This is a genomic window from Cyclobacterium sediminis (genome assembly GCF_054781075.1).
Genome location: NZ_BAAGVC010000044.1, coordinates 115,344 through 173,014, shown reverse-complemented (window position 1 = coordinate 173,014; position 57,671 = coordinate 115,344). Strand labels below are relative to the sequence as shown.

Below are 57,671 nucleotides of genomic sequence, written 5' to 3'. Positions count from 1 at the left end.
CTCTATTGAAGTTTAAAATCTAAATCGGAAGGAATTGGTATAACCATCGCTTCATTGCAATATTACGATTAATTAATCGAAAGTAAAAGAATGACGTTTAATTTTTTATATTTTAAGGGCAATATCTGTAGCAAAGCCATACTTTTAGCACCTGTTTGCTTAAATAAACGAGGCATCATCAAATAGAATTCAGCAAAGGGAATGTTTTTAGTGAAATTTTGTTTATTATTCAATCTCTCTTTAGATAAATCTATGGCAAAAAATAAAAGTAATGTTAGTTTAAATAGTGTTTTTAAAACCATTATTTGGCCAAGGCGAAAGTATATATTCATTGGACTTGTTTTAATAATCATCAGTAGGCTTTCCGGTCTGGTATTACCTTGGGCCAGCAAGTATTTGGTAGATGATGTTATACCATCCAGCAATTTTGAATTGCTCAAATGGCTTATTGTGGCCGTGGTAATAGCTGTCACAGTTCAGGCAGTAACCTCATTTGGATTGACACAAATATTAAGTGTTGAAGCCCAAAACTTGATTGCAAAATTAAGGGTAGAAGTGCAGGCCCATATTATAAGGTTACCAATTCGTTTTTTTGACAATGCCAAAACAGGTGAATTGGTATCCAGGGTAATGACAGATGTGGAAGGGGTCCGAAATCTGGTAGGTACAGGGCTAGCTCAGATGGTAGGAGGATTGCTTACTTCTATAATAAGTCTAGTACTTTTGATTTACATCAGTCCTAAGATGACTTTATATGTATTGGTACCGGTAATAATTTTTGGCGTAATTTCTTTGAAAGCATTTGGCAAGATACGGCCAATTTTCAGAGAACGAAGCAAAATCAATGCCGACGTTACAGGCCGATTAACAGAAACTTTAGGAGGAATTCGGGTCATTAAGGGCTTCAATGCAGAAGACCAGGAAACCAAAATATTTGAATCGGGAGTAAAAAAACTGTTTTTAAATGTAAAAAGCAGTTTGACAGCCACAAGTGTGGTCACAAGTGCAGCTACTTTTTTATTGGGCCTAGCCTCTGCAGGCATTATGGGAATAGGTGGCTACATGATCATGGAAGACCAATTGACTTTCGGAGATTTCTTAGCTTTCACTTTATTATTGGGATTTATGATCGCCCCAATCCTTCAAATGAGCAATATCGGAAGCCAGCTAACAGAAGCTTTTGCCGGGCTTGACAGGACACAGGAGTTGATGAATATACCATTGGAAGCAGATCCTGCCAACCGGAACATCATGCTACCGGAAATAAAGGGAAGGGTGTCTTTTGACAATGTTCATTTTGAATATGAACCCGGATCCGAGATAATAAAAGGAGTGGATTTTATTGCTAAACCGGGAAGCGTAACCGCTTTGGTAGGTAGCTCCGGATCAGGAAAAACAACCATTTCAGGACTCGTTGCTTCCTTTCTAATCCCTTCCAAAGGGATTGTTAGTATAGATGGTCAGGACTTGAGTAAAGTGGATCTGAATTCATTTAGGAAACAATTGGGTGTAGTACTTCAGGATGATTTTCTGTTTGAGGGCACAATCAGGGAAAATATCATGTTCCCAAGACCGAATGCTTCTGAGGAATTGCTTCAAGAGGCAGTAAAGTCTGCTTATGTGAATCAATTTACAGATCAATTTGAAAATGGGCTGGAAACAGTAATTGGAGAAAGGGGAGTAAAACTTTCCGGAGGTCAAAGACAGAGATTGGCTATTGCCAGAGCAATTTTGGCTGATCCACGCATATTAATTTTGGATGAGGCTACAAGTAATTTAGATGCAGAAAGTGAGCATTTCATTCAGTCCAGTTTAAAAAGTCTAATGGCAGGAAGGACTACATTTGTGATTGCTCATAGGCTAAGTACCATCAGACAGGCCGATCAAATATTGGTTATAGAAAAAGGTCAGATTGTAGAACGAGGGAAACACGATGAGTTGATTCAGTCCAAGGGCCGTTACCATGATTTGTACACCTTCCAAGCAAGAATTTAAAGTCTTTTAAACCCATATCCTTTAAAAAAAACCAAGTAGAATACATGGTAACCATAACCTAGCTATACGTCATTGGCCATCAAAGTCTTGGCTGCAAGTCTTCCGGAGGTCATGGCTGCATTTATTGAGCCATTCAAAAGGTGATCTCCTGCCAGATAAACATTATCATACAGTTTCACGTGTTGCAATGGTAGTGTGTTTTTAACTTCTGAAAGTACTGGCAGTGCGTTGTCAATCGAAAAAGTTTTGATGTGTTCAAAATGATTGGCATTGATACCTGTCAATGCTTCCAACTCCTTGGAAACCTGATTTTCTAGGGATTCAACACCTCTAATATCCTTGGTGATGGAAACAGAAAGAAGTGCTCGCCCATCACTGGAATAACGCTTACTTACATCTGTCATAAATACCAGATTATTTATCAGGTATTCCTCATCAGGTACAAGTCCTATCATCGGCTTACCAATAAAGGATTGCTGTAAAGTGAAATACAAGTTGGTAACCTTGTGGTATTTCAATATTTCTTTGCCAATGATCTCATTTGGAGCTGTTGCAATAATAATTTGGTCAGCAGTCAATTGATTCCCCGACTCCAAATGAATCGTGTTTTTTTCTATCGAAGTTACTTTGGTTTGAAACCTTACCTGTGTGTGCTCAAGTTGAGCATAAAGTTGACGGCTTATTTCTCCCATCCCTTTTTCAGGAACCGCAGCATAACCTTCTCCGAACATTTTAAAAACGAATTCAAACATTGCAGAAGAAGTTGATAAATTTTCTTCAAGAAAAATCCCTTTAAAGAATGGTTTGAAGAAATTATGAATAATTCTTTTCGAAAAGCCATAACCTTCCAGGTAAGCTATAGTTGATTGCTGGGGGCTGTCAAAAATTTCTTCTATACTCTTCTCTTTAAGTGCTTTAGTAAGGGAATACATTTTGTATTTGTCCCAGACTGTCCCCACTTTAGAAAAAGCCATGGAAAACAACTTCAGAGGATTCCTTATGGGATCATGTACAGCAAATGAGTCTTCTCCTCCTTCAAAAATTATCGCTCCGGGTTTAAACTTCTTCAAGTTCAGTTTATCCAAATCAAGGTACCTACTCAATTCTGGGTAGGAGGTAAGCAAGACCTGAAAACCCTGGTCGAGCAGATAACCGTAGGCTTCAACAGTTTTAACCCTTCCTCCTATACCATCTGAAGCCTCGAGAATCACCGGGAAATATCCGGCTTTTTCCAATTCTATTGCCGCTACTAAACCGGATATTCCAGCGCCAATTATGTATACAGATTTTTCAGATGCAAGCATAGGTATGATTTAATTTGATTTCAATTAATCAAGCCCATCTTTTATGTTTTTACGTTCACGAAACTTCCCTTTTCCATCTGCGGGTTTGGCTTTAGCCTTGGTTTCCTGATTTCCAATTTCAGGGCTATTTGAATTTCTATTTTCTTTAGGTTTAGATTGTTTTCTAAATGGCTTTTTCTTTTTATAATTTGATGAAGACCTTTTATTTCCTCCAGAAGATTTCTTAGCATGCTTTTTATTTAAATCAGGCCCTGCACCGATATCTTCCGGGTTAGGCAATACCTCAATTTCCATGCCGATAAGGTTTTCGATATTTCTATACTTGTACCTGTCTTTCTCATTTACGAAGGTTACAGCCTTTCCTTTTTTCTCTGCCCTGGCTGTTCTTCCTACTCGGTGAACATAATCTTCCGGGTCATTCGGACTATCAAAATTGATTACCAGTTCTATGTCTTCCACATCTATGCCTCTGGAAAGGATATCTGTAGCTACCAATATTTTGAGCGATTTGTTCTTAAAGGCTGACATGATTTTTTCCCGCTCATTCTGATCCAAATCAGCATGAAAAGCCTCCACCATAAATGAATTTTTTAGGGTTTTAAATAAAGACTTAACTTTGTCTTTGGTGGAGCAGAAAATGATGACCGCCTGATAATCTTGAGATTTAAGAATATGATTGGCTAATGTTTCTTTTTGCCCATCATAAACATGATAAACATATTGACTTACACCTTTTGCAGTTTTACCAAGGGCAATAGATATTTGCTCCGGCTTGTGTAAAATCTGTTGAGAAAACTGCCTGATTTTTGGAGGCATGGTTGCTGAAAACAACAGGGTTTGCCTTTTTTGCGGAAGGTGTTTGACAATTGTTAATATATCATCTGAAAAGCCCATGTCCAGCATTCTATCTGCTTCATCTAGAATTAGGTTTTCCAGGCTGTCAAATTTCACTTTCCCTCCTGCCAGCAGAGCGATTAACCTTCCCGGTGTAGCAACGACAATATCGGCACCCATTTCCAAGGCTTTTCTTTGTTGTTCCCATACCTTTCCATCCCCTCCTCCATAAATTGGTATTGAGCTAATACCTAAAAAATAGGCGAGGCCTTGAATTTGTTGATCAATCTGAATGGCCAATTCTCGGGTTGGAGCAATGATCAATACCTTAACGCCTTTTCCCTTACTTTTACTTATTTTATTGAGAACAGGCAAGATAAAGGCAGCTGTTTTACCTGTTCCGGTTTGTGCAGTGGCAATGATATCTTTGCCTTCCAAAATAATTGGTATTGCTTGTTCTTGTATTGGGGTTGCTTTTTCAAAACCCATTGCGTCCAAACCTTCTTGTAGTTCAGGAACAAAATTAAATTCACTAAAAGTCAATTTTCTCTAATTTAAGTGTACATATATGCCCAGCCAATTAATACCAATTGTATCGGTAGTCTTATCAACAACAACCACTTTGGAATACCTAAATGCTTTCTTTGATACATGTATAGATTGGCTGGAAAAACCGCAATTAACAAAAGGATGATTCCATAGGCAGCTTCAGTACGACTTGTTTCAAAAAACAAGCCAAGCCCTAATCCCAGCTCAATACCCCCTACTAATTTATTTACCAAGTTGGGTACAGGAATAAAGGGCGGAATAATACTTGTAAACAAACGGTGTTTTACAAAATGCATCACACCCATTGTTAAATAAAAAATTGCCATTGCATAAAGAAATGCTTCATCCATAAAAATCAATTGCAGTAATTTCTTTATCCTCTAAAATTAGAACATCAAAGTTGCATATCAAATATTTTGAGCCTTAATAGCTTAAATAATTTTCTTATTAGGGAAAACCTAATGATTTTACCTCTATAAAGAGGATTATCCGATCTCTCCATCCCCACCCTAATAAGCGCTTGTAATATTTAGCTATCTGTCAATAGTGTCCAGTTAGGACTATGTGCTAGTGGTTTTGGCACAAAGCTTCTTCCCTTCAAGATTGCCCCCATAAAACCCATATGTAAAACCAATTGCAAAATGAAAATCTTAGGTCGAATTAGGATTATGGGTTGAGATTATATTTCAGCCGCTTGTACATGCATCCAATCATAATTTCTTCTTCTCCCAAGGCTAACCCAACCTTCTTCTTCCCAGCAACGCCACCAGTCATTGTATACAGGATGTGCAAATGCGGCCTGATTTCTACCCCACTTCAATTGGTTTCTCGCCGGGTCAAAATCCAAGGCTACACCCCAGGAATGGGTAGACCATTGCGTCCCTCCACGCATCAACCTGTTATTGAAACAGCCACCGAATCTATTCAATGCCAATCTATTAATTTCATTTTCCCCATATATTTTAAGGACATTTTCCAGCACCAGGTATAAACTTTCCGCTACTTTTTTATGACAAGTAATCTTTCTTGCCCTGTACCTCATGTCCCAAGCAATTTTCATTTCGTAGGGCACAGGAATGGTAACCAGATTTTTGGCCCTAAGCCCGTAGAATTCATGAAAAGCAGCTGAATGCTGCCTTGGCCATCGATTCATGGGGTTGATGTCTTCCGGTCTCCAAGGATCACTTGGCTTACCAAACTTTTGCAAATACACCAATTCTTCAAAGGCAAACTGGGTTTGAGGGCCCCACATCCCATCAATTGCTCCGGAATTAAAACCTTTCTCCCTTGCCCCTAGCTGTATCATCATGGTGATTTTTCTTACTTGTGGAAGGTTTTGGGGGATACCTGCTACCTGATTAAGCGCAACAAGGGTTTTAGGTCCAAAATCACCATCTATTGCTCCATTGTACAAGCCTTTTTCTGCCAAGAGTTGCTGGACTACTTTTATTTTTTCTTTCATCGTGATGGTTGGTTAAACTACTTTTAAATTTTGGGTGAAAAGGAAATCAGTGAATTTTACCTTCTTTCTGAATTTCATATCGAATACATTGGATCAATAAGTCTTCATTGATTTGACTTTGTTTTCCTGCCAAAGTCTTTAATCCCAATTGCTGGATTATATTGACAATATTGGCTCCGGTCAATTGGTATTTTCGTGCCAAATCTTCTATCACTATTTTATTTTCTAGCTTTACCGTTTTCGGTAAATACTGCTTCCATAAAGCCAGTCTTTCTGCTACACCGGGAGGCTCAAAGTCAATAATCGTCTGAAACCTTCTAATAAAAGCAGTATCTAAATTACTTTTAAAATTAGAAGCAAGGATTACCATTTCCGGATAAGCTTCTATTCTTTGAAGCAAATAAGCTACTTCTTGATTGGAATGCTTGTCTTTTGCATCTTTTAGATTGGTTCTTTTACCAAAAAGTGCATCAGCTTCATCAAAAAACAAGATCCATCCTTTACCGGATGCTTTTTGAAAAAGCCTAGAAAGATTTTTTTCTGTTTCTCCAATGTATTTTGAAACTACCAAAGATAAATCTACTCTGTATACTTCTTTACCGGTATATTTCCCTAATAAACCTGCTGCAAGGGTTTTTCCTGTTCCCGGAGGACCAAAAAACATAACCCTATAACCTGGCTTTACACTTTTTTTCAAACCCCATTCTTCCATAAGCCGATCATTATAAATCAGCCAGTCTTCCAAAGCCTTAATTTGTTTTAGTGTTTTTTCAGACAAAACCAAGTCGTCCCAATTTAGGTCGGTTTGAATCCTTTCTGCAGGGAAATTGGGGCTTGGTTTTGGAGGTCTAATACTTTCCATTAAAATTTTATCTGCAAATTCCTGATCAGGATACAAAGGGGCAGCATAAAATGGTTCTTCTTCAGCTGCCTCTCCAAGAATAATATGCCCCTCCTTTAATAATCTGGAATCTCTGAATATTGAAAAATATTTCTTTCTGGAGTCAGGGTCACTCCCTGCCAGAAGATACATGAGGGTTTCTCCTGTAGGAATAATTCCCCTATGGTATTTTGTTTTATAGCCTCCAAACTCCGGTAGAGAAGTCCCTTCGGGAAAGTAGTCCTGAACCATTTTACTCAAAAATCCCGGATTGATATAGGGTACCATCGCCAATGATAACAGCAACAACTCCTGATTCTTTATATCAAGGGATTTGATTGTTTTTCCCAGAAAATCATTCGAATCAAAGAACAAATCCAGATTTGGCTTTGCCAATGTTTCTGTTTTCCCAAGTTCATGGTCCATTCTGCTTTTGATCACCTTTTCCAAAAAAATCAACAATTGTTTCATAAATCTTTACAAATACCTACTGTTTATCAATTTTGTTTTTGTCGGGCAGAATTAATTTGAGACTTGTAATACAAGGCTTTTTCAAAATCCGGAGCAAAATTCAATGCTTTGTTGAGGTAGTTTGAAGCGGCATCAAAATCTCCTTTACTCATATATACCACAGCTATATCTGTTAATATGGCCGGGTTTTCGGGCGCCAACCGTTCATTTTTTATCAATTGATCCAATCCCTCCTCCACATTCCCCATACCAAGGTAAGTCATGGCCAAATAATGCCGATAGCTGGTATTGTCCGGCTCCTCAGCCAATGCTGATTTAAATGCTTTAAGGGCTAATCCGTAATTTTTTAACTGCAATTCGCATTGTCCCGATAAAAACCATAACTCGCCTCCCTTACTGTCCGATTCCATGGCATTTAACAATTGGATGGCTCTTTCCCACGCCCGCTTCTTCATATAAACCTTGACCAGTTGAGTCTTATGCTGTTCACTTGGATTGGAAGCTATGATGCTTTGCCATATTTGAACCGCTTGATCCAGTTTATTAATATGTGTAGCTAACTTGGCCAGACCAATTTTTGCATTTTCATGTTCAGGAAACCGCTCATTCGCTTCAAAATACTTTTTCCATGCCAACTCAAATTTACCTTTCATAGACAAGGCATTTCCCAAGTTAACCAGGAAATGAGGCTTGACAGTAATTGCTATTGCTTTTTCAAAAAAGCTTATAGATTTATCTATGGCTTTTTGTTGCTGATAAAATAGTCCCATATTATTTAATAGGGAGGTATTGTTCGGGTCTATGGCATAAGCTTTAAGGTAACATTCCTCTGCCTTACCAAAAGATTGATTCAAAAAATGCCTGGCCCCCTCATTGTTCAAGGCTATTGCCTTCTCTTTTTCCATAATACTCATTTAATCGAATAAATCGTTTTTAATATCTCGTGCAAGTCCTTTGCCCATATTGGCAATATCCAAATCAGGGTAAATCACTTCAATATCATCGAAAGACATATCAAAAGGTTCTCCTTCACGATAATTGACGGGAAACACCAATCCAAATTGTATGTCAGGCCCCCATTCAAAACCGGCCAAATTATGTCGCCATGTTTCGGACACCGACAAAAGCCCTACACCGAGACTTGCTCTTGCAAAGGCATTCACCTCAAAGATAAATTTAGGATTTACAGTAATCCTTCCGGTTGCATCTAGTGACAGGCCGGTTTGAGGTCCCCAATTTAAATCTACTTCAGCTGCCGCTTCCCCTTCCAAACCTAATTCCCCGGTTAACTCTATACCTCCTGTCAAGCTAGCTATGGCTACACTTACGCCCAATCCCAAGTCCCCTCTTAAGGTAAGTCCTGCATCTGCCGGAATGGCAAACTCCCCATGACCGCTGATGGTAGTTTCATCCTCTCTTTCGGGATTATAAGTGATTTCTGCTGAAATTTCTCTGAGCTCTCCCGGTCCAAATCCTGCGGTAAAATCCAAACCACCTCCAATTTGAGCTACGAGGCCAATACTTCGTGGACCTATGGGAATGGCAAATAAAGGGATTTCTATGGTTGGCGCCCTAAACAAATTCCTATTGAATTCTTTTCTTGGGAAAACTTCATAACTTTCTGAAGCCAGCCTGGCTGTTACCTCTATTTCCCCATTGGGAAGTAACCTTACTCCTGCAGTTGCAGCGAGCCAAGGGGTTAGTTGAAGCGTAAGTTCTCCTCCACCATACACCCGCATGGTCTCATCCGGATCACCTGTTGGTTGTCCATCTTCACCAATAGCTCGGTTGGTGGCTCCCACTTCTATTGTTCCACTCAGCATACCTCGGCTATAGGCAGCTGAGCCTTCTATGGTTAGCGCACCATTTTCGTAGGTTACGGTCAGTGTTGATGAAATTCCCGGTATGTCTGGATTAGCAGTACCTGTAACCATTATTTCATAATTCTCCGCTCCTGCAGGTTTGGCAACACTGGCCGCTACATTTCCTCCAGTAATCCCCGGTATATCACTATTTAAGTCAAAATCTCCACTGAAAGAAAAACCGTCCTCTCCAAAATTGAAAGCCATATTACCCCGTTCTACCCCCGGAACATCTAATTCTGCTTCACCTGTTGCTGAGAAATTGTTCTCACTGTAACTGGCCGTAATGGTTGCGGATTTGATACCCCTTAATTTGCCCTCCGGAATTCCTATTTCTCCACCTATGGTCCAGATATTTTCCTTGTATTCCATATTGATCTCCGCCGGATCAAATAATTCAGAATCAAAATTAAATGCCCCCTCAAGTTCAAAACCTGAAGCAGTAGATGCTGTAGCGCTAATATGACCTTCACCTACCTGATTGATGGCAAAATTTGTTTGGCCGGTCAATCCTAAGCCATTTCTGGAACTTGCAAATATGGTCAATGAACTATCACTGATCTCAAAAGGAGCAGGAACATTGATTTCTTCAATGGCAAAGGTTTTTGATACCCGAATTTCTCCATTGGAAATAAACAGTTCAATAGGGCTGCCTTCGAAAATGGGAATACTGGGAAGTATCTGCCCGTAGGCCTCTATACCAGTAGGCAATAAATCCAACTCAAGGATTTCCACGGGACTTGCCTTCTTAATACGCAATCCATACAAACCTGACTTAATGGATTGTTTGGTTAGGTATCCTGCATACTTAGAGCCGGGGTAGCGTTTAACTGGAAAAACTTTGTCTTCCGGCCATGGAGCCCATGTTTTATCAGATGAGGGTATGTTTACTGAGATGCTGCCAAGATTTTCTGTGTTTTCAACATTTTCACCTTCTGTAACAAACTGCTTGGCAGTAATTCTGAAGGGTTTTCCCAACCAGTTTTTCTCAGCAGATCTCACAGGGCTGCCCTCTCCTGTCCATACAAACTTTTTGCTTATTCCTCCCGATTCATTGGGAAAGATACGCACCTCCCCTTCACTACCTATATCTGCTAAATTGCCTACTTCTATGGGTTCTAAATGATCTCCCCTCTCAATTTGGTCTTGGGTCCAAAATTCGTTTTCCGTGGCATTTCCATCCCCTCCTGCTAATGCTTCTGCCTGGTTAAAAACCAAGGTATAATTATTTTTGAAGGTGGCATCACCGCCGGGATATTGTGTACCATGTTTTTCTCTAAAAGTATTGAGTTTTTCAGTAATTTGACCTTTAATTACAGAACCACTAGAAGTGTTTTTGCTGGCATCCAACAACTCCATATTTTCGAGAGTATTGGGCCAGGTTGCCGTGTTCCAGTTGGCCAACTGCAATTCCACAATATGATCAACATGAAAGTTTCGATAACTTTTATCCTTTCCCCACCCTGGAGTAGTTAACTCTTTAGAAATAGTATCTGCACTTCCAATAAAGGTTGGCTTTACTCCCCGCCCATTGGTTTTTGCTTTAAAAACATGAGTAGTATCTGACGTAGGGGGTGTTTTATGGTGTTCTTCATAAAGCGTATTTAACTTCGTCGTTATATTTGCTGTGCTAATTTCTTCCCTCCAAACGCCATCCCTTTGGTTCGTATTGCCTCGTAAATAATTGTTTTTCCTTTTAAGCGGTGCCTTGCTACTAAACAATGTTCCCCTATGGTCTTGCAGCTTAAAGCCCGGGATTGGGATTTTGTCAAAGGTAATGGTCTTGGCACTTTCGTCGAGAATCCCGGTTTCTTCTTCCATTTCCGGAGCTGCTTCCTCTTCTCCTTCTTTTTGGATCGTACTCTTTTGTATTGCTGGACTACTTCCTTGCTGAATCGTATGGGTCAACTCATGTGCTAAAAGGTGCTGTCCGGAATCTTCCTTAGGGTTATATTGGTTGTCATTGAAATAAATATCATTCCCATGGGTAAAGGCATAAGCGCCTATGGCTTGGCTCATCTGTACTGCCTGGCTGTCTGTGTGTACCCTAACCTCATTAAAGTCTGCACCAAAGGATTGCTCCATACCCGATAGGGTTTCTTGATCCATCGCTTCCCCCCCGGAATTTTGATTAAGTTGCTGTTCAAAACCAACTGGAGGATCAGCCGATGCTTGTTGCTTCATTTGGACAGCTTCCTCACTTTCACCTTCTTCAGCTTCCATAGAAAGTTGTTCTTCCTCATCCCCATTGGCCTGAACCTTTTGATCATCTGACCTTCTCTGAACCAAAGGTGTCACCCTTTCTGCAATTGACTGCGCCTGAATTTTATTCTCTGCTTGAGCTTGAATGGTATCATCTTGAGCTTTTTCTTGCACCACCTTGTCTGCCATGGCATCAGCTTCTTGCTCATACTGATCACCTGGCTGTCCAACCGTTAATTTGGCCTGAAAAAATTGATCAGGCTGGTTTTGTGAGGCATGACCTCTGCTGGTTTTAGATTTGGAACTAAAGTGGCTCATACAATTGCTTGCATCAATTCATTTTTTGACTACATTTCAAAAACTATTCGAAACCCTTTTCATCTTAAGAACTGCCATGAGGACATGAAGACCAATTGTTTGCTTTGGCATGTTTTCGGATTTTATTAATCATCGGCATTACAATTTTTTTCCCTTCTTTATATGCTGGACCGGAACCTTTCGGGTCTCCATGGTCAGCCTTTATAACACTAATAAACTGTTCTATCCAGGCTATTTCTGCTTCAAAAACTGCGTCTTCAAACCTTTTATCCATTCTTAGCATCACTTCAGCCACCTTTTCATTGAAGGCCAAGTTACTTTTTGGAAAAGCCAAATCAGTTATCGACTTTTCTAAAGGTTTCAATACGATAGGTGAAATCAAAGCCTCACGCATTTTGGAGGCATGAACTCTTTCGTGGGCTAAAATAGCATCCTCCATATACCAATCTACATAAGAAAGCGCCTTACTGTTTAAATCCTTGATCTGATCGCAATAATTATCTTCGCTGGTGTTTCCTCCCGGCCCTGTGACTTCCTTCATTCCCGGAAGCAAACGTGTTTGAACTGAATAATGACCTGTTAATCCGGTAATTATCGGGTGCCAAATGCCACCATTTTCTACCATTTTTAATCTAACCTCAATATTTTCAGGAAATACCCTCCCCAAATCAACGGGGTTTAAGGTATTTGAAGGAATCGCTCCGGCTTGCGCTATTACATTATTTAAGTTGATTTTAGTATCAATGGTAACCAGTAGTTCAGGATCGGCAACATCCACTCTTCTGTCAAGTTTGTCTAGATAATTTATAGTATTCCTACCAACGATTCCATCGACGGTCAATCCCATATCTGCTTGAAAAGCTTTTACAGCTCTACTAGTTTCCCCACCGAAAGATCCATCTGCACCATATTTAGGTAATCGATAATCTAAACCAATTAATGCATGTTGCAATAACATCACCTCTTTTCCACTAGAGCCTATTTTCAAGACTGCATAATTGTCATATATATCTTCAAGTAGTTCAATGGTGGAAAATCTACTTGTTGGATGAAAATCATGCCCATCATTTAATTTGGGTTGGACAGTTTTTTTGGTTTTTCCTTTCTGCTGTAGGGTATGCGTAAGCTCATGCGCCAATAAGTGTTTTCCTGCTTTGGTTTCCGGTTGGTATTGTCCCTGACCAAAAAACAAGTCATATCCATGGGTAAAGGCTTTGGCATGAATCTTTTTACACATCATTTGTGCTTTTTGACCCGTGTGAATTCTAACCTTACTAAAATCAGAATCAAAACTATTCTCCATCTTTTGTTTGACATCAGGCGCTAGGGCCATGCCTTTACCCTTTTCTTGAAAAAGTGTACTTTCTATGCTATCGGCCTGACTTTGGCCTCTTTTAATTTCCTTTGATCCATCATCCTTGGCTTGAATGCCTTCTTCCTCGTTTTTTGCTTGGAGAGGTTCCTCCTCTTCCGTTTTGGACTGAACAGCTTCCTCCTCTTCAGACATTTGTTGAACGGCCTCTTCTTCTTCACTTGAAGCACTTACCTGTTCCTCTTCTTCTACTTTTTGCAAACTATCTTCTATTTTGGATTGAACAGCTTCTTCCTCTTCTGCCTTCTGTACCGGTTCTTCTTCCGAAATCGCTTGTTTTTTTATTTCTTCCTCAGCATTTTCTTTCATGCTTACCTTATCTTCAGCATCTTCCTTACTCTGTACCGGATCTGCTGATTCATTTTCTTCAGTGGCTCTTTGTAGGAGGGGATCAAAAAAATGATCATTGGCAGCATTTGGAATTAAAGCTTCTTTTCTATCCGGTTGTCGACGAAAAAATCCATTGCCTTCTTTGCTTTGAAATGCAGGATTCATCAAACCTACGGATGACTTTCTAAAACCATGTCTTTTCATAAGAATGTTTGTTACCAGTTTACAAACAAATGTCTTTTTTGCCAAGGCAGTTTTACCAAGGAAATATTCCATGAAATACTGTCCAGTAAAACATCTTGGGCTTTTCTCTCCACAAATAAGTGATTGGAATGCCCTTCAATCACCAATTTACCGTTTCTATTAATAAACTCGTTTCTAATCGTATCCAAGCCTGTACTGCCCAACCTTGTCCAATTTTCTTTCAAGGCTCCCAAGAGTTTATCCGTCTTTTCTTTAATTTCATTGGAGATTTCCACCTCTCTTGCTATAGTTATGTTCTGACTTAGGCCTATCAGGTATTTTTCTAAAACAAATTCAAAATCGAATGCTTTCTCCTCCTTAGTAGATAGGAAATGCAGGGCGTGAACTGCCAAATCTGCATCAACTATTTTTTCATTTTCATCCATCAATTGGCAATCTTTAAAAAATGCCTTCAAAAAGGGATGTAGTAAAATAAGACCTGCATTGTTTATATAATAGGTCTCTAAAGAATCCTCGGAAATTATCTCCCTTTCCTTTTTCATGTCCGGTAATTCATCAGCGAATCCCTTATTTCCATCTAAAAATTCATACACCAAAGGAAGAACTTTATTTCTCCCTTTAATATCATCAAATTTTATGACTTCTCTGAAGATTTTCTCTACTATTTTCCTTTCCGAGGTGGCGACTTTAGAATGGTAGACTTGAAATATTAGATCTTCTCTAACATTCAATACTTTTCTCAAGCTTAAACCTATAATGAACCTAAAGAAAATAACTTTTTGGTCATTCCTCAATTGTTCTATTATTTGATCATATTGTGATTTATTTATCAGGGCACTATTCTCAATCATCATCCATATTAATTCCTTGATATCATCATTTGCATATTGACTCAATACCCTTTCCAGAAATGATGCTTGTTGAAACTTTTTAAGCAATCCTTCCCTATCTATATATTCACTTAATAAAGTGCTAATTTTTTCCCATGTGAAATTTTCTCTTGCTTGCCTTACACCATTCCACCAGGGAAGGTTTCCATATTCCAAAAAATAGATCCACGACTTCAAAGTATTTTCAACTGAATTTAAAGCTAAGCTTGTTTCACTACCTTCTTTTGAAAAAGAATCCTGAGCCCAATTACTTGGAACAAGTGCACCTTTCTTTTCTCTTCCTTTAAAGTCATTTATGGCTGTCGTTGAAATTGCTTTTGATATTGCTCTTTTAAATTGGTTTATAAATGCATGCTGAACAAAACTAGGGTCTGAAAAATCCTCTTCCATAAGTTCCAAAGAGATACTTATCTCAGGAATCTGTATGGAAGCATAATGCAACTCCTTCTCCAATTCATCAAGATATTTGGTAACAGAGGGAATGATATAGTCCTCAATAAAAGTGTCTATATTTTTTTCTATAGACTTGGCATTCTCCACTGATTTAGAATATATATCGACAGAAATTTTTTCAATAAAATGGTTGTCGATTTCCTTCATATATTTTTTTTTATTTCAATTTATTTATTATATTTCTACTCGCTAAGTCGCAAGACAAAGTTGATTTTACTGGCAATAAGTATGGAATAGGAAGCAGTCGATTAAGTCAAAATGTTTAGAAGTTTGCGTTCGTTACGTGTTGTTTACATCACTTTTGAGTCGCTTATACTACTAGACTAGAGATTAAAGTTTGTGGAATAGGAAAGAAGCCCATAGAGGACCAATCATCATCCGGAATTTGTATGATTGGTCCTTTTTCATGTATTAGAGTTTAAGCTTAGTAATGGTATCAATGGTACGTGGTTGGTTTCTTACAGCTGGAACCTCAATATAAACATCTACCAACTCAGTGAAAGGACTAAGGGTTGTGATCATTCTTTCCCTATCTATCTCTCTAGCTAAGACCACCACAAGGGAGGCTTTTGATGCTTGGTCTTTTTTGTGAAGACTACTCCTCAAGTTTAAAAACCTAAAAATGGTATCGTTTGTATTGGTAGAATTTTTATATTCATTGATCATTTCAATGCTAGCCCAACTTCCATTTACCCAATCACCTGTTAGGTAAAGATCATGAGGGATTTGTGAAGCCTCCAGGCTTCGCTGCACTCTACTGATAATTCTGGAAACAGAATTGGGAAGATCTTCTATACTTTCTGGAATTCTAGGATTATTTTCTCCGGTAAATCTAGAATCTGTCATCAAATCATCAATCAAATCATACCATTGTTTCCATTTGCCGGTAAAGGCACCATAATCATCATCTTTTTCTATTGGTGCAAATTCGTTTTGCAATTGCACATAGGTGCTTTCTCTATATTTTTTTAATTCTTCACAACGGATTGAATCAATTCTATAGGTCCTATCCGATTTCACCATGCCATCTTGAGTATAGGTATAGGAAGGGGAGTTTATACTTAAGGTATTGTCCGAAAAACTCACCTTGAATTCATCATCAAATGGACGAGTGATAACAAACCGTTTTAAAGATTCATCAAAATCAAACACCAATCCTTTAGGAAACCTTTCATTCAAGGCTTCAGTAATGGCATGCATTCTCCTTTTATATATCTGTTCAAAGGGTATTTCAAGGGTTACTGCCCCTGTGATTATGGGGGTTTCATTGATGGTGTAGCTGTTGACCGCCAAGCGATAACTTTTGGGCTGAATACCAAACCTCCTTACAGATCCTTTTATACTTCTAGACAAATTATTGAGGTATTTTAAAGAACTAATCCAAGGATAACTACAACTTGCAACCTTGATGTGGCTGGCCCCAATCAGTCCGCTTTCATCCACTACACGGTAAGATAATGAAAGGTCAGCAAAAACTTTGTTATCTTGACTCAGCAAGATATAAGTACCTGCTTTTGGAACCCCTCCAGAAGTAGTACAAGATGGGTGATCTTTAAGAAGCTTTTTAAGCTCTTTCTGATTTACTGAAAGATCAAAATGATAGACTTTGAATTCCAACCCAAACTGACTTATCATCGAATTAATGGCTTGAAAGGTGTTCTCCCCTTCTGTGCCCAAATGTCCACCAATCAAATAGCTGTCAACACCATCAAACTCTAGTAACAATGGATTGTTTCCCATTCCGTAATAAAAGCTAATGAGCTCGGAAGCCGAACCCCAATTACTAATTAATTCCTCATTGTTGACATAGTAAAATGGGATCGAAGGGAAAATGGCATTGTGTTTTCGCTTACCATTCGGTATAATCCTCAAGCCTTGATCTGTTTTTATTTCGAAAGATCTTAAAAGTGCTATCACCTTTTTGATTAAAGAATTGATTTCAATTTTTCTCTGTTCAAAACTGCCCAATGCAGGAGATTTATAAAAATCATGGCGAAAACCTGTTCCATCCAATTTCCCTAATTGAAGATGCTTGGGAAATGGGGTAATTTTTGGATTGGGCCAAAAATCGAATTCTTTTATTTCCTTTACTAACTCATTAAAAGTACCGATAAGGTCTTTGGCCAATTGGTATCGGTATTGAAAGAAGTTATAATCCTCTGAGGGATTATTAAAAAGCGCTTCGATTCTTTCATTATATATTTCGATTAAGTTTATTGTATCTTCAGCTGGTTCTAGGATTGACCCAAAGCCTTCAACAATTGCTTGAAGTCCTTTACCCAATTCTTCTATAGTGTTACCATTTTCTAAGGCTTCCCGATAAAGTTTATCAATTTGTGATAAATCTGTTGAATTTTGCCCATTGTGAACCACCTTCATCAAATGAATTGGTGCCAATTCTCCAAAGAGTTCCTTATTTGCTAAATCCTTAGATAGGATCTCATCTTGGTTTACCAGTCCTTGAATGCTAGCATCCTCTAGCATTAAAAAACGCAATTTAGAAATTTGCTCTATCCCCTGGTTGTCACAATTGATATCACCGCAAATGTCCTCCCCTTTTGGATAACTTTCCAGATAGGCCAAAACATTCATGTCCTCCCAGTTTTCCAGTGCTGACAATGGCTGGGCATCAACATCTTCCTCATTGCAAAACTCCCAAATGGGTATTTGCTCCTCATCAATATAGAAATAAGGAGAGTATTTTGCTTTATCGTCAATAAACACTCTAAAATGAGTAAATGATAGTTTGTCTATTGAGATTGTATTTTCTTTGGGTTGCTCTTCCGACAGTTGTTTGTGAAGGACAATTAAATCGCCATCAGTGGTTATCCCCACACCTTGGCTGACTATAAATTCGTCCCCGGTTTCAGATACTCCTTTGGAAATGGTCAACCCATGAATGATGCCCACACCAGTCAGTGCCACCCGCGTCAACCTATTTTGATCTTCAAAATAGGCAATGGTCTCATTTAGCTGGGTATGCGTAAGCACCTGATCAGCCTTATAGTTTCTATATTGGTAGGTTACGGAACTTAGTTTATTTGACATGGCCTACGGGATTAAATGGTTCCTAAATTAGATCTTCCTAAAATTATTGTATCCCTCATTGCATTACTTTCATCTTCATCCTCACAATTATACAATGTGCCTGTTGGGTAAATGGAATGCAATTCAGATAATATTTTTATAAATGCTTCGTGGTATTGGAAATCTCCAACTGTAAGGCCGGAGAGAAAATATTCATAGGCTTGTTCGAAGGGACTCATTTGGTCTTCTTGTTCTAAATCGCCTGTATTGGCCCTTCCTATCCAGCAGATTTTGGCTAAAATGTGTGCAGGCAATTCTTCCCTGATAATATTCTCGAGAAAATCCCTGAAATCCCTATCAGCAAACCTAAAAGAATTGCCCGGTAATACGATGGTAACTCTATATGAATATGGGTCCAGGCAATTACCTGGCCCACAATCATCCTTGCAAAAAGGAAGAAAATGCTGATTATTTAGATCTTCCTCATTAAAATCCGGCCTTAACAAAATGTTTTCGACCACAAACATTCCTTCATCATCCATATGCTCAGCCATAAATGACTTAAAACTCAACAGGGCATTCTTGAAATTTTGAAAAGTAAAGAACTTCTGTTGGCTTGCAATAATAAAATCCGGGCTATCCTGATTAATAATATCCGGATCAGATATCCCGAATGAAAATCTACCGGTAGGGGAAATACTCACCTGAAAACAAGCGAAATAGAAACTTTCCTCCGGAACATCTTCAAATTGATCAAGGACAGTGTTAATCATTTCGAGAGATACTGCCTTGACCTGCTGAATCACCAAGTAAATATCCTTATGGGCAGCAGTTCTGCCATAGTAGAATTTATTGGAGCTTAATAAAATATTATTATTCAGGTCATAAATTCTCCATTTAAAACCAGCCTCCCCTTCTGAGTTGGAGGTAGGGAAAATTTCAACAAAAGACTTGGAAAGGTTTTTTCGGAAATAATTCTTTATCCCCACCAATAAAGCAACCCTTTTCTCAAAACCTGACACGTTGGAGCTATTCCATAAGTTTTTTGGGGATTGCCTAAAATAATTCATGGCCGTGGCCCGCTCAGCACTAATATTGCCATACTCTTTTAGGAAATAAGACTTGGTCTCCAACACCTGTTCATCTACTCCTGAGCCGTAGATTTTTTTCATTAAAAATGCATAGTCAGAAAATTTCTCACCAAAACGGGCCAAAAGATGATCTTTGAGTTGTTGACTTCTTTTGTTTCGCTCATCAAAGGGAGCCATCAAGTCTCCATATAAGTTGCCACTATCATAAAACTCGCCTAAAAATGTCTGATGGTCTCCAATATCCACAATGCTGGCAGTAAAATAAGTCCTTTCTTGGGTATCAAAAACGGACAATAAGTTTTTAACCTGACCGAGATGCTTAAAATAACTGACCAAAATTTGATCAAAAAAGGTTAAATAAGCCTTCAATTGGTTGGCTTTTTCCTGACGCCCCATTCCTTTGGCACTTTCAGGAATACCAAGTGGACCTACACCATATACCTCAGGAAAATCATTCCGTATACTGGTATATTCTTCAAGGGAATGACCATAAGGTTCAGGTAATGGAAACCCTTTCTCCTTGATCCCATATTGTTCTTCTCTAAATTGGTCACCTAGTGTTTTTTTATAATTAGAAACGGCCTCCTGATTAACATTAAGGGGCAGCAAGCCCTTGTAAAAGTTAAACTTACTTTTATCACATAAAACAGGTTTTTTACCCTCCGGAATTTCTATTACCCAACCATTACCTGAAAGGGATTCATCACAATGATTAAGGCTTAAATCCTTAATGGATTCCACCCCTTCAATATCCATAATCAAGTGGATAATATCAGATTGGCTGATAGTAGTTCTAAGTTTGGCAGCCTGTATTTCTTTCGGATCCAAATAGCCGTGTTTCAAATAGGGCCCCTCCAAAATTTCATCAGCAGAATACCCTTTAACCAGCATGTTTTCAAAAGAGTAAAAATGAAGATTGGGTGAGAAGTATTGTTCAATATTCCATTCAATTGTTGCAGCAATCAACTCTTCATCTGCATCAGGGCTCAACTCCATAATGGCACAAACCTGAATTGGATGCGCCTCCACAGGTAGCACTTCCACCAAGTCTTCGCATAAGTTTCTATTCTGATGGTAAGCCCGCATCACATTTTTTCTTATTTGATCAAATGGAATTTCATCAGCCGCATCTACCAATATTTTATGCAGTCCTTTTAACTCAAATGACTTTTTATCCTTCTCCGGAATCCCTTGCCAAATATCAGGTTCATAAGCCATTTTTAAGTTTTTGCAATCCATAAAAACTTCTTTCTTATAAGGCTCAATCCAACTGTTTTTGACACCTTCAATGTCCATAAATAGCATCCGGTAATCCAACTCAGTCAATGCCTTGCATGGCAAAACATCCGGGGCCATATGAAAATGCTTTTTAAGGTAGTTTGTTTTATCCCCTCCCAACAGTAAGTCTTCCACAGGCAGGGAAAGCCTATGGCCCAGATCAGTTATGGCATAGGCTAGAATTTCTAATATTGTAATACCAGGATCATGGGTATTGTAATCCGTCCAAAGTTTATTGCCCAATCTTTGAATAACTTTAATTCCTTCTTCCTTTAGAAAATGAAAGTCTTGGTCATCTTGTGAATGAACTTCTTTTGAAATGGGACGATATGTGTTTTGATCCATCATTTATCAATTACTAAGGGGGGCATAAATGGAAATATCATGAGATTTTGCAGCCACCAATACATGTTTGGGACTACTTGGAAGAATATCATTGCCCATCTCTACATTGTTTCTAAATATTCTGGGTTCTTGGATAAAATCCACATAACTCAATTTTTCAATAAAGTATACCAAGCTACTTTTATTGAAATGACTGTTAAAATCTATCGCTAGTTTTTCTCCACTTGTCCATGGTGAAAGGTAATTTATGATATCCTCCTCTAACTCATTCATAAAGAATGCTTTATCTACTCCCTGGTTAAAGGTTACTTGAAGCCTAATTCTTACCTCCTCATATTGTGGATTGACCACTTTAATCGCTAGTCTTGGTGCAGCTTTCTCTTCTAAAAAGCCTGTGATTTCATTTAACTTCGCAGCGCTAAATGTTGGTTGAAAGATGTCATACACATTTTTATTCAAGGTGTCAGGGATAACCAAAACCATCACATGACCGGGGGACAAGAAGGAGGTTGAACAGGTATGGTTAAGACATTTGACCTTATATACCTCAGGGAAGGCTTGCAATACCAGATGCTCCATATCCCAAAGTGAAACAGCTCTGTTTTTGTGCCGCAGCCTTTCACTCGCTCTGATATAAAATTCATTGTCTTTTTCTGTTGCCTTCCCTCCAAAGGAATTGAAAGGTTGGGTTACACTTTTAATTCCTGCCTTTCTTGCGATCATTTTGGTAATGCTTTGGGCAGGCAGTCCCTCCTTTAAATGACTCAAATCATTGTCATTGTCAACCAAAACTACTTCAATGGCTTGGGCGAAAATTCCCAGTACCCTACTCGTAGCATTATATGCCTTGGTCGAACTTACCCTTATCCATATCAATGCATTGTCCATTCTTTGGTGGGAGGAAAAAGCTTCTTCCGGTAAGGAAAAAGTGATGATGCCTGATTTAAGCAAGTTATCTGTCTGATCAGAAACAATATGTTCCCTTTCTAGCTCCAGCCAATAATTGCCAGCTAGAACGGACCACTTTAATCCTTCATTATCATCTGGGTTATTTAGGGAGGGGTTTTCACTTCCTTCCAATACCTGAATCAGTAAAGAAAGTTGCTCCAAAGGAGCCAAGCCTGAAATGCCAATACACATTTCACCTGCCGTTGGGGAAAAAGGAAAGGCATACAATTCATTGTCAGGTGTGTGAGCCAAGGCTGTTTTTGTACTTTTACTTTCCTCATACCACCCAAAATCATCCCTTACAAAAAATTGTAAATCAGATTCCTCGGAATTGCTTAAATTAAACAAATCCTCTGTTTCGTACTCCACCTGAAGGTTTTCCAATAAAGGGATATACGGTTCATTAGGAATAGGCGTTTCAGGTTGATCACTAGACATTGCCAAGGCATAAATTCTAGGATACATTTCCGAGAGGAAAGACTGCAATAAGGTTATCTTAATGCCTTCCCTAAGCTCCAATCGGGAGTTTCCTCCTTCGGGCAAAATATCAAAACTGGTTTTGAAACCTTCACTATCAGTTTCAAACAAAACTTCTTCCGGTAACTTTGTTTCCCATCCTTGATCTTCCTTAAGTGAAAGACTTGCTTTAAAGTGATTATTCCCTTTAACAATAAGGTTATTCGGATCTGGATTTACTATAATTTTATTGTCTAATAAAGGGCCCCTAAAACCTGTGGGCTGCAATAAAAACGACTTAATGGGTTGAGCCAAACTTGCATTGGCTACAAAGTGTTGCGAAAAGTAATTGTCTTTACTCAGGTATTGACTCCCAATGTCTCTGTATCCATAATACCAGTCTTTGAAGTCTTCAGGTGTGTTGGCCCATTTTCCACTTAAGCTGACTTTTTTAGGGCTTTTCTTTTCCCATTCGGAATACTTGACGTAGAAACTGCTCCCTTTTTTAGGAATACTTCCAAAGGGTTGAAAAGGCTTTTCGGGGTTTAAGACACCTAAATCTGACTCAATAATTGGTGTATTGATATTATTATAGCTGGTTTGAATGGTAAGGTTTTGAAGGGGTGTCTCTCCTATTCCTTTTATCCATTGAAAGGCTTTGGTAGAATTGCAAGTTATGTCAAACCATATCAATGGAGCTCCTTTACCTTTGATACCGCCATGAATTTTCGCTTGTTGATCCACAATTGCAGGTAGGGATTTACCCACAAAAAGGACAATTGTAAGTTGCTTACCTGATATACTGGATTTAAAATTGCTTTTTTCCGGGTGATCACTTGGAGAAAGTGCAACCCATCCTTTATCACCAGTATATTCAACGGAGAAAAGTTGGTGGATATCATGAGCGGAACCGGAAAATGGCAGGTTCTTTTTAAATGTAAACGAAAAACTCAAATACTTATCTGAGTCAGCTGAAGACCACAAAGAGGTGACCGATACTCCAAATCCGAATGAAGCATCCTGCAATTCAGGGTAACTTGCATTGGCCAAGGGATGACCAAAAGGCCACCATCCTTGGTTGTCATCTTTAAATGCCTCCCCCCTTCCATCAAGAGAATCAGCAACCTGACTCACTTTAATTTTTTTCCCGCCGGAGTCAATGTACCTATTTTTTATTTGACTTACTTGGGCAAGATTAGGAATAAAATCATATTCCAAGCTATAGGTACGTTTTTTCCCGGTGTCATCCACACCTCCATCGAAGGTTGTCCCTTTGGTTAAAATAGGCTTGGGCCCTTTACCACTTTCTATTACAAGAAATGCTGCATCAGAAACAGGAGCTAATTTAGAGAATCGCAATACTTTCTTATAATAAAAGTCCAAGTGCCTTTTCGTAATATTATTTAGGCTGTGACTGGAATTTTCTAAAAGCTTCAAAAAAGTTATTAGCAAGGTTAACTGGGGCTTTAAGTTTCCCTCTTTTTCAAAAAGCTCCAGTCTATTATGAATTGATTGAATCAACTTATTATAAGCAATACTACCTTTTTCAGGCAGGGTTTCCTCCAATTGTAAATCATCAAAAAACAGTTGCCAATTGTCTATGGTGACCTTTGAGGTGTCGGCCGGAAAAAAAGGTATATATCTAGCAAAATTATTGGCAAAGAGCAACCAGTCACCTAAGTCCAGATCCATTAAATTTAAAGTTGATGGATCCAAAGCCGGATTTATTCTCATTGCTTGGGAGGTGCCTTTCCTCCACAAGACTTTTAATATGTTCAGGTTATCTGGCTGCATATTTACTATATCGATGTTCCTTCATTCAAGTAATAAGGATAAACCATATTCATTCTGGAATTGGTACTTCTGACCAAATAATTTAACTTGATCAATACCTTTCCAGTAACCAATTCTTCTTCAAGAATTTCAATTTTTTCAACTTCTATTCTTGGTTCATGGTATAAAATGGCCGTCCGAATCAGCTCTGATATATAGGTTATGGTTGTCCGGTTTAAATTTTCAAACTGTAACTCATCCAATTGGCAGCCATATTTAGGCTGCATTACCCTTTCACCCAAGCGAGTTGACAATAAGATCCATAGGCTTTCCTGTATATCTATTAGGCCTGTGCTCATCTTCACAGAGCCTGAATCTTTTTCAAAAACTGGTGGAAAACTCCAACCTTTCCCTAAAAAATCTAAATCATCTTCCATATCCCTATCCTTTTTAACCTATAAGTACAGTGGGCAATCCTGCCACGATAGACCCGCCATGGCTGGTGCTATCTCCCATTCTGGCTGCCGGCATTCCACCAATTAAAACCGTAGATGACCCTGCTACAATGCTATCCGGCGGACCAGAACAAGTAGCCATATCCCCTACCCTTGCCGCAGGCATTCCACCGATCAATACGGTGGGTTCTCCCGGCGGTAATATAGGTCCTCCAACATGAGGTACTCCTCCGGGGTTAACCATCGGGCAAACATGCATATCTGTAATTCTTGCTGCAGGTAATCCCATACTATTATCAATTTATTTGTATCAATGAACCTTTAACAGTGGTGGTACCACTACTGGAAAGTGTGGCAGCTGCACTGCCCTCAGCTTTTAATTCGGCTTGAGATTTAATATTTATGTTAACACCTTCCAAATTAATATCACCCGTACTCTTGATGGTCATATTCGATCCACTCTCCATCACTATGCCCTCTCCATTCATGGTAACCGAATTTCCATGATCATCCGTAATGGTAATGGCATCCTCATCCTCATCCAACACAATTTTTTTTCCTGCGGGAGTCTCTATTTCCATTTTGTTCAACTCATCATCAAACATCACCTTCATTCCAGACCTGGAAACATATCCTTTTTGATGGTTGTCATCCGAAAGCTCCAAATGACTGGGATGGCTGCTACTGTTTAACATGCCAAGGACCACTCCTTGATTGGGGTCTTCATTGATAAAGCCCACAATTACCTCATCCCCAATTTCAGGTCGAAAAGCAAAACCTCTTTCATCGCCTGCTTCTAAGGAACTTAACCTGCACCAGACTCCCTGCTCTTCTTCATTGATCACAGGAAACTTAACCATGATTCTGTCTTCACCGTCGGGGTCACCTTCCAATTGAGAAACTATCCCCACTTGCAAACCTTTTACCGCTGCTAATAGCCCCGAAGTAGGTTGGGTATGAATAGAAAATTGCTCTGTAAACCATTCAGGGTCCATCCCAAATTGCACGTCCATTGTCCAATTTCCATCCGCAATCTGATGCCTAATTCCGGAAACATAGGCATCTCCGGAAAACCGGTTACCAACCCCATTTAGGGATAAACACTGACCCGGAACGGGCTCAGAATTTCCTTGAATCTTTACTCTCCCTCTAGTTTTGGCAAGCTGCTGAAACATCCACTTGCTATCTGCCCAATCCTGTAATAGGGCATCAGCAATTTTACCTCCATTTTTTAGATCCACAGGATCTAGACCCATCAAATCCGATAATTCATCGGGACTAAGGTTGCCATTGAGATTAAAGGCCGGGTTGGTCGCTTCAATTTTTATCATTTCATGGTCGGTAGGATTCCATCCAAAAGACGAAACTCCGGGAACCTGGTTCCTTCCATCCATTTCAGCATCAAACTCCATAATATTATCTCCAAACTGTACAGACCTCACACTACTTTGCCCGGGATCAGGTTTAGCAACTTGAACCTTTCCATTTTCTACGTTTACTACCATACCATTGGCTTGGGCTCTTGCCACCAAAAAATCCCAATCGGTACACTGGTATTGGATCATCTCAGGATGGGCATAATTGGTAGATTCCACAGCTGCTTCAAGCCCATTTCTTGTGATTAATTCTTCCATCAAATCACTGTCTTTGGAATCGTAGAAATAGCCCGATTTGCGGTTTTTGGCCATTTTAAATACCTGATCCTTACAGTCAATTTCCAATATAGCACCTTGACTTCTAATCTTTATTTTGTGATTGATTATAATCCCTTTAAATATGGTTACCACTTCACCATCATAACCCGCTAATACCTCAATTTCATTGCCGGGTAACAGGGTCGATTCGTTACTAATAGGAAAATCACTTTTGGCCGGATCCCCATCTAAAACCACTATTTTGGCCATTGGAATTCTATTCAATTCTCGGTGAGTTGAAACATTCATTACCTGAATAGTATCAGGCAATTCATTTTGGGAAACCATAACAGTCAAGGAAACTATACTTCCGGTATTTATCATCTTTATCTTATAATTTTATGCAGAACCTTGCTTGTCAATGGGAGGAAAATAAATGGCTTGGCCGGGGCTTAGGTTCCTGAAATTAACCAGTTTATTTACCCTCGCCACTTCTAAATAATACTTTGGATCTCCATAAATCCTTTGTGCCATCAAGGGCAAATTATCCCCAGCTTTGACAATTCTATAATGGGTTAAATCCGGAGAACTTCGGTTCTCTTTTGCTACCCTTAGATCATCCTCAACAAAACCTTTAAACTTTGCCTTGGCTACTGCCCTTAAAGGTGTACCATCTGGCCTAAATAGCTTGAATTCCACCGTCATTTCCACCAAGCTGCCCTTAAATAAAAGACTACCCCAGGATATCATTACATAATTTGGCTTATGTTCTTCCCCATTGTAGTCAAGGACTACCTTCTTGAAATGTTCAATATCATCGATAATGCCATCTTCAGCTTTTTCTTTCCCTTTGACTATTCCTGTCCTATCAAATAGAAATTCTAAATCTAGTTCTTCAGGTAGCTTTTTACTAAATTTGATGGGAGCAGCACTGGTTCCGGGGGCCTGATCCTCATTCTGCTCAATCTTGTACTGATAAGCATATTTTTCCGGATTTAGCAAGGTTGTAAACTCTCCATCGGCTACTTTATCACTGAATTCAGGATCGCTATATGCGATCAATTTTAGCTTCTCTAATTTCCCTTCACTCATGACAATTACCTTTCTTTTTTAGATTTAAGGATTTCCATCACCTGTTCCACACATTCAGCTACTACTTTTTCTTTGTCCACACTTGCACCTTTTTTCGCCTTCCCTGCTTCTTCCACATGAAATTTGATATGCATTTCTTTAATATTTATTGCCATTAGTTGATTCTTGTAAAGTATTGGTATGAAAATTCCATGCTTTCGATGGCCATTTTGCTCTCCATTGAATTGAAAGGTTCAATGGCCAGTTTAACGGGAAAGGCATTGACCACATTCCATGTAACTAAGGGTTCATGTTTCTCATTTAATAAATCTATGGTAATGGTCTTGGTCTCAAAATTGAAATTCTCCATGGACTCTTTGAACCAGTCAGTCAGCCCCGTTGAACCTGCCAGGCCTTTTTTTAAAATCAAATTGGAGTATTTGGTTTTTACAGGTAGTTTGTGCTTGAACCTGTTTTCCCCACCTTCTGCATATTCCTCTGTATCCATACTCACATCCAACCCTGAGACAGATTGAAAATAAGTATCTTCTGTATCCTCCAATCCCGCAATAGAGACTTTAAAATGAAAGCTTACATAGGGATAAGTATCAGCCATAGTTATTCATTTTGTATGCTAAGACCTTCATGCACCAATTCCATGGTTTGGATGGCTACTTCATTGCCATCTGCTTTTAAATCGGTGGATTGAATCTTGGTAGGCCAGGCATTTTTTACTTTCCATGTCACCACAGGTTCATGCTCTTCGTTCAGAAGTTTTATGGTGATGTCTCTGCGCTCTATCTGATTCAAGCTGACCGTATTCCACCATTCATAAAACTCATTATCCCCTGCAAAAGTCCCGCTTTTCAGGGTAATATTGCTGTATTTTTGAAGTCCCGGCATCTTTATTTTACTGTATTCCGGGCTAGCGCCATGCCTGTATTCAATGACTTCCGTTTCCACATCAAGACCAGAAACTTCCGTAAAACCTATTATTGTTCCTCCCCAATCAACGGAGAAATGAAACTTCGATAATGGATAACTCATGATTTTTTACATTTAAAGGGTTAAAACAAGAAATCAGGATTCCTGCATTTTGTGTGAAAATTTCAAAATGATAAATTCTGCAGGGCGGACAACCGCCATGCCTATCTCTACAATCATTTTTCCTTCTAAAACATCCATAGCCGTCATGGTTTGACCCAACCCAACCCGGACGTAAAAAGCTTGCTCAGGCTTGGCCCCGGCCAATGCGCCTGCCCTCCACTGAAGGATTAGAAAGTTCTCAATCATGGCCCGAACTTTGACCCAAGTGTTGGCATCGTTAGGGTCAAACACGAATTGCTGGGTGGCATTTTTCACAGATTCCTCCACCATATTGAAAAACCTTGTCACTGAAACAAAACGCCATTCATTGTCATTTCCGGCGAGGGTTCTGGCTCCCCAAACTAGGGTTCCTTTACCCGTGAATGAGCGAATAGCATTTATTGACTTTCCCGCAATGGTGTCTACATTCAACCTATCCTGCATATCATTGGTAATTTTTACAGTAGGCTTGACCACATAATTTAAGGAAATATTGGCAGGAGCTTTCCATACTCCAATATTTGAATCCACTTTGGCGTAGATCCCTGCTATTAGGGCGGAAGGCGGTAAGATCACCTTAACTTTATTTATTTCTGCTTTAATCTTATTGTAAGTAGCACTGTCTATGGCTTCAACCTCACTAAGTGCCAGCCCATTAAGTGCACCTTCTGATTCCATATCCAGCTCCTCAATATCTAACATTGCGTCCAAAATAGCAGGATCTATTAAATCTAATACTGATTGGAGCAAGGCACTAACATCAGTACCGGTAAGCGCTGTATTTGCATCTCCTGATGCCTGCTTAACTGCTGTTCCGTCAATGTCTTGATTTAAAATATCCAGATGCCCCTGAAGTGTGGCAATAAAGGAAGGAACATCTCCGGCTTCTTCGAGTTCGGCATTTAGGGCATCAGCCGCTTCAGTAGCTGCGGTGGCAAGTGATTCGTCTTGCTCTTGAGCCATAGCCGCTACATTATTGGTATCTTCTACAATCTCAGCCATAAGACCTACAAACTCGTTCAATGCATCTACAATTGCACTCAATGGATCAACAACCGTACTTTTATTGGTCACTGCATCCTCATCGGTACCTCCTTGAATGGTGGAATCTGCAGCAGTTAATCCGGATACTTCTGTAGGTAAGTCTGTCATGATCCCCTCTGCCTCTACCAGGATATCATCCACTTCTTCTAAGATATCAGAAACCGGAGAAGCGTCTGTTATTAGGTGTGAAACCTCGGTTTGTTCCGGGTCATAGCTGTAATTTAAAATGGTCTCTAAGTAAGGAAAATAAACAGCCCCATATTTCTTTTCTTCAATATCAGAAGTTATTAATTCTCTCACCCCTGACTCCAAAGAAATCTCTGTTTCCATAGTATTGGTGTAAGTGTCGATGATAGTAAACCTATCTCTCATTTTCCTACACAAAGCCATGGCATTGTTGTAAATGGCATAAAATTCTGCAGCCTCAGGAAGCGAGGTAGCGTCAGGAAATAAAATCAAAGTTGGCTCATCTTCCTTTTCCAATTCCTGTAAACCTGTATTTAAAGCTGCCATGGTTACAGGGGTAACCGGATCCGCATCATCATATATCCCTACTGAAATTATGTAACAAGGACCTCCTCCATTGGCAAAATAAGCCTGCATCGCATAGTACATTAGAAAAGGCGATTTGTCCTCGGGATCTGGAGCCTCCACCAAAATTGATTTCTCTCCGGCCTCTTCCGTTACCTGAACCTTAAGTCCCATCTCCGGCTCCGGTCCACCAAAATATGTCTCATATTCCAGCAATGAAACAATTCGTTTAGGCTCCAAGTACAATGTCTCACTTGTGTCAGCCTCCTTTTCTCTAGCTTTTTCTGTGTAACCTATAAAAGCCGGAATTGCGGTTTCTACTTGGGCTACGGATGGGGGAAATTTCGATATTTCCTCAATGTATACACCTGGGGTTCTATAATTTGCTGCCATGGTTCAACCTGTTAAATATAAATTTCTGAATAATAATTGTTTTCATCTATCCTGATACGCTCAACACTTGGGTTGGGAAATTTTAATTCACTCAAATCATCATTGGGTTCATCAAAATCTGAATCCGATTGGATCTGAACGAAACCGTTTTTAGTCAGTGGCTTTGGGGAGTTGGTGGTTACACTGCTGTTATTTGCTTGCTGGTGGTAGGTCCAATAAGTACTTCTATTGTCAAAATTAATCTTGAAAACTGTTGGATTAACTTTTAGGGTACCATTTACATTCGTGACATTCAAGTTCCCATTTTCCCCTTGCATACTTACCAAAAGGAGACCTTTTGCTTGATTGCCTTCGTTAGGATTAACCCCTTCAGCAAAATAAGTATCAACACTTTCTCTGGGAACTACAAAGGCCTCTGAAAATACAGTATTCTCACTTTCTGTAGGCATTAATTCAAAATCTACCTCCTGAAAATGCTGAGGAATAAAATTTGACAGTAGAATTTTCCCATTCGACAAGGGATCCATGGCCGTATAGTTTTCAAAATAAGGATCCTTATAAGAAATAAGAAAAGACAATACCAAATCCTGTTCTATATTGATAAAGCTTTCTTGAACATTTTCTTCCATCACCCGAGAAAAAACGATTATCCCTTCGTTGGTAAATCTATAGAGCAACTGAAATCTTTTGAAGTTTTTTAAGGTAGCTTGGGTGGGAGTTATTCTTAAGAAATCCTGCCAATTGTATTTTCTTAGATTGGACTGTCTGTCATCTTCTTCTAAATCCTCAAAAGCCACCTCTCCACTATTGAGGTAGTAGGCATGATATACCTTTAGCAAAAACAATTTCTTATATTGAGCAGCTATCATGGTCAGTTTTTCTTTTTAAGCTCAGTATGCACACTTTCTATCAAAGGACCTTCACTATGTGTCAAATCCCGTTCTAAAGAAAGTATATTGAGTTGATATAAAACTGAAGGCAGTTGTTTCCCTCCCAAGGTTCCCCAGATAAAATTCATCTCTTCAAAGGTGGGGGTATATAGCTCTAATGAGAAATCGAAATCTCCAACATTTTCCATTGCTTCCAATTCTCTATTGAATACTGTATTGTATTGATTAAATCTTTTCTTTCCTTGAAAAAATTTAATCACTGCAGATAGATCCCTTAAAGAGTTACTGTAAAGATTTCTATTGGCAGAAAAAAGCAGGAATAAATGTAGGTTGATTACCCTATTCTTGTACTCCACTTTTCCATCGTTAAATCGTTGGTTAGGAAAGTTTTTTAATGCACCTTCCTCATGTAAATTTACAAGCGTCAAAACCATCTTATCTCTCATGGCATCTGCCGCTTCGGTGGTCCCTTCAGCCATGGCGATATTATCTATCACGACATCAGAATTCTCCAGCCCTAATCCCTCAAAATAATGGTTGATCTGCTCTTTTAATATTTGAAAAACTTCAAAAATCATCAGTCAGTATAACAGAAATGAAACAACAAGACAACAGGAATTAAAAAATCCCACAATATGTCAGAATGAATAAATAATAGTCAGTTTAAAAGTATTCATTAAGGTTTTGGAAAAATATTAAATTAACCCAGACAAAGGTTAATTGTTACAGTTGGCTATCTCAAAACCTTATTCATTAACTCTTCTCCAATTTGCGTGAAATTTATTATAAATCCAAACCTTTAAGTGTAAAAATTCAATTAAAAAAATAGGTATTATTACATAAAAAATTTTTGTTTTCATTATCAATAGTAAATGTATAATTAAACTAATTCAGTCCAATTCATTTTATACTAATAGCCCATATTTGCAGGTATTGAGAGGGACGATAAGCTATTGTATTGATCTCATTAAAATTTAGCTTGGATCATTCCCTTCCATGTATTGTTCCTATACAATCTCAGCCTTCGGTAATTTTTAAGGTGATTCATTTTTTTCAAAGATTTCGGAAAGGGTTGACGATGGAATAATTAGCACCTAATTGCGTGCAAATACTTGTCCTTTACCGGAAAAGCTTTCCTATCTATGCAAAAAAATAACTAGCTTTGGTTATTGAAGACTATCTTTCAACCTGAAATGACTATGATTCGGCCGATATTGGGTCAATAGGCAATTAGGTATTTGCCTATCATGCAAGTTCTGTTTTCAGGCAAAATCAGCCCAATAACTTGGAAACTTTCACTGAATATTCTTATTTCGGTTGCCTGAAATGTTATTATTGCTTATTTAAAAAAAGATGAAAAATATACTGGTCCTGATGGCACACCCCAAATTGGAGCATTCAAGAGTTATTGCAAACCTTTTGGATGCTATTAGTGGTTTGGACAATGTTCAAATCACCGATTTATATGAGCGCTATCCGGATTTTAATATAGATGTTCAGCATGAACAGGAAGCCCTTTTTGGGGCCGATATCATCATATGGATGCATCCCTTGTATTGGTATGCTGCTCCGCCTCTTTTGAAACAATGGATGGATTTGGTCTTGGAATACAACTGGGCCTATGGACACAATGGTATCTACCTCAAGGGAAAATACCTATTCAATGCCATTAGTACGGGAGGCTCTCCGGATGCTTACAGTGAAAAAGGTCATCATGGTTATCCTTTAAAAGAATTCTTATTGCCTTATAAGCAAACAGCAAGCCTCTGCAACATGATTTATTTGCCTCCCTTTCATGTAGCTGGAACCCATAATATAAGCGTACACAATTTGCAAAAAGAAGCCAACGACTTTAAATCCCTTATCCTGCATCTTAGGGATAAGAAAGAGCTAGAAAGTTTAATGAAGCTTAACTTTTTAAACGACTTCAACCAATAGCATCATGGAAAACGGGTTTTTATTTCAGGCCATCATTTACCTTTCTGCCGCAGTAATATGTGTTCCTTTAGCCAAAAAAATTGGAATGGGCTCTGTTTTGGGCTATTTGCTAGCAGGCATAATCATCGGCCCTTATATTTTCGGCTTTATTGGGGAGGAAGGAGAAGACATCATGCACTTTGCAGAATTTGGAGTGGTCATGATGTTATTTCTTATTGGCTTGGAACTTGAGCCTTCCAAACTATGGAAAATGAGGCAGATGATTACCAAGGTAGGGCTTTCACAGGTTTTGTTAACCACCTTAATCTTTTTTGGCTTCCTCTATTTTATAGGTACCGGGTGGAGACAATCCCTTGCTATAAGTACTTCCCTTGCCCTTTCCTCAACAGCCATTACCTTGCAGTCGCTCAAAGAAAAAGATCAAATGAATACTGCTGCAGGAAGAAATTCTTTTGCGGTGCTATTGATGCAAGACATTGCGGTAATTCCAATTCTAGCCATATTGCCTTTAATCGCCTTGGCTGCCAGCTCAGACGTGGACATGGAACATATGAGCCCTATTTCCCAGTTTCCCGGTTGGCTGCAAACGATATTGGTCTTCGGTGCGGTCATATTAATAGTGGTGGCAGGACGCTATGTAATAAGCCCCATGCTAAGTTTAGTGGCAAAAACCAGGTTAAGAGAGCTTTTTGTAGGTGGAGCTTTGCTGGTGGTATTTGGCATTGCTTTCCTTATGGAGATGGTAGGTTTGAGCCCTGCCTTGGGCACTTTTCTAGGTGGCGTGGTATTGGCCAATTCACAATTTAAGCATGAACTGGAAAGCGACCTGGAACCATTCAAGGGCTTATTACTAGGATTGTTTTTTATCGCAGTCGGTGCCTCCATTAACTTTGGATTGATCAGCGAAAATGCATTGATGGTTTTTGCCATTGCCCTTTCTGTTTTGTTGATAAAAAGTCTTGTTCTCTTTGGGATTGGCAAGGTGAATAAAATTAGCACAGATCAAAACCTAATATTTGCTTTAGGTCTAAGCCAAGTCGGTGAGTTTGCCTTCGTAACCTTCTCCTTTGCCACCGAATTACATATCATGAATGCAAAAACAACAGAGATTTTTATGGCTGTGACTGCCATAAGCATGACTTTTACTCCGCTGTTATTATTGCTCAATGAACGGCTTCTCCTCCCCTATATTGGCACCAAAGAGAAAGACGATAAGCCTCATGATGAAATGGAAGAATCCAACAAGGTAATTCTTGCAGGTTTTTCTAACTATGGCAGTACAGTGGGAAGATTTTTAAGGGCGAATGGAATAAAAGCTACCATTCTGGACAACGACTCTGACCGAGTTGACCTGCTGAGGAAAATGGGATTTGAGGTGTATTATGGAGATGTTACCCGGGTAGACCTACTGGAAATGGCCGGGGCCGGGGAGGCAAATATTCTTATTTCTGCCATCAGAAATCCTGAAACCAATTACCACTTGGTTTCATTGGTCAAAAAGCATTTTCCAAACTTGGAACTGATGGTGCGAGCAAAAGACAAACTGGAAGCCATTGAATTAAAAGATCTAGAGGTTTCCCAGGTTTACATACAAAATTTGGAAAGTGCGGTAAAATTAGGGAAAGATGTACTGGTAAAACTAGGTTTTAGAGCGCATACAGTGCATGTATTAGGCCAAAATTTCATTAAATATGATGAAGACTCTTTGGAGGAACTGGTTAAGGTAAAACATGACAAAAACACCCTTATCTCCAAAATGAAAAAGTCCATAGAAATGCAGGAAAACCTCGTTTCCTTTGAGCTAAAGCGACGCTTCAGCATTAACGATCATGCTTGGGATGCTGAAAGCCAGAAGGAAGCTACGGAAAAAAATAAGGAGTAATTCTAAGATAGCCTAGCATTTTTGTGCGTACTCAACCAGAGGACGAACTGATCCAAGTTGAGAGAAGGATAAAATGTAAATGAAAATATTGAAAGTTTTCAATTTTTATTAGCCTTAACCCATAATTTCTCAGTTGATCGTATAAGCCGGGTATAAAAATTTACCTAAAGCCCATTATTAAAACTAATATCCTATTATTAGAATTTAACCAATAATTCAATAGTTCAAAAGAATGGTTTCTCAAATAAGCATTCGCTAATAATGAAATAACAGATGAGTAAATTATGATGAATTTTAGTTGTCTCGATCTTCAAAGTTTTCCCCATCTTTGATATTGATTCGCCTAATCATCAGGAAAATGAATATAACTAAAATGACGCCCCAAAAAACCCACTGAATGCCCATAATCAGTTTAAAAAACGGTTCCATTTCAGGTAAACTTTACAGCTGTTCCATAGGCTAAGATTTCTGATGCTCCTTCCATTACCATAGAGGTAGTAAGCCTAACGCTCACAATTGCATCTGCACCAAGGATCTGTGCATCATGAACCATTCTTTGCATAGCCTGCTCCCTTGAATGGGCTTGTAATTTGGTGTATTCTTCAATTTCCCCTCCAATTATGGTTTTCAGTCCTGCAAAAATATCTCGGCCAATATTTCGGGATCTTACAGTACTTCCTCTGGCTATACCTAAAATTTCGACTATTTCTTTTCCCGGTATGGTGTCTGTTGTGGTAATAATTATTTTATTCATTTTCTATATTGTATTTTGATCTTCAATATTAACTTTAATTATAAACTTCGATTAAGCGGCTACCTGTATTTTCTAATATTTACATTTTTCCCTAAAGTGTCCTTCTTTTGACTGTTTACTTATGCAGTTGGGAAATAAGCTAACCTAACAACAGCAGTTAAGGTCGTATGCAAGTATAATCTCTAATAATGAATCAATTGAACGCTATCGCAATAGAAAAAAAATGCATACATATCATTTTCAACTTAATTCACCAATTTAAATTTAAAAGGTAAATTTATCCAAACTTTTACAGGTTGCCCTGCTTTCATTGCAGGAGTAAACCGAAGGTTTTTTACCTCAAGATCAACCGAGTTACTCAGTAAAGGGTGTGCATTTGTGATAATCTTATGCTTTAAATATTCGCCATTTTCCCCAACGAGGATTCTGACAACTACACTGCCTTCAATTCCTGCTTCTTTGGCTTTGGAAGGGTAGCCAATAGCCTGATAAATCTCGCCTAAATTTAATGGTTTTGGATCTTCATCCACCAAAACAACAGCGTTTATTGTAGGATCTGCGTCTGTTGAATCTTTCGCTATTTTCTTTTCCAATAGTGCATTTGTATTTAGCGTATCCTCAATAGAAGTGGCCTTATTAATTGTATCTGCAAGCACAGGACGCTTTTCATTCGACTCGGTATGCTCACTTTTATCAGGATTTGAGGAACAAGATGAAATTATCAGCCCTTGTAGAAAGACCATTAAAAAAAGAGAAATTTTCATTGGCAGAACTATTTTTTTAACTGTTTTAATTATATAAAATATAGTCCCTGACTTTCAACAACTAATTTATAAGCCAATTTAACCAAATCTTCTATAATTCTATGACTTATCGATCAATAGCAAGAAAAATTTAATGTTAATGCATTGTCTAGCGTCTAAATTTAATTGCTCATTTACATAGAAAAAAGTCAAAGTGCCGGTTAACTGATAGCAAGTCAAAAATCGAGATATCCATAAAATCTCCCAACTGAGATTGTGGGATTTTATGGGAAGGAAAAGAAAGCAGGCACTTGATGGGCCTCATCAAAATAGCATATTTAATAAAATGATGCTATTAATTTTATTAAGCTACATTGAAAATCATAATTAGCGTAAAAAAGTATCCAAGCATATTTCTCTCTATTAAGTCTTAAAAGAAAATTACTATTTTGAATTCGATTCCTTAGCCCCCGTATATTTTTTTTCTAATTTCATCCCAGGTAATCAATTGAATGTTTTGCTCTTTGAGTTTTGATTTGACCTCCTCATTGGTAAAAAAGTCAAAGTCTATCTGTCTCCATTCCGAACCAAAATTGGGATGATTTATTGTTATTCCTTTCATCTCATCATCGTCAAAAGCAGGATGAATTAAAATCAAGTTTAACCCTCCCTCCAACTTGTCTAAAACAGCAGCATAAAAACCTGCTAGTTCTCCTTTTTCAAAATACTTGAAATCTCCCATATGCACATTATCGACAAATAGCTCTTCTTCATAACTAGACAGGTTCACTTCTAGGCCTACCATTTCAAAAAGCTGCTTACTAAGTACCAGGGGTAATTTGTATTTTTTCCCGATTCTGCGATAGGCATCTAAAAATTCAGGCTTGGCGCCGACACTATACATATGGGAATCAATATGGGTAGGTTTGATTCCAATTTTCAGGGCTCTTTCAATTTGGGCGGTTAGTTCTTTCTCAACGTGTTCAACTGTGGCATTTTGGGCTAGCTTGTCCCTCTTCTTAAAGAAAAAGCCGTTTTCATCGACTAAACTTGGAACTTCAGAAACAGGCAGCACCGGGCCAAACCGATATTTTTCCCATTCACAGGTCAAGGTCAGGTGAACCCCATTGTCATATTGGGGATTATTTTTGGCAAAAATAGCCATTTCATAAAACCATGGACAAGGTACCATGATACTGTACGAATTTACAACCCCTCTTTGTAGAGATTGAATGGTTGCTCTGTTTTCGGCATGTGCAAGCCCTGCATCATCTGCATGGATTATCAAAAGCTTGGTGCTTTCTGAAAAACCTAATTTTTGTGCTGCATTCATTTTAAATAAATTCTGTAGGATTAATGTTTCAATAAATTAAAAAAGAAAGTTTCCTTAGTAATACTGCTCAGCTTTGAGACCACAGGGCTGCAAGTAGGTGGTGACTTATCTGCTGAAGATTACTATTGGTGATTTCCTCTTCTTAGCTTTGGTTATTGGGTGGGCTTAAATTTGATTGGAAGCAAGTGAAATTTTATCTCTTTCAATTAAAAATGAATAATTGTGCCAAAATAGCCAAAATCTGCACTTAAACCATAAGAAACCCTTTAAAAGGAGCTTATAAAATTCCAAAGATGAACTATGAAATATTTAGAAAAGTAAATGAATAAAACAAAATGAATTAGAACTGACATCCTCTTTTTTTCCTCTCTACCGGAATAAAATAAAGATAGCTTAAAGATGAATAATATGCTTATATCTTTCTATGCTAGGATAGAATCAAATTTAAAATAATAAAGCAATAAATGTGCTGATCCTGCTACGCATACAGCCATTTATTGCCTTAAGATCGGTATTTTTTTTCTTTGGGTTTACACTAATTATTCGGCATTTTCAGGATTGTAATTCACCATCCAATTGATTCCAAACTTATCAGTAAAACTACCAAAATAATCTCCCCAAAACTGATCCTCCATGGGCATTTCAATTTCTCCTCCATCGGATAGTCCATTAAAGAGCCGATCTGCTGCTTCTCTGCTTTCCGGATGTAGGGAAATATAATTTGTGTTTCCTTTTTTAAGGGTTTGTCCCATGGAAGGCATGATATCAGAAGCCATAAGAATAATATCTTTGCCGATGGGCAGAGAAATATGCATTACCCGGTTTTGCTCTTCTTTGGGCAATTTCTCAGCACCGGGAGCCTCGCTCATTTTCATCAAGGCACTAAATTCACCACCAAAAACAGATTTATAGAAGTTAAATGCTTCTTCAGCATCTCCGTCAAAATTTAAATAAGGATTGATTTTCATGATGTAGTATATTTAAATTAGTTAAATTAAAGAAGCACTTTTATTTCAATGAATGCAAGCCATCCCTATCCCCTTCATTATCAATTAACAGAAAGGTAAAACAATGCTTATCAATTTATATTTTTAATAATAAATTACAAACCCAGCTTTATTTAAACACTCTTTTCTAATACAATTTTCTCTTGCAAAATAAAATGGTAGCTCTGTTTACTAATGCTTTAACTCCAAACATTTCCCTTAAAGCTCCTTTCAAAGTTAGCTGAATAGTTTTATATTAAAGAAGGTAGAATCCGTCAATCTAAGGGGTTGATTGCGACACAATCTTTATTTACCTTTCTTTAAGTAATTAGGGCCGGCATCAATTATTTTAATAAAAGAAAAGATGAAACACGTATCAATCCTTATTCCCAGAGGCCACACAAGCATGGTAAATATTAGTGGAAGCCACCAAATGCTAAATTGGGTAAACGAATTTTTTATTAAAAGTGGAAGAAAGCCACTCTTCACCATTCAATTGGTAGGGCTTGAAAAACAAACCGAACAAAGCCACGGACTTTTCATCGTCAAACCTGAAATATTGATTGACCAAGTCAGTAAAACTGACCTTATCATTATACCTGCAATCCATGGTGATTTTAATCAAAACCTAAAAATAAACACTCTATTTCTTCCCTGGATCATCAATCAACATAAAAATGGTGCGGAGGTGGTCAGCCTTTGTGTGGCTTCATTTTTTCTGGCAGAAACAGGACTTTTGGATGGCAGGCAATGCTCGACACACTGGCAGTTTGCCAATGAATTTCGAAAACGTTATCCCAAAGCAATGCTAAAAGATGACAAAATATTGACTGAGGCCGATGGTATTTATACCAGTGGTGGGGCTTATTCCTTTACCAATCTTATATTGTATCTCATAGAAAAATTTGCCGGTAGAGATACAGCTGTAGCCGCAGCCAAAGGATTTATGATTGATATTGATCGCAGCAGTCAATCTCCCTTTATGGTTTTTTCAGGACAAAAATCACATCAAGACAGGGAGGTATTGAAGGCACAGGAACATATAGAGAAACATTTTAATGAGAAATTAGCCATAGACAAGCTCTGCAATGAATTGGCCATTAGCAGGAGAACATTTGAAAGACGGTTTAAAAAAGCTACCGCAAATACCATTGTAGAATACCACCAAAGGGTGAAGGTGGAAGCTGCAAAAAGAGCATTGGAAACAGGTAGAAAAAACATCAATGAAGTCATGTATGAGGTAGGATACAATGACCCCAAAGCTTTCCGAGATGTTTTTCGAAAAATCACCGACATGACCCCATTAAATTATATGAATAAGTATAGTAAAGAAGTTATTTAATATGTAGTCCATCAATAACCTCAGTCTAATTAGGTTGGGCTTTACTTTTTCCTTATTATATTCAATCAAATTAATGTACTTATGTCCTTACCATTGAAAAACCTTTGCTTTATTTTTTGCTTGCTTTCCATGATTAATTTCAACGCAGGAGCCCAAGTGAGTTGGGAGCAAGAAAGTGAAATTTTAACCGGAGCAGATCAAACAGAAAAATACCTGCCGTATTTAGAAGGAAAAAAAGTAGCCATTATGGCCAACCCTACAAGCATTATTGGGGAGAGGCACTTGGTAGACAGTCTTCAGTCCCTCGGTGTGGAAATCGTTAAAGTTTTTGGCCCTGAGCATGGCTTCCGAGGCAATGTGGGAGCAGGCGTTCATGTAAAGGATGAAATAGACAGTAAAACAGGAATTCCAATCGTTTCACTATATGGCTCAAAGAGAAAGCCTTCCAAGGAGGATTTAAGCGAGGTTGACCTTTTGATATACGATTTGCAGGATGTTGGCTGTAGGTTTTACACCAATATCAATGCGCTGGCACGGCTTATGGAAGCCTGCCAAGAGCATGATTTAGAATTGCTTATCCTTGACCGGCCAAACCCTAATGGATATTTGATAGACGGTCCGGTTTTAGACATGAAGTACAAATCCGGAATAGGACAGTTCCCCTTGCCTATGTCGCATGGTTTAACTGTGGCTGAATTTGCCCTGATGGCGAATGGTGAAGGCTGGCTCAAAGACAAGGTGCAATGCAAATTGAAAATTATTCCTGTGGTCAACTATGCCCATGCCATGCCCTACACCCTACCGGTATCCCCCTCTCCCAACCTAAACACTCAGCAGGCCGTACTTCTGTATCCATCTACTTGTATGTTTGAGGGCACATATATCAACCATGGAAGGGGCACTTATTTCCCTTTTACTGTTTTCGGAAGTCCCGCCTACAAAGGAATTTATTCCTTTTTCTATACCCCAAAGAGCATCGCAGGCATGTCAAAAAGTCCATTGTTTATGGATCAAGAATGTTTTGGTCTAGATCTACGTGATTACAACACGGATTTATTGCGAGAAACCGGACAAATAAATCTAAAATGGATCATGGAACTCTATAAAAACAGTCCTGAAAAAGAAAAGTTTTTTGATGGAAGTCTCAGCAATCAAATGAATAATATTGAGATCCAAATCGGCTCAGGGCTTTTTAGGCAACAAATCATTGAAGGAGTCCCTGAAAGTGAAATTAGAGCAAGTTGGGAACCGGGTTTATCAAACTATAAATCAATGAGAAAGCAATACTTGCTGTATCCCTAAAGTATTGATCAATAAATAAGCCTCTTCCCAAATGCCAAGATGGCACTGATATTGATAAAGAAATATTGAAAGTAAGGAAGTTACTTATTTTTAAGAATTAAGGTTATATTAAATTTTATATTAAAATTTTGGATCATGAAAATTGATTGGTTAAAAACACTTCTTTTTAGTGCTGCCGTGATTGTCGCAGGTTTTTTTATTGGAAATATGCACAAGATAGGCAAGCAATACGATAGGTCAGTTCAAGTTAAGGGCTTGTCTGAAAGGGAAGTAGACGCAGACCTAGCCGTTTGGCCCATCAATATTTCATTAACTGCCAATGATTTAAATATCCTAAGCGGAGATATAGAGAAACAAAACAAGGAAGTCTACGATTTCTTTATTGCTCAAGGTTTTACTGAGGATGAATTGACAAAGGGAAGTACCAACATTAGTGATCTTAAGGCAGATAGATACAATGCCAATGCTCAATATAGCGCATTTCGGTACCTGGCCAAATCAGAGTTAACAGTCAGAACAAATGACTTGGCAAAACTCCAAAAAGCCCTTTCTGAATCCTTGACCCTTATGTCTAAAGGGATACTGTTGGAATCAAAAAATACCTGGAGACCCATAGAATATATTTTCACAGGCCTCAATGACCTTAAACCCTCAATGATAGAGGAAGCAACAAAAAACGCTAGAGAAGTGGCTGAAAAATTTGCCCGTGATTCAGATGCCAGTGTAGGTAAGATCAGAACGGCCAGACAAGGCTTATTTACCATCAATGACCGGGATGAGAATACACCTCAAATTAAAACCGTAAGGGTAGTTACCACCATTGATTTCCAATTAGAAGACTAGACTTCGGCTATTTTCTCAAGAATTTTATAGGTGATCAAATAGGCCGGTCTCACACCGTCCATTCCTAATGCCCCTGAAGCCAAGGTGCTACCTGTTTCCAATGGGTTGTCGGAAGCATAATAGGCGTACATCACTTTGACATTCTTTCTAATGCTATTTCTAATTTTACTGGCGGATTGAATGGCTTTTTGGTAATGGGCACCTTCCATTTCCAAGCCTGCAGCATTCCAGGAAGACTCCATAAAATACCCCAATACCTCCTTGTTTTGAAGGGATGTTCCCAATACGGTGATCATTGGCCCATCATAAACACCAAGCCCGTAGCCTTCGAAATCGCTGGGACTCAATTCATTTTTGAACGGATAATTATCAGCTGTTCCTTCAAACACATGGGCATTTGGGATCATAATGTCGCCCTTCTTCCCTTCAAGAATCCCGGCTTTACCGATAATAGAAGTACTGATAATATTCAATGGAATCTTCTTCTCACCCAGTTCATAGGGCTTCAACAATTCATCAAAACATTCATAGGCTTGCTCTCCAAAGGCATAATCCATCACTATCAACACCGGCTTCTTCTTTTTATCCTGAGGAAGTTTTACTCCAGGAATTAGCGCTTCAGACACCATTTTATCGGTATCAATAATTTGGACACCAATGTTGGTACCGGAGGAATCAGGCAATTGAGTTAAACCGTGTTTTAGGGCATAGGCCAAGACCTCTTTGCCCTTATTTCCCTTACCATTGACACTTATTTTTAAAGCCATTTCCTCAATGGTTTCATAATTTTCCAATTCAAAGGCTTGGTAACCATAAATGGTATTGAGCACACTGTGTAAATTGGCGCTGATCACATGTATGGGTCTTTCCAATAAATCCTGTTCTTCTAAAACGGCCTTGATACTGTCAGCCCAGGATTCACCATAAACATGGTGCCCTACTCTTTCTCTCAAGGTGGCAGAAAAGGAAATTTCTCTATCACGGTCTTCTATCATTTCTTCCATGGATAACCTTCCCATATGGTATATGATAGAAAAAAGACTATTGCTATTTTGTGAGTTACCAAACTTCTGAACGGCGCCCTTGGTCTCTTCAAATGTCCTGCCGGTGATATGGCTAAGGTAAGAACAGGCAGCTTCCTTATTGTACTCCTCACCCTTTATCTCTTTCTCTACGACCTCCTTAAGTTTTCTCCAATTAAGGTTTATTCTTCCTTTAGGGTCAGTACTGTTTTTTCGGATTTTTTCTGACTCGATGTACAAAAATGTTAGGTGAGTAAGGATGTCATAAATATCACTTTTACCTCGTGTCATCTCCACGTACATCTGCTCTTCATCCACTCTGTAACAATTCCGCTTCCTCTTGGATGGCACCAATGGTAAGAATCCTGAATCTTCGTAACCCTCCCTACTAATTAACCGAATATATCGGCATTCCTCAATTCCTTGAGGAAGACGTTCCATAACATATAACAAACCTTCTAATTCAAGCTTCTCAGGGTCATTGACCAAACCATAGATTTCCGGGCTGAGGGTGAGCAAAGCATCCACTAAAGACTCCCCTGAAACTCCTGTTGGTTTGTAATTGCCACGCATAAAAAGATGTCGCATGGTGATGTACAAACGTTCAATGGCTGCTCTGGATTCCTGCGCTTTGGTCCTTTTCATATTGTCATGATTTAAAAATTAGGTAAAACTACAAAATTATACGCTGCTTCAATAATAGCAGTGTACGATTTGATCAAATATAACCTTTTCCTAATCTGAGTAAAACAATGTGGACCCTACAATCTACCGAAAGAAATAGGCTTAATTTATAGCCTAAAGGTATTGCTACCCAGCTTGATTTTATTGTCTTCTTCCAATACGCTTTTGCTAAGGCTTTTACCTTCATCTGCTAAGGCAATACAACCCTTTTCATGCAACCAATTGACTGCTTTGTATTCTTCATCCAGGAAACTTTGCCAGTCGGTAGGATAAATCCATTTCAATACTTCGGTGGGACAAAAAGCATTGCCCTTTTTTCTTTTGGCCATTTCCATGGTGGCCTGTACCAATATTCCTTTATCAAGATAGTCCATACTAAAAAAGTTTTGTTTGTCCATTACCTATAAATTGACTGAAATCAAAAGCAGGCATTTTTGAGCCTTTGGGGAGATACTTTCTAATGGAAAGTTGCATTAGGTCTGAAATTGTTTTGGCCAGAACCCCATCTCCTTTAAGCCTCCTTCCCCAAGCAGTATCATTGGGATTCCCACCATGCAAGGCTTCTATTTGATGCATTACTTTTTCTGCTCGATCAGGAAAATGTTCCAATAACCAGTTGTGAAACAAATCTTTTACTTGACCATTCAACCTCACAACGGTATACCCCACTTTCATGGCACCTGCCTCGGCTGCAGATTTAATTATTTCCGGAATAGCCTCCGTATTGATTCCGGGAATGATTGGAGCAACCATTATGCCAATAGGGATCCCTGCTTTAGAAAATTTTCGAGTGATTTCAATTTTTTTTGCGGCTATAGCGGTTCTGGGTTCTAAAAGCAGTTTTAAACCCTTATCTAGATGATTAATAGAGAAGTAGACATGCACAAGGTTTTTGCTTGCTAACTTTTTCAGCAGTTCAAAATCTCTTTCTATAAGGCTATTTTTTGTTATTATGCTTACCGGGTGATTATAGGACAAGCATGTTTCTAGGATTTTTTTGGTAAGCTGGAATTTATTTTCAGCAGGCTGGTAACAATCTGTATTTCCGGAAAGCATGATCGCTTGTGCCTGGTAATTTGGCTTTTCAAATTGTTTTTTCAGTTGCGCAATGATATCGGTCTTTACCAATATTTTTGTTTCAAAACCTAAACCGGCGTCGTATCCCCAATATTGATGCGAATTTCTTGCATAGCAGTAGATACAACCATGTTCACACCCTTGATAAGGATTGATAGAGTAATTTAATGGCAAATCAGGACTGTCATTGACACTTAAGGCTGATTTACTATTGATAGATATAAACTTTGTTCTTGGGTTTTCCTCATATTTAGGGATGTCAATCCCTTCTATATGTTCCTGAACAAGTTCGTTTTTTTCATAAGTATTACCCGGCTGTTGGCCCGTACCTCTTCCCTTAAAATTCGCTCCTTTCATCAGAAGCAATTTATAAAATTAAGTGGAAAAAACCTTATCAGCTGTTACAGACCATTATAAAAGCCGGAGGAAAATTCTTTAGGGTAAAGGCTGTTTTTATGGTGCTAAAATGACTAGCAAATTGGAACCGCAAAAGGTAGGAATAGCAAATTTGGATAAAATAACCGCTTGGCTTAAGCATCAGGCTACTTTTCTCGTAAATGGCCGTTCTGGCTTCTTTGGAAATAAGGCTAAAAGGCAAGGAAGATAAGATCAAATCAACAGGCTCTCCTTTCAGGTGTTTGTCCATATTTTCTGCAGAATCACAGATAATTACCACGTTGTCTGAAGCAAATTCTTTTTTAAGGTTTTCACAAAAATGCTCACTAATCTCAAATACATACAGGGTGGCATCCTTGTCCATCCTTTCAATGATTCCTTTAGTTATACTACCATCTCCTCCGCCAAGTTCTACAATGACCTTTGCACCTTTAAACTCGGCAAAAGACAACATTTTATTCACAAGGGACTTTGAACTAAATGTTACTGCGCCAGTAGTTTTAATATTGACAAACAACTCTTTAAAAAGCGAACTTTTACTCATTAGTTAATTGAATTAAACCAGGGTTTAGCTTTAAAACCTTCTGCAACTGAATTTTATAAATATTTAATTACCATCACAAATTTCAAAGTTACTAAAATCAACTTCATATAATTCATTTTTAATCAAAAAAAGAAAAATTCATTTTGATTAACTGTCACTTCTGAAAGAAATGCTATTCTCTACCTGAAGCCAATTTTTAACTAATATCTATTCTTAAATTGAGTTTAAAAGCTTATTTTTAGCTTTTAGTTCAGTACAAATTCTTAAAAATGAAGTCAAAAAAACAACTCATTTTGCCCTATTTTACTGCCATTCTTATATGTATGCTTGTGAATTTAAGGCAATCACAGGCTCAGAGTGACAATAATGGTGACAGGAGGGTAACGACAAGTTATTTTCTATCAGGGGCAACAGTAATCCCCTCACCGGGTAAAATACTTAGCGATTATGACATTCTTTTTAAGAATGGTATTATTGTAAAAGTTGGAAAAAACCTCCAGGCCCCCTCTGATGCAAAAGAGATCAATGGTAAGTCCTTGTTTGTATATCCCGGATTTATAGATTTTGGCAATAAATCAGGAGTCAAAGCACCTGAGCTTCCCGAGAAGCCCGGTAATTTTGACTCTTCCAATCCAAATCCTGAAATCGCCGGTATTCACCCTCATTTTTCTGCAGCTAAACATTATAAGTTTGATGAAAATCTTGAAGAAGAATGGAGAAAGCTTGGGTTTACAATAGGACAAAAGCTTCCTATGGGACAGGGAATGTTACCCGGGTCAACGGCAGTTGTTGTTTATGGAGATGCAGGCAATAACAATTTGCTTACAACCATGCAATCCCAATTTTTTCAATTTAGCACCATTAGGGGGCTTTATCCCCATACCAAACTTGCCGTAATGGCAAAGTGGCGTGACTTGTACCAAAATACATTGCTATATGAGGAAAGCCTAAAATTATATGAGGAAAACAAACAAATTGGAAGAGTGAAAATTGACCCTGTTCTCAACGCCCTCCTTCCTGTCCCCCAAGGCAAGCAGCCTTTATTGGTCTCCGTAAAAAGTGAATTGGATTTAAGAAGAGCCGTAAAAATGCAGGATGAAAACAATTTCGAGCTTATTTTACTTGGAATAAATGAAGGGGATTCAGCGATCCCTTTACTAAAATCCAAAGAAATAGGAGTTGTTTTAAGCTTGGATCTTCCTAAAGATAATTTTACAGATTCACTGCCTAAAGCAAAACAAGGAAAAGATTACGAGGCCCTTATCAAACGAGGAAAAGAAGCCTACAAAGATGCATTAAGCTTAGCATCAAAGTATGAAAAAGCCGATATCCCCTTTGCATTCAGCAGTCTTGGCGTAGATAAGAAAGACTTATTTAAAAACCTTAGATTAATGATTGAAAACGGGCTATCAAAAGAGGCTGCACTGGCTGCATTGACCAGCAATCCCGCCAAACTTTTAGGAATAGAAGAAATCAGTGGGAGCATTTCTCCCGGCAAAATGGCCAATATGGTAGTGATGACCGACAGTCTTTTTTCCAAGGAAGCCATGGTAAAAATGATCATTAGTGATGGTTACCTATTTGATTACAGTGAAGGTGCAAAATTGACTGATGGAAAAAACCAAATCTGGAACTACACTGCTGAAACACCGGTGGGGCAATCTAAAGGAACATGGGAATTTGTTCAAAATGATGACAAATGGGTAGGAACAGTTTCTTATGACAGTCCTAAAGGAACCGGAATAAAAACCTCAGAAATGAAGGACTTGGTGAAGACCGAAGATACTTTGTCATTTTCATTTTCAATAGAAACCAACGAGGAAGTCTTGGAGGTAACGGTATCCGGAGATATGGATCAAAATAATTTTGAAGGCAAGATGAATATCAAAGGCTATAATCAGTTTACTGTTAAAGCTTCAAAAAAAGATAAACCGAATAAAATCCATGAATAAGACATTACTACTACTGGCTGGTTTGTTAATTTGGTTGGGTACCCAAGGCTTCGCTCAGGAAAATTCTGCTGCAGACGTATTGATAAAAAACACCCATGTCATTACCATTACCAATGGCACACTGGAAAATACAGATGTACTCATTCAAGATGGGATAATTAAAGAAATCGGAGCCAATCTAAAAGCCAAAAAAAATATTCCGATTGTGGATGCTGCAGGACAATATTTGATGCCGGGGATAATAGACGCACATTCCCACCTGGCACTTGAGATAGTCAATGAAGCCAGTAGCCCCATCACATCAGAAGTTCAAATGAGGGATGTGATCGACCCATTCGATATCTCTATATACAGGGCTTTGGCAGGCGGAACCACCATTTCCCATGCCATGCATGGATCTGCCAACGTAATCGGAGGACAAAATGTAACGCTAAAGCACCGCTATGGTACAGCTGATCCCGGGAAACTGATTATGGAAGAAGCTCCGCGAACCATTAAATTTGCACTTGGTGAAAACCCCACTAGGGTTCATGGAATAGGCAAGAACCTACAACCCAGGTCCAGAATGGGCGTAGAGGCTGTCATCCGCAACGGCTTTGAAGAAGCCCTGCAATACAAGAGAGTTTGGGCAAACTGGGAAAAAGACAAGCAAGACAAAAAGACAATATCCACTCCACCAAAGTATAATTCCAGACTGCAAACGCTTGTGGACATTTTGGAAGGTGAAATTATTATTCATTGCCACTCCTATAGGGCAGATGAAATTTATATGCTAATCCAGGTTTGCCAGGAATATGGCATAGACAATATTGTCTTTTCACATGTTAATGAGGGATTTAAGGTGGCTCCGGAACTAGCAAAACACACCATGGGAGCTTCTGTATTTTCGGATTGGTGGGCATATAAGTTTGAGGTGTATTATTCCACTGCTTACAATGCAGCCATACTTACCAAAAACGGTGTGGTTACCTCCATTAACTCAGACTCAGATGAGCTTATTCGTCACCTCTATCATGAGGCAGCAAAAACCCAGCGATATGGAGGACTCTCTGATGAAGAGGCCTTGGCCTTAATTACCATTAACCCTGCCAAACAATTAGGCATCGACCAATTTGTAGGGTCCATTGAAGTAGGAAAGCAAGCTGATTTGGTATTGTTTGACAAGCATCCACTTTCCATATATGCCATACCACAGATGACTTGGGTAGATGGTGTCAAATTTTTCGATAGGGCAACTGATGAAGCCGACCAAAGGCTAAAGATCAACGTAAAAAGATCCCCGGATCCATTTCGTTTAAGTACAGGCACACACAACTGCATGCAGGATGTTGACATGTTGTTCACTGAAAATCAAGACTTTTAATTGCTTACAATGAAGAGACTGCTCAATTTCCTTTGCAAAAATAGAATTTCTATGAAAGAGTTTAAGTTGTTTTTAGGACTCTGTTTTTTGTTACTAAACTATAGTCTGATGGCCCAGATTGAAGGCGAAGTTATCAAACCTTTCAAGGCTAATTTCTTGCTAACTAACGCAACAATCTATACCGTTACAAACGGGGTATTGGAAGATCATGACTTATTGATAGAAAATGGACTAATTAAAGCCATTGGAAGAGATCTTCCAGAACAAAATTATACCATTATTGACTGTACAGGCAAATTCATTTATCCCGGTTTTATTGATGGAGGCACCAGCTTGGGAATAGTGGAAATTAACTCTTTACGGGAAACCCAAGATTATATGGAATTGGGAAAAGTGACACCACAAATGCAAGCCCTTACTGCGGTAAACCCTAATGGGGTAGCCATACCTGTTACCCGTGTGAGTGGAGTCACTACAGTACTAACCCAACCCAGAGGGGGCTATTTCCCCGGCACAGCAGCACTTATCAATCTAAATGGTTATACCCCTGAACAAATGTACGGAGGTTTTAAGGGGGTAAATATGAATTTCCCCTCAGCCGCAAGATCAGGAAGCTATGACAACCGTTCCTTATCAGATTTGGACAAGGCTGCAAAAGAATCCCTAGAGGAAATTGACGCGCTTTGGGAAAAAGCAGCCACTTACCTTTCTATCAAAAAGAAAGGTGGAGAATTGGAATATTACCCCGAAATGGAGCAACTTTCTAAGGTATTGGCTAAAGAGTTGCCCTTACTTATTGAGGTCAATGCTGCCCAAGATATCCTTTCTTCTCTTGCTTGGGCTAAGGAGAAACAGATAACACCTATCCTAACAGGAGTTGCTGAAGGGTGGAAAGTAGCAGATAAAATTGCTGCTGCCGGAATCCCGGTCATTACAGGCCCGGTCTTGGCCTTGCCAACCCGAAATTCAGACAATTATGATGCACCTTATAATAACCCTGCACTACTCCAAAAAGCAGGAGTTAAAGTAGCCCTACGGACAATGGATGCCGAAAATGTTAGAAACTTGCCTTTCCACGCCGGTTTTGCAGCTGCCTATGGAATGGGTTCTGAAGAGGCATTGAAGGCCATTACTATAAATCCCGCAGAAATGTTTGGTTTAAGTGAGCAAATGGGTTCACTTGAGGAAGGAAAAAATGCCACGCTTTTTATTGCGGATGGAGACCCCTTTGAACCCAAAACTCAAATTCAACAAGTATTTATTAAGGGCTATAGAATACCTATGACCAATAGACATATTCGGCTTTATCAAGAATTCTTGAATAGGGAAATGCAACCTTAAATTAGGGACTCTTCCTTATTATTTTATTTTATACTTTCTCCAATCAATAGAGAATAATAGCGTATTTAGCCATGAAATACACATTTTACATTTATTTATTCTTGCTGGCTACATTCATTGCTTGCAAAAGTGAAGACAGGAAACCAGAAGTTGACAATACAATTGCCGAAGTAAAAGAAGATTTTGCTCCGGATAAACGCGTAGCCCTATTTGATGTGCAATGGAAAGATGGCAAATTAATAGGAGAGACTAATTTACCCGAAGCCCACGATGCTTTGCTCGCAAAGTTAGCTGCTAATGATATTGAATTTAGTGATTCCATACAGCTACTTCCTGCCGCTGAACTGGGTTCCAAGCATTTGGCTTTGGTAACCAATTCCGTAGCCAATATAAGAAGTGCACCCAAACATTCTGCAGAACTTGCTACCCAAGCCCTGATGGGCACTCCCTTAAATGTGTTTAAATCCAATGGGAGCTGGTATTTGGTACAAACGCCTGATGACTATATATCGTGGGTAGATGCTGCAGCCATTGTATTGGTGGATCAACCAACCCTGAATAAATGGTTTGAAAAAGAAAAAGTGGTAGTCACAGAAATGATTAGCAGTATCTATAGCGATGATAATTTTGAGGACATAGTAAGTGATGTCACTGCAGGAAATGTGCTGGAAGTAAATGGTTATCAAAATGGAAATTATTTGGTGACTCTTCCCGACCAAAGGACGGGAGTTATTCAAGGAGACCATGCCATCAGCTACGAGGTTTGGAAAAATAGCAGAAACACCAGTGACTCAAACCTTATACAAACTGCACAAAAAATGATGGGATCACCCTACCTATGGGGTGGAACTTCCCCAAAAGGAATTGATTGCAGTGGTTTCACTAAGACCATCTACTTTCTTAATGGCATGGTCATTCCTAGAGATGCTTCACAACAGATTAACGAAGGTGAGTTGATAGATGAGGACAAAAATTGGGAAAATTTACAAGTGGGTGACCTATTGTTTTTTGGTGTTCCCGCTACAGATACTACCAAGGAGCGTGTGGTCCATGTAGGTATGTGGATAGGTGATGGGAAATTCATTCATTCAAGAGGAAGAGTTAGAATCAGTAGTTTTGACCCTGAAGATGAGCTCTTCGATGCTGCTGAACTTAAGAGATATTTACGAACCAAACGTATCAGAAACCAACCAAGTGAGAATATTCTGACTGTTGAACAGGTGTTACAATAATTTAAACATGAAGAAATTACTTTTAATTTATTTATTTCTAGGATTGACTTTTAACCTGCAGGCTCAAAGTCGCCTTGACGGTTTTTCAGAAAGTGAAAGCAAAACTCAGACTGACTTAGAGGATTTGTTTTTAAAAAAGGTGGATTTCCCAAGCTTTAAAAACCACCTCAAAACCATTACCGCCAACCCACACACCGCTGGTTCTAAAGCCAATGAAGAGGTAAGGGATTACCTTATCAATGTAATGGCAAAAGCCAACTTAGAAACCAAGTTATATCCTTATGATGTATATATTCCTAAAAACCCGGGTACTTCAACCGTAGAAATTGTAACCCCTAAGAGGCAGCCATTGAATCAGATGGAGGACATTATTCCTGATAACCCCTACTCCTCCCACCCTGATCTTGATAAAGGCTGGAATGCTTATTCAGGTTCAGGAGATGTCACCTCAGAGGTTGTTTACGCTAACTATGGAACCAAAGAAGATTTTGATAAACTGGAAGAGCTTGGGGTTAATATTCAAGGTAAAATTGTTTTAGCCAGATACGGGAGAAACTTCCGTGGATTTAAAGCAAAATATGCAGAACAATATGGTGCTGCCGGTGTCCTGATATACACAGACCCCAAAGACTATGGCTTCAGTAAAGGATTGGTTTACCCGGAAGGGAATAATTACAGTGAGAGTGCCATTCAAAGGGGTTCTGTTTTGACTGAAACCTTTATAGGCGACCCTCTGACACCCTTTGAACCTGCTTTGCCATTGGAGGGCAAGACTAAAGTAAAACGTCTTGATCCCAAAGAAACAAATTTACATACAATTCCTGTGACACCTATCGGCTATGGAGCTGCCAAAGAAATCATCGCTTTGATGAAAGGTAAGCCGGTGCCGAGCGGTTGGCAGGGAGGCCTCCCATTTACCTACAGATTAGATGGAGGACCGGCTTTAAAAGTTAGGTTAGCAGTATCTCAACCCAAGGAGATTGTCCGAATCAATAATGTAATAGGTACAGTAAAAGGTAGCATGTATCCTGAAGATTGGATCATATTAGGTTGCCATTACGATGCTTGGGCTTTTGGCACTACGGATCCTGGAAGCGGCACAGCCATGCTGTTAACCTTGTCTGAAGCATTGGGTAAGCTGGTAGAAGAAGGATTTAGCCCTAAAAGGTCAATAATGATTGCTCATTGGGATGGTGAAGAATATGGAGTCATTGGATCTACCGAATGGGTAGAGCAGATGAAAGAAGAACTGGGAAGCCAGGCCGTGGCCTATCTTAATTTTGATGGAGGGGTATCCGGAAGAAATTTTGGGGGAGCGGCTGCTCCAAGTTTGAAGAAAATAATGATGGATGCTGCCAAAAAAGTCACCTATCCCGACTCCTCCAAATCAGTGTTTGATAGCTGGTCCAAAGACGGTAAAAATCTTCCCATAGGTAATCTCGGCGGTGGATCAGACCATATAGGTTTTTATATGCATACAGGTGTACCTTCATTGAGTGGCGGTACAGGAGGGAAAACGCTTTATCATACCAATTACGATGATTTTAATTTCTATGAAAAGTTTATTGATCCAAGTTTGAAAATGGGAGGTGCAGTTGCTCAATGGGCAGGTATAATGTCTTTGAAACTGGCAAATGCCACTTTTATACCTTATGATACGCCCAGGTATGCAGAAGACTTGCGTAAACATTTCGCTACTGCTACCGGTAAAATCAAAACCTATTTCCCTGAATTTACCGGCTTTCGGCAATCTGAAGCTGCCATCCAATCCTTAGCTGAATCTACAAATTCACTCAGTCAATTTATGCCTCAAATACTAGACCAAGGCAAATTCAAGAAAAAAGAGTTAAAACAAATCAATTCGGCCCTAATTCAACTAGAAAAAAGTTTTATCTATAAGGAAGGAATGCCATTTGGACCTTGGTTTCTTTCATTATACGCTTCTTCTGATCCTTATAGTGGTTATGCATCTTGGATTCTTCCGGCTATTGAATATCAGATTGCAAACAGCAAAACCGAAAAATTGGAGCATTGGGATGAAGTATATGCCAAAGCCATTTTAGACTTGAATCAAAAGATTAAAGCCATCCATCAAAAATTAATCAGTCAATAAGCGAGCCTTTATTTCCTACCACCGTGTGGAAGGTCTATTCATAACATTAAAAAGCCGGAGTTGCAGCTATGGGCTAACAACTCCGGCTTTATTTCCGGTAAATGCCAAACACTAGCATTATTTTCTAAGACCTCCCTTTCAAAGCTTACTAAAGTACCAATATTAAAGGTCAAGCCATTGGACTTTGTGATAAGGTGATCTATCAAATTAGCATTAATGAAGCCAGATGGACTTATCGCCTAACTATTATTTTCAGGCTTTTTATAGGAAACCGTTTTTGATCCTTTATACAATTCAAACACAAGTAGTCTGCAGTCGATGGTTCCATTGTAAAATGGAATTCTCCTTTTAGGTTTCAATCCAATCCGCTTACCCAAATCAAGATTTCCTGTAAAAACCAAGCCTGTATAACCTGAACAGCGTTTTTTCATAAAATCACCAATTTCCCTGTAGGTCAATTCAAGTTCTTCTTCCTCTCCTAGCCTTTCGCCATACTCCGGGTTAAAAAAGACGGCTCCTTTGTCTGCTTCAGGTATGGTTGCTTCTCTAAAATCACAAACTTCAAACTGGATATATTCGGCAACTCCAGCTTCTCTAGCATTGGCCTTACTGGCATTTATGGCCCTTTCACTTATATCTGAAGCAATAATAGGAAAATCAGGAATTGGTTTTATTTTATCTTCCAAATCCTTCTTCAAACCATAATATACGCCGGCATCATATCCATTGATGTACATAAAGGCATAATCATCTCTAAATAAGCCGGGGTACCTATTGGTAGCCATTAAAGTGGCTTCTATGGCAACAGTCCCTGAACCACACATAGGATTGACAAAGGGACTGTTTTGATCCCAACCGGAAGCTACCAGAGAGGCAGCCGCAAGTGACTCCATCATGGGAGCACTTCCCGGTATTTTCCTATAACCATGTTTGATTAGGGTATCCCCTGAAGTGTTGATATAAATACTAGCTTGGTCTCCTTTCCAAAAAAACTGAAAAACAGCCTCATCTAAATTAGATCCTGAATCCGGTCTTTCGCCGAACTTGTTTCTAAACCTATCCGCAATAGCATCCTTTATTTTAACATTGACAAACAAGGGATTGTCAACAGTTTCATGCTTCACATTGCTTATAACTGAGAAATAACCATCTGTTTCTATATATTCTTCCCAGGGCAATTCATTGATAACCTTGTAAAGGTCTTTAATGTGATCTAAAGGAAAACTATGGATTTCGTACAACACATGACTGGCTGTTCTTAAGTGCATATTTAGAAAAATACAATCATTCAAGCTGCCTGTCAATGCAACATGAGTTCGAAAAACTCCATCGATTTTAAAATTCAAAGCCTGTAACTCTGCTTCTAAAAATGGCGCATTCCTGTCGTAACAAGTAATGACTATTCTTCCTTCCTTAGTAAAATCTATCATGGTGCAAATATACCTTTAAAAATTGGCATGGACCGAAATTCAAATGCCGCCTTAACCTTCAAATCTCTTCTTTTTTTAACGTTTTCAAAGCGGATGCATAGGCTTCTGGATCATTTACATTTTGGAATTCCCGTACATCCGGTGCCTGCAAAATTTCCACTTCTGAATTGATCAAAACTTTCCTTGGGCAACTGTATCCCTGACTCAAATACCTTAATAATACCGGGTAAGCCCTAGGCTCCCATATGGTAATTAGGGGTTCAGGGAACTTGCCATCTGAATCCAAAAATACTGTAGCTAATTTTGAAGGGTTTCTGTTTTTCAGCAGGAAGGCAATGGTTTCTTCGGTTAAAAAGGGTAAATCACATGCTACTGAAAGCCATGCCCCATCCGGATTGCCCATAAATGCAGACAAAATCCCTCCCATAGGCCCCAAACCTTCAATTTTGTCTTTGATGGTCAAATATTTTTCCTGAAGCCTTTCATGTTGTACTTCATTACAAGACAAGAATACTTTCTTACAATGTTTTTGCAACAAGTCGCTTACATGGTCTTTTTGGCTTTTGTCATGGTAAGTCAAGCCGGATTTATCTCTGTTCATCCGACTGCTTTTGCCACCTATCAATACCAAACCGTTTACTTCGGCACGATTTGCGTCTGTAAATTCTTTTATAAAAGACACGATTTTATCCACTTCAGCAATGTTAACCACTGGTAATTGTTCCCAATCATGGATATGTTCCTTTATATATTCCGGAATAATTGATTGCCCCTCTTGCAAAACCAGTAAGCGAACACGGGTGATTTTGCTAAGCTTTTTTTCCATTGGTTTTTTAGGATCAATCACCAATACCTGATCTTTGGCTTTAAAATGATTGGCATTGATTAAAACCAATTCTTGGTTATTTAGCCATTCACGTTGTTCAAAAACCGATACCTGTTCTTGTTTTCTATCTAACCTCTTGAATACGATCTTATCCCTAAGCTCTACCGCATCTGGAAACTGCATCAAGCTTTCTTTATCTCCCTTACCGGCAATCAACGCATCCCCTTCTTTGTGGTCAGCATCAACATAGGCTATTTTATAAGTTGAAGCCAATTGTTCGATTGCCATATGAGCTAATTTTTGGATGTTCCCGCAAGAAGTTCCTAAGAAGCCCAATTCAATTCGGCCATAATCCCCCATATCAGGCTTGGCCAAATGTACATGTTTTTGGTGTTTATCTTTTGAAGTCACTTTTACCTCCAGTTTTTTCTTCCAGTTTCAGTTCCTTAATTAAAATATCATGAGAAAAACCTTTGCACATATCATAGATGGTCAAAGCCGCTACAGAAGCGCCTGTCATGGCCTCCATTTCTACCCCGGTTTTCCCTGTGACCCGTGTACTGCAAGTAATTAAAATCTCCTCCTCCCCTATGGCCTCAATGGATACCTTACAATCATCCATGCCTAATGGATGGCAAAGCGGAATAAGTTCAGCTGTTTTTTTTGCTCCCATTGTGCCTGCAATTATCGCCGTTTGAAAAACCGGACCTTTCTTAGTTATCAATTCTGATTCATTATTAAGCGAACGCATGATTTCTTTTCCAAGTACCACCCTGCAGGAAGCTTTGGCAAAGCGCCGGGTAATTTTTTTTTCTCCTACATCCACCATCGCAGGATTTCCGGTAGTTTTGTCCAGGTGGGTAAAGTCTTTCTTTGTCATTTTAATAAATTAAAAATTATATAGAACGCAAATCTTCTATTACTTCACGGATGTATTCAATGGCAAATGCTACATCAGCCGCAGTAGTAAACCGGCCTAGTGAAAGACGTAAGGTGGCCATGGCCGAGCTTTGGTCCAAACCCATGGCGGTCAACACGTGAGAGGGTTTATCAGAGATGCTACTACAAGCAGCCCCGGAACTTACCGCCAATTTTTTATTTACCCTTATCAGCAAGGATTTGCCTGAGACCTGATTGAAAGAAACATTGCATACATGAGGAAGTCGATGGCTTCCTCCGTTTAGTTGGCAACCCTGAATTTGTAGTAAACCATTCTCTAATCCTTTCCTTAAATTAAAAAGCCTGCGGCTTTCCTCCTGCAAATCTTCTAGGCAGCGCTCAGCGGCTTTACCTAATCCTACAATTCCGGGCACATTTAGGGTTCCACTCCTACGGCCTCTTTCATGGCCGCCGCCCGTTATCTGGGCTTTTAATTTAATTTTAGGTAGCCCTTTCCTTATAAATAATGCTCCTACACCTT

General features: G+C 38.9%; 45 protein-coding genes (1 of these 45 only partly in view). 11 read left to right on the top strand and 34 right to left on the bottom strand.

Annotation, left to right across the window (positions count from 1 at the left end; translation table 11 throughout):
• Nucleotides 1-252 precede the first annotated feature (252 nt).
• Entirely contained in the window at nt 253-1,995 is a 1,743-nt protein-coding gene (locus tag ACYVHJ_RS22825; protein ID WP_460519741.1) for an ABC transporter ATP-binding protein, read from the top strand.
• A 62-nt stretch (nt 1,996-2,057) separates the two neighbouring features.
• Here ACYVHJ_RS22825 and ACYVHJ_RS22820 read toward each other — a convergent pair whose 3' ends face one another.
• The 22 genes from ACYVHJ_RS22820 to ACYVHJ_RS22715 all read right to left on the bottom strand — a co-directional run bounded on the left by ACYVHJ_RS22820 (nt 2,058) and on the right by ACYVHJ_RS22715 (nt 31,726).
• Nucleotides 2,058-3,299, bottom strand: coding sequence for an NAD(P)/FAD-dependent oxidoreductase (locus tag ACYVHJ_RS22820; protein WP_460519738.1), 1,242 nt, complete (start codon nt 3,297-3,299; stop codon nt 2,058-2,060).
• 24 nt (nt 3,300-3,323) lie between these two features.
• Nucleotides 3,324-4,676 (bottom strand): DEAD/DEAH box helicase, encoded by a 1,353-nt coding sequence (locus ACYVHJ_RS22815; RefSeq protein ID WP_460519735.1) that lies wholly within the window; start codon nt 4,674-4,676, stop codon nt 3,324-3,326.
• A gap of 11 nt (nt 4,677-4,687) precedes the next feature.
• Nucleotides 4,688-5,032 carry a DoxX family protein gene (locus ACYVHJ_RS22810; protein ID WP_460519732.1) on the bottom strand — a complete coding sequence of 115 codons (345 nt, stop codon included), beginning with the start codon at nt 5,030-5,032 and terminating at the stop codon, nt 4,688-4,690.
• Nucleotides 5,033-5,361: 329 nt separating this feature from the next.
• The gene (locus tag ACYVHJ_RS22805) at nt 5,362-6,144 is read right to left on the bottom strand and encodes a M15 family peptidase (protein WP_339900877.1); all 783 of its coding nucleotides are present in this window, start codon (nt 6,142-6,144) and stop codon (nt 5,362-5,364) included.
• 46 nt (nt 6,145-6,190) lie between these two features.
• A complete protein-coding gene (locus tag ACYVHJ_RS22800; RefSeq protein WP_460519728.1) occupies nt 6,191-7,495 on the bottom strand; it encodes an ATP-binding protein in 1,305 nt (434 codons plus the stop codon).
• Nucleotides 7,496-7,521: 26 nt separating this feature from the next.
• Nucleotides 7,522-8,400: a tetratricopeptide repeat protein gene (locus ACYVHJ_RS22795; RefSeq protein WP_460519725.1), complete on the bottom strand. Its 879-nt coding sequence runs from the start codon at nt 8,398-8,400 to the stop codon at nt 7,522-7,524.
• A gap of 9 nt (nt 8,401-8,409) precedes the next feature.
• Complete coding sequence (locus ACYVHJ_RS22790; protein ID WP_460519722.1) at nt 8,410-11,877, bottom strand: eCIS core domain-containing protein; 3,468 nt, start codon at nt 11,875-11,877, stop codon at nt 8,410-8,412.
• Nucleotides 11,878-11,941: 64 nt separating this feature from the next.
• Complete coding sequence (locus tag ACYVHJ_RS22785; RefSeq protein ID WP_460519719.1) at nt 11,942-13,783, bottom strand: eCIS core domain-containing protein; 1,842 nt, start codon at nt 13,781-13,783, stop codon at nt 11,942-11,944.
• An 11-nt stretch (nt 13,784-13,794) separates the two neighbouring features.
• Complete coding sequence (locus ACYVHJ_RS22780; protein WP_460519717.1) at nt 13,795-15,273, bottom strand: contractile injection system tape measure protein; 1,479 nt, start codon at nt 15,271-15,273, stop codon at nt 13,795-13,797.
• A gap of 264 nt (nt 15,274-15,537) precedes the next feature.
• On the bottom strand, nt 15,538-18,174 hold the full coding sequence (locus tag ACYVHJ_RS22775) for a hypothetical protein (RefSeq protein ID WP_460519714.1): 2,637 nt from the start codon (nt 18,172-18,174) through the stop codon (nt 15,538-15,540).
• A gap of 11 nt (nt 18,175-18,185) precedes the next feature.
• Complete coding sequence (locus ACYVHJ_RS22770) at nt 18,186-20,870, bottom strand: hypothetical protein (RefSeq protein WP_460519711.1); 2,685 nt, start codon at nt 20,868-20,870, stop codon at nt 18,186-18,188.
• Nucleotides 20,871-20,873: 3 nt separating this feature from the next.
• Complete coding sequence (locus tag ACYVHJ_RS22765) at nt 20,874-24,065, bottom strand: baseplate J/gp47 family protein (RefSeq protein WP_460519708.1); 3,192 nt, start codon at nt 24,063-24,065, stop codon at nt 20,874-20,876.
• Between the two features lie 5 nt (nt 24,066-24,070).
• On the bottom strand, nt 24,071-24,481 hold the full coding sequence (locus tag ACYVHJ_RS22760) for a GPW/gp25 family protein (RefSeq protein WP_339901454.1): 411 nt from the start codon (nt 24,479-24,481) through the stop codon (nt 24,071-24,073).
• 13 nt (nt 24,482-24,494) lie between these two features.
• A complete protein-coding gene (locus ACYVHJ_RS22755; protein ID WP_303612184.1) occupies nt 24,495-24,788 on the bottom strand; it encodes a PAAR domain-containing protein in 294 nt (97 codons plus the stop codon).
• Between the two features lie 7 nt (nt 24,789-24,795).
• Entirely contained in the window at nt 24,796-26,517 is a 1,722-nt protein-coding gene (vgrG, locus tag ACYVHJ_RS22750) for a type VI secretion system tip protein VgrG (RefSeq protein WP_460519703.1), read from the bottom strand.
• Between the two features lie 15 nt (nt 26,518-26,532).
• The gene (locus ACYVHJ_RS22745) at nt 26,533-27,225 is read right to left on the bottom strand and encodes a CIS tube protein (RefSeq protein ID WP_339901451.1); all 693 of its coding nucleotides are present in this window, start codon (nt 27,223-27,225) and stop codon (nt 26,533-26,535) included.
• A gap of 5 nt (nt 27,226-27,230) precedes the next feature.
• Nucleotides 27,231-27,380, bottom strand: a complete 150-nt coding sequence (locus ACYVHJ_RS22740; RefSeq protein WP_460519700.1) for a DUF5908 family protein — start codon at nt 27,378-27,380, stop codon at nt 27,231-27,233.
• On the bottom strand, nt 27,380-27,820 hold the full coding sequence (locus ACYVHJ_RS22735; protein WP_303612180.1) for a phage tail protein: 441 nt from the start codon (nt 27,818-27,820) through the stop codon (nt 27,380-27,382). Before ACYVHJ_RS22735 ends, ACYVHJ_RS22740 begins: the two co-directional genes overlap by 1 nt.
• Before the next feature lie 2 nt (nt 27,821-27,822).
• Nucleotides 27,823-28,251: a phage tail protein gene (locus tag ACYVHJ_RS22730; protein ID WP_303612179.1), complete on the bottom strand. Its 429-nt coding sequence runs from the start codon at nt 28,249-28,251 to the stop codon at nt 27,823-27,825.
• Nucleotides 28,252-28,284: 33 nt separating this feature from the next.
• On the bottom strand, nt 28,285-30,258 hold the full coding sequence (locus ACYVHJ_RS22725; protein WP_460519695.1) for a phage tail sheath family protein: 1,974 nt from the start codon (nt 30,256-30,258) through the stop codon (nt 28,285-28,287).
• 11 nt (nt 30,259-30,269) lie between these two features.
• Entirely contained in the window at nt 30,270-31,127 is an 858-nt protein-coding gene (locus ACYVHJ_RS22720) for a hypothetical protein (RefSeq protein WP_460519692.1), read from the bottom strand.
• Between the two features lie 2 nt (nt 31,128-31,129).
• Nucleotides 31,130-31,726, bottom strand: coding sequence for a Pvc16 family protein (locus ACYVHJ_RS22715; protein WP_460519689.1), 597 nt, complete (start codon nt 31,724-31,726; stop codon nt 31,130-31,132).
• A gap of 775 nt (nt 31,727-32,501) precedes the next feature.
• Here ACYVHJ_RS22715 and kefF point away from each other — a divergent pair.
• Nucleotides 32,502-33,086: a glutathione-regulated potassium-efflux system oxidoreductase KefF gene (kefF, locus tag ACYVHJ_RS22710; RefSeq protein ID WP_339901420.1), complete on the top strand. Its 585-nt coding sequence runs from the start codon at nt 32,502-32,504 to the stop codon at nt 33,084-33,086.
• Nucleotides 33,087-33,090: 4 nt separating this feature from the next.
• A complete protein-coding gene (locus tag ACYVHJ_RS22705; RefSeq protein ID WP_460519685.1) occupies nt 33,091-34,968 on the top strand; it encodes a monovalent cation:proton antiporter-2 (CPA2) family protein in 1,878 nt (625 codons plus the stop codon).
• Nucleotides 34,969-35,398: 430 nt separating this feature from the next.
• On the opposite strand, the gene ACYVHJ_RS22700 is transcribed toward ACYVHJ_RS22705, so the two are convergent.
• The 4 genes from ACYVHJ_RS22700 to ACYVHJ_RS22685 form a co-directional block, all read right to left on the bottom strand.
• Entirely contained in the window at nt 35,399-35,722 is a 324-nt protein-coding gene (locus tag ACYVHJ_RS22700) for a YbjQ family protein (RefSeq protein ID WP_460519682.1), read from the bottom strand.
• A gap of 245 nt (nt 35,723-35,967) precedes the next feature.
• Nucleotides 35,968-36,486 carry an energy transducer TonB gene (locus ACYVHJ_RS22695; protein ID WP_460519679.1) on the bottom strand — a complete coding sequence of 173 codons (519 nt, stop codon included), beginning with the start codon at nt 36,484-36,486 and terminating at the stop codon, nt 35,968-35,970.
• A gap of 442 nt (nt 36,487-36,928) precedes the next feature.
• On the bottom strand, nt 36,929-37,798 hold the full coding sequence (locus tag ACYVHJ_RS22690; RefSeq protein WP_460519676.1) for a polysaccharide deacetylase family protein: 870 nt from the start codon (nt 37,796-37,798) through the stop codon (nt 36,929-36,931).
• A 539-nt stretch (nt 37,799-38,337) separates the two neighbouring features.
• Complete coding sequence (locus ACYVHJ_RS22685) at nt 38,338-38,766, bottom strand: VOC family protein (RefSeq protein WP_339901413.1); 429 nt, start codon at nt 38,764-38,766, stop codon at nt 38,338-38,340.
• A gap of 382 nt (nt 38,767-39,148) precedes the next feature.
• Between ACYVHJ_RS22685 and ACYVHJ_RS22680 the strand changes: the two genes are divergently transcribed.
• The 3 genes from ACYVHJ_RS22680 to ACYVHJ_RS22670 all read left to right on the top strand — a co-directional run bounded on the left by ACYVHJ_RS22680 (nt 39,149) and on the right by ACYVHJ_RS22670 (nt 42,271).
• A complete protein-coding gene (locus tag ACYVHJ_RS22680; protein ID WP_460519672.1) occupies nt 39,149-40,126 on the top strand; it encodes a GlxA family transcriptional regulator in 978 nt (325 codons plus the stop codon).
• 81 nt (nt 40,127-40,207) lie between these two features.
• A complete protein-coding gene (locus tag ACYVHJ_RS22675) occupies nt 40,208-41,428 on the top strand; it encodes an exo-beta-N-acetylmuramidase NamZ family protein (protein WP_460519669.1) in 1,221 nt (406 codons plus the stop codon).
• Between the two features lie 135 nt (nt 41,429-41,563).
• Entirely contained in the window at nt 41,564-42,271 is a 708-nt protein-coding gene (locus ACYVHJ_RS22670) for an SIMPL domain-containing protein (protein ID WP_339901411.1), read from the top strand.
• Here the strand turns inward: ACYVHJ_RS22670 and ACYVHJ_RS22665 are convergent.
• The 4 genes from ACYVHJ_RS22665 to ACYVHJ_RS22650 form a co-directional block, all read right to left on the bottom strand.
• Nucleotides 42,268-43,938, bottom strand: coding sequence for a DUF6909 family protein (locus ACYVHJ_RS22665; protein ID WP_460519665.1), 1,671 nt, complete (start codon nt 43,936-43,938; stop codon nt 42,268-42,270). The two genes, ACYVHJ_RS22670 and ACYVHJ_RS22665, sit on opposite strands and share 4 nt — an antisense overlap.
• A gap of 146 nt (nt 43,939-44,084) precedes the next feature.
• The gene (locus tag ACYVHJ_RS22660; RefSeq protein WP_339901408.1) at nt 44,085-44,351 is read right to left on the bottom strand and encodes a hypothetical protein; all 267 of its coding nucleotides are present in this window, start codon (nt 44,349-44,351) and stop codon (nt 44,085-44,087) included.
• A 1-nt stretch (nt 44,352) separates the two neighbouring features.
• Nucleotides 44,353-45,411 carry a PA0069 family radical SAM protein gene (locus tag ACYVHJ_RS22655; RefSeq protein ID WP_339901406.1) on the bottom strand — a complete coding sequence of 353 codons (1,059 nt, stop codon included), beginning with the start codon at nt 45,409-45,411 and terminating at the stop codon, nt 44,353-44,355.
• Between the two features lie 37 nt (nt 45,412-45,448).
• Entirely contained in the window at nt 45,449-45,994 is a 546-nt protein-coding gene (locus ACYVHJ_RS22650; RefSeq protein WP_339901404.1) for a class I SAM-dependent methyltransferase, read from the bottom strand.
• 269 nt (nt 45,995-46,263) lie between these two features.
• Here ACYVHJ_RS22650 and ACYVHJ_RS22645 point away from each other — a divergent pair, with 269 nt between their 5' ends.
• The 5 genes from ACYVHJ_RS22645 (at nt 46,264) to ACYVHJ_RS22625 (ending at nt 53,995) form a co-directional block, all read left to right on the top strand.
• Nucleotides 46,264-47,946, top strand: coding sequence for an amidohydrolase family protein (locus tag ACYVHJ_RS22645; protein ID WP_460519660.1), 1,683 nt, complete (start codon nt 46,264-46,266; stop codon nt 47,944-47,946).
• Nucleotides 47,939-49,309: an amidohydrolase family protein gene (locus tag ACYVHJ_RS22640; protein ID WP_460519657.1), complete on the top strand. Its 1,371-nt coding sequence runs from the start codon at nt 47,939-47,941 to the stop codon at nt 49,307-49,309. The genes ACYVHJ_RS22645 and ACYVHJ_RS22640 overlap by 8 nt, the downstream gene beginning before the upstream one ends.
• A gap of 51 nt (nt 49,310-49,360) precedes the next feature.
• Nucleotides 49,361-50,650 (top strand): amidohydrolase family protein, encoded by a 1,290-nt coding sequence (locus ACYVHJ_RS22635; protein WP_460519654.1) that lies wholly within the window; start codon nt 49,361-49,363, stop codon nt 50,648-50,650.
• A gap of 71 nt (nt 50,651-50,721) precedes the next feature.
• Nucleotides 50,722-51,882, top strand: a complete 1,161-nt coding sequence (locus ACYVHJ_RS22630) for a C40 family peptidase (protein WP_460519651.1) — start codon at nt 50,722-50,724, stop codon at nt 51,880-51,882.
• A 7-nt stretch (nt 51,883-51,889) separates the two neighbouring features.
• On the top strand, nt 51,890-53,995 hold the full coding sequence (locus tag ACYVHJ_RS22625) for a M28 family peptidase (RefSeq protein WP_460519648.1): 2,106 nt from the start codon (nt 51,890-51,892) through the stop codon (nt 53,993-53,995).
• Nucleotides 53,996-54,234: 239 nt separating this feature from the next.
• On the opposite strand, the gene ACYVHJ_RS22620 is transcribed toward ACYVHJ_RS22625, so the two are convergent.
• The 4 genes in view from ACYVHJ_RS22620 to ACYVHJ_RS22605 are tightly spaced (at most 58 nt apart) and all read right to left on the bottom strand, a layout consistent with a single transcriptional unit that may run on beyond the window.
• A complete protein-coding gene (locus ACYVHJ_RS22620; RefSeq protein WP_339903880.1) occupies nt 54,235-55,425 on the bottom strand; it encodes a THUMP domain-containing class I SAM-dependent RNA methyltransferase in 1,191 nt (396 codons plus the stop codon).
• A 58-nt stretch (nt 55,426-55,483) separates the two neighbouring features.
• Nucleotides 55,484-56,662 carry an NTP transferase domain-containing protein gene (locus tag ACYVHJ_RS22615; RefSeq protein ID WP_460519644.1) on the bottom strand — a complete coding sequence of 393 codons (1,179 nt, stop codon included), beginning with the start codon at nt 56,660-56,662 and terminating at the stop codon, nt 55,484-55,486.
• Nucleotides 56,646-57,131 carry a cyclic pyranopterin monophosphate synthase gene (moaC, locus tag ACYVHJ_RS22610; RefSeq protein WP_460519641.1) on the bottom strand — a complete coding sequence of 162 codons (486 nt, stop codon included), beginning with the start codon at nt 57,129-57,131 and terminating at the stop codon, nt 56,646-56,648. Before moaC ends, ACYVHJ_RS22615 begins: the two co-directional genes overlap by 17 nt.
• Before the next feature lie 16 nt (nt 57,132-57,147).
• Nucleotides 57,148-57,671 carry the final stretch of a cysteine desulfurase family protein gene (locus ACYVHJ_RS22605; protein ID WP_460519638.1) on the bottom strand. The gene runs 625 nt beyond the window's last position, so only the last 524 of its 1,149 coding nucleotides appear in the window; its start codon lies off the right edge, out of view; its stop codon occupies nt 57,148-57,150.

Excerpts from the sequence above, each read along its gene's own strand:
- ACYVHJ_RS22825 (WP_460519741.1), top strand. The coding sequence starts at position 253 with ATGGCAAAAAATAAAAGTAATGTTAGTTTAAATAGTGTTTTTAAAACC.
- ACYVHJ_RS22820 (WP_460519738.1), bottom strand. The coding sequence starts at position 3,299 with ATGCTTGCATCTGAAAAATCTGTATACATAATTGGCGCTGGAATATCC.
- ACYVHJ_RS22810 (WP_460519732.1), bottom strand. The coding sequence starts at position 5,032 with ATGGATGAAGCATTTCTTTATGCAATGGCAATTTTTTATTTAACAATG.
- ACYVHJ_RS22805 (WP_339900877.1), bottom strand. The coding sequence starts at position 6,144 with ATGAAAGAAAAAATAAAAGTAGTCCAGCAACTCTTGGCAGAAAAAGGC.
- ACYVHJ_RS22800 (WP_460519728.1), bottom strand. The coding sequence starts at position 7,495 with ATGAAACAATTGTTGATTTTTTTGGAAAAGGTGATCAAAAGCAGAATG.
- ACYVHJ_RS22795 (WP_460519725.1), bottom strand. The coding sequence starts at position 8,400 with ATGGAAAAAGAGAAGGCAATAGCCTTGAACAATGAGGGGGCCAGGCAT.
- ACYVHJ_RS22790 (WP_460519722.1), bottom strand. The coding sequence starts at position 11,877 with ATGAGCCACTTTAGTTCCAAATCTAAAACCAGCAGAGGTCATGCCTCA.
- ACYVHJ_RS22785 (WP_460519719.1), bottom strand. The coding sequence starts at position 13,783 with ATGAAAAGACATGGTTTTAGAAAGTCATCCGTAGGTTTGATGAATCCT.
- ACYVHJ_RS22780 (WP_460519717.1), bottom strand. The coding sequence starts at position 15,273 with ATGAAGGAAATCGACAACCATTTTATTGAAAAAATTTCTGTCGATATA.
- ACYVHJ_RS22775 (WP_460519714.1), bottom strand. The coding sequence starts at position 18,174 with ATGTCAAATAAACTAAGTTCCGTAACCTACCAATATAGAAACTATAAG.
- ACYVHJ_RS22770 (WP_460519711.1), bottom strand. The coding sequence starts at position 20,870 with ATGATGGATCAAAACACATATCGTCCCATTTCAAAAGAAGTTCATTCA.
- ACYVHJ_RS22765 (WP_460519708.1), bottom strand. The coding sequence starts at position 24,065 with ATGCAGCCAGATAACCTGAACATATTAAAAGTCTTGTGGAGGAAAGGC.
- ACYVHJ_RS22760 (WP_339901454.1), bottom strand. The coding sequence starts at position 24,481 with ATGGAAGATGATTTAGATTTTTTAGGGAAAGGTTGGAGTTTTCCACCA.
- ACYVHJ_RS22755 (WP_303612184.1), bottom strand. The coding sequence starts at position 24,788 with ATGGGATTACCTGCAGCAAGAATTACAGATATGCATGTTTGCCCGATG.
- vgrG (WP_460519703.1), bottom strand. The coding sequence starts at position 26,517 with ATGATAAATACCGGAAGTATAGTTTCCTTGACTGTTATGGTTTCCCAA.
- ACYVHJ_RS22745 (WP_339901451.1), bottom strand. The coding sequence starts at position 27,225 with ATGAGTGAAGGGAAATTAGAGAAGCTAAAATTGATCGCATATAGCGAT.
- ACYVHJ_RS22740 (WP_460519700.1), bottom strand. The coding sequence starts at position 27,380 with ATGGCAATAAATATTAAAGAAATGCATATCAAATTTCATGTGGAAGAA.
- ACYVHJ_RS22735 (WP_303612180.1), bottom strand. The coding sequence starts at position 27,820 with ATGGCTGATACTTATCCCTATGTAAGCTTTCATTTTAAAGTCTCTATT.
- ACYVHJ_RS22730 (WP_303612179.1), bottom strand. The coding sequence starts at position 28,251 with ATGAGTTATCCATTATCGAAGTTTCATTTCTCCGTTGATTGGGGAGGA.
- ACYVHJ_RS22725 (WP_460519695.1), bottom strand. The coding sequence starts at position 30,258 with ATGGCAGCAAATTATAGAACCCCAGGTGTATACATTGAGGAAATATCG.
- ACYVHJ_RS22720 (WP_460519692.1), bottom strand. The coding sequence starts at position 31,127 with ATGATAGCTGCTCAATATAAGAAATTGTTTTTGCTAAAGGTATATCAT.
- ACYVHJ_RS22715 (WP_460519689.1), bottom strand. The coding sequence starts at position 31,726 with ATGATTTTTGAAGTTTTTCAAATATTAAAAGAGCAGATCAACCATTAT.
- kefF (WP_339901420.1), top strand. The coding sequence starts at position 32,502 with ATGAAAAATATACTGGTCCTGATGGCACACCCCAAATTGGAGCATTCA.
- ACYVHJ_RS22705 (WP_460519685.1), top strand. The coding sequence starts at position 33,091 with ATGGAAAACGGGTTTTTATTTCAGGCCATCATTTACCTTTCTGCCGCA.
- ACYVHJ_RS22700 (WP_460519682.1), bottom strand. The coding sequence starts at position 35,722 with ATGAATAAAATAATTATTACCACAACAGACACCATACCGGGAAAAGAA.
- ACYVHJ_RS22695 (WP_460519679.1), bottom strand. The coding sequence starts at position 36,486 with ATGAAAATTTCTCTTTTTTTAATGGTCTTTCTACAAGGGCTGATAATT.
- ACYVHJ_RS22690 (WP_460519676.1), bottom strand. The coding sequence starts at position 37,798 with ATGAATGCAGCACAAAAATTAGGTTTTTCAGAAAGCACCAAGCTTTTG.
- ACYVHJ_RS22685 (WP_339901413.1), bottom strand. The coding sequence starts at position 38,766 with ATGAAAATCAATCCTTATTTAAATTTTGACGGAGATGCTGAAGAAGCA.
- ACYVHJ_RS22680 (WP_460519672.1), top strand. The coding sequence starts at position 39,149 with ATGAAACACGTATCAATCCTTATTCCCAGAGGCCACACAAGCATGGTA.
- ACYVHJ_RS22675 (WP_460519669.1), top strand. The coding sequence starts at position 40,208 with ATGTCCTTACCATTGAAAAACCTTTGCTTTATTTTTTGCTTGCTTTCC.
- ACYVHJ_RS22670 (WP_339901411.1), top strand. The coding sequence starts at position 41,564 with ATGAAAATTGATTGGTTAAAAACACTTCTTTTTAGTGCTGCCGTGATT.
- ACYVHJ_RS22665 (WP_460519665.1), bottom strand. The coding sequence starts at position 43,938 with ATGAAAAGGACCAAAGCGCAGGAATCCAGAGCAGCCATTGAACGTTTG.
- ACYVHJ_RS22660 (WP_339901408.1), bottom strand. The coding sequence starts at position 44,351 with ATGGACTATCTTGATAAAGGAATATTGGTACAGGCCACCATGGAAATG.
- ACYVHJ_RS22655 (WP_339901406.1), bottom strand. The coding sequence starts at position 45,411 with ATGAAAGGAGCGAATTTTAAGGGAAGAGGTACGGGCCAACAGCCGGGT.
- ACYVHJ_RS22650 (WP_339901404.1), bottom strand. The coding sequence starts at position 45,994 with ATGAGTAAAAGTTCGCTTTTTAAAGAGTTGTTTGTCAATATTAAAACT.
- ACYVHJ_RS22645 (WP_460519660.1), top strand. The coding sequence starts at position 46,264 with ATGAAGTCAAAAAAACAACTCATTTTGCCCTATTTTACTGCCATTCTT.
- ACYVHJ_RS22640 (WP_460519657.1), top strand. The coding sequence starts at position 47,939 with ATGAATAAGACATTACTACTACTGGCTGGTTTGTTAATTTGGTTGGGT.
- ACYVHJ_RS22635 (WP_460519654.1), top strand. The coding sequence starts at position 49,361 with ATGAAAGAGTTTAAGTTGTTTTTAGGACTCTGTTTTTTGTTACTAAAC.
- ACYVHJ_RS22630 (WP_460519651.1), top strand. The coding sequence starts at position 50,722 with ATGAAATACACATTTTACATTTATTTATTCTTGCTGGCTACATTCATT.
- ACYVHJ_RS22625 (WP_460519648.1), top strand. The coding sequence starts at position 51,890 with ATGAAGAAATTACTTTTAATTTATTTATTTCTAGGATTGACTTTTAAC.
- ACYVHJ_RS22620 (WP_339903880.1), bottom strand. The coding sequence starts at position 55,425 with ATGATAGATTTTACTAAGGAAGGAAGAATAGTCATTACTTGTTACGAC.
- moaC (WP_460519641.1), bottom strand. The coding sequence starts at position 57,131 with ATGACAAAGAAAGACTTTACCCACCTGGACAAAACTACCGGAAATCCT.